Annotated in this window: 48 protein-coding genes and 1 tRNA gene (2 of these 49 running past the window's edge); 11 read left to right on the forward strand and 38 right to left on the reverse strand. The window is 57.3% G+C overall.

Features of this window, described 5'->3' with window-relative positions; translation table 11 throughout:
• A protein-coding gene (locus CKROP_RS10730; protein ID WP_012731889.1) for a TetR/AcrR family transcriptional regulator crosses the window boundary here: on the forward strand, positions 1 to 378 show its end. The gene continues 408 nt to the left of window position 1, outside the view; the window shows 378 of its 786 coding nt (coding positions 409–786); its start codon lies beyond the left edge, outside the window; its stop codon occupies positions 376 to 378.
• Between the two features lie 52 nt (positions 379 to 430).
• Here CKROP_RS10730 and CKROP_RS06225 read toward each other — a convergent pair whose 3' ends face one another.
• From CKROP_RS06225 to CKROP_RS06265, 8 genes are all read right to left on the reverse strand, one after another.
• On the reverse strand, positions 431 to 1,624 hold the full coding sequence (locus CKROP_RS06225) for a hypothetical protein (protein WP_148209653.1): 1,194 nt from the start codon (positions 1,622 to 1,624) through the stop codon (positions 431 to 433).
• 10 nt (positions 1,625 to 1,634) lie between these two features.
• Positions 1,635 to 2,753, reverse strand: a complete 1,119-nt coding sequence (gene mnmA / locus CKROP_RS06230) for a tRNA 2-thiouridine(34) synthase MnmA (RefSeq protein WP_012731891.1) — start codon at positions 2,751 to 2,753, stop codon at positions 1,635 to 1,637.
• A gap of 135 nt (positions 2,754 to 2,888) precedes the next feature.
• Entirely contained in the window at positions 2,889 to 4,046 is a 1,158-nt protein-coding gene (locus CKROP_RS06235; RefSeq protein WP_012731892.1) for a cysteine desulfurase family protein, read from the reverse strand.
• Positions 4,047 to 4,136: 90 nt separating this feature from the next.
• The gene (locus tag CKROP_RS06240) at positions 4,137 to 5,087 is read right to left on the reverse strand and encodes an electron transfer flavoprotein subunit alpha/FixB family protein (RefSeq protein WP_012731893.1); all 951 of its coding nucleotides are present in this window, start codon (positions 5,085 to 5,087) and stop codon (positions 4,137 to 4,139) included.
• A gap of 90 nt (positions 5,088 to 5,177) precedes the next feature.
• A complete protein-coding gene (locus CKROP_RS06245) occupies positions 5,178 to 5,966 on the reverse strand; it encodes an electron transfer flavoprotein subunit beta/FixA family protein (protein WP_012731894.1) in 789 nt (262 codons plus the stop codon).
• A 261-nt stretch (positions 5,967 to 6,227) separates the two neighbouring features.
• Positions 6,228 to 7,775 carry a TRM11 family methyltransferase gene (locus CKROP_RS06255; RefSeq protein WP_052292373.1) on the reverse strand — a complete coding sequence of 516 codons (1,548 nt, stop codon included), beginning with the start codon at positions 7,773 to 7,775 and terminating at the stop codon, positions 6,228 to 6,230.
• The gene (locus CKROP_RS06260; RefSeq protein ID WP_012731896.1) at positions 7,766 to 8,590 is read right to left on the reverse strand and encodes an NUDIX hydrolase; all 825 of its coding nucleotides are present in this window, start codon (positions 8,588 to 8,590) and stop codon (positions 7,766 to 7,768) included. The genes CKROP_RS06255 and CKROP_RS06260 overlap by 10 nt, the downstream gene beginning before the upstream one ends.
• Positions 8,591 to 8,716: 126 nt before the next feature.
• On the reverse strand, positions 8,717 to 9,529 hold the full coding sequence (locus CKROP_RS06265; protein WP_041629416.1) for an ABC transporter ATP-binding protein: 813 nt from the start codon (positions 9,527 to 9,529) through the stop codon (positions 8,717 to 8,719).
• Between the two features lie 277 nt (positions 9,530 to 9,806).
• Between CKROP_RS06265 and CKROP_RS06270 the strand changes: the two genes are divergently transcribed.
• Together CKROP_RS06270 and glgB are read left to right on the forward strand one after the other, a co-directional pair.
• The gene (locus CKROP_RS06270) at positions 9,807 to 11,855 is read left to right on the forward strand and encodes an alpha-1,4-glucan--maltose-1-phosphate maltosyltransferase (protein ID WP_012731898.1); all 2,049 of its coding nucleotides are present in this window, start codon (positions 9,807 to 9,809) and stop codon (positions 11,853 to 11,855) included.
• A gap of 53 nt (positions 11,856 to 11,908) precedes the next feature.
• Positions 11,909 to 14,083 (forward strand): 1,4-alpha-glucan branching protein GlgB, encoded by a 2,175-nt coding sequence (glgB, locus tag CKROP_RS06275; RefSeq protein WP_012731899.1) that lies wholly within the window; start codon positions 11,909 to 11,911, stop codon positions 14,081 to 14,083.
• 78 nt (positions 14,084 to 14,161) lie between these two features.
• Here glgB and CKROP_RS06280 read toward each other — a convergent pair whose 3' ends face one another.
• Together CKROP_RS06280 and CKROP_RS06285 are read right to left on the reverse strand one after the other, a co-directional pair.
• Entirely contained in the window at positions 14,162 to 15,166 is a 1,005-nt protein-coding gene (locus CKROP_RS06280) for a tetratricopeptide repeat protein (protein WP_012731900.1), read from the reverse strand.
• A 163-nt stretch (positions 15,167 to 15,329) separates the two neighbouring features.
• Positions 15,330 to 15,644, reverse strand: coding sequence for a thiamine-binding protein (locus CKROP_RS06285; protein WP_012731901.1), 315 nt, complete (start codon positions 15,642 to 15,644; stop codon positions 15,330 to 15,332).
• Between the two features lie 105 nt (positions 15,645 to 15,749).
• Here CKROP_RS06285 and mce point away from each other — a divergent pair, with 105 nt between their 5' ends.
• Positions 15,750 to 16,208 (forward strand): methylmalonyl-CoA epimerase, encoded by a 459-nt coding sequence (gene mce, locus CKROP_RS06290; RefSeq protein ID WP_012731902.1) that lies wholly within the window; start codon positions 15,750 to 15,752, stop codon positions 16,206 to 16,208.
• Positions 16,209 to 16,355: 147 nt separating this feature from the next.
• Here the strand turns inward: mce and nucS are convergent, their stop codons facing one another.
• The 16 genes from nucS to rho form a co-directional block, all read right to left on the reverse strand.
• Entirely contained in the window at positions 16,356 to 17,117 is a 762-nt protein-coding gene (nucS, locus tag CKROP_RS06295; protein WP_012731903.1) for an endonuclease NucS, read from the reverse strand.
• A gap of 111 nt (positions 17,118 to 17,228) precedes the next feature.
• A complete protein-coding gene (locus tag CKROP_RS11875) occupies positions 17,229 to 17,702 on the reverse strand; it encodes a DUF2550 family protein (protein ID WP_052292374.1) in 474 nt (157 codons plus the stop codon).
• Positions 17,703 to 17,842: 140 nt separating this feature from the next.
• Positions 17,843 to 18,220 carry a F0F1 ATP synthase subunit epsilon gene (locus CKROP_RS06305; RefSeq protein WP_012731905.1) on the reverse strand — a complete coding sequence of 126 codons (378 nt, stop codon included), beginning with the start codon at positions 18,218 to 18,220 and terminating at the stop codon, positions 17,843 to 17,845.
• Positions 18,221 to 18,232: 12 nt separating this feature from the next.
• Positions 18,233 to 19,669: a F0F1 ATP synthase subunit beta gene (gene atpD, locus CKROP_RS06310; protein WP_012731906.1), complete on the reverse strand. Its 1,437-nt coding sequence runs from the start codon at positions 19,667 to 19,669 to the stop codon at positions 18,233 to 18,235.
• Between the two features lie 3 nt (positions 19,670 to 19,672).
• Positions 19,673 to 20,656, reverse strand: coding sequence for a F0F1 ATP synthase subunit gamma (locus CKROP_RS06315; protein ID WP_012731907.1), 984 nt, complete (start codon positions 20,654 to 20,656; stop codon positions 19,673 to 19,675).
• A 47-nt stretch (positions 20,657 to 20,703) separates the two neighbouring features.
• The gene (gene atpA, locus CKROP_RS06320) at positions 20,704 to 22,347 is read right to left on the reverse strand and encodes a F0F1 ATP synthase subunit alpha (RefSeq protein WP_041628852.1); all 1,644 of its coding nucleotides are present in this window, start codon (positions 22,345 to 22,347) and stop codon (positions 20,704 to 20,706) included.
• 96 nt (positions 22,348 to 22,443) lie between these two features.
• Entirely contained in the window at positions 22,444 to 23,259 is an 816-nt protein-coding gene (locus CKROP_RS06325; protein WP_012731909.1) for a F0F1 ATP synthase subunit delta, read from the reverse strand.
• Between the two features lie 5 nt (positions 23,260 to 23,264).
• The gene (locus CKROP_RS06330) at positions 23,265 to 23,822 is read right to left on the reverse strand and encodes a F0F1 ATP synthase subunit B (protein WP_012731910.1); all 558 of its coding nucleotides are present in this window, start codon (positions 23,820 to 23,822) and stop codon (positions 23,265 to 23,267) included.
• Positions 23,823 to 23,874: 52 nt separating this feature from the next.
• Positions 23,875 to 24,111, reverse strand: a complete 237-nt coding sequence (locus CKROP_RS06335; protein WP_012731911.1) for an ATP synthase F0 subunit C — start codon at positions 24,109 to 24,111, stop codon at positions 23,875 to 23,877.
• Between the two features lie 78 nt (positions 24,112 to 24,189).
• Entirely contained in the window at positions 24,190 to 25,044 is an 855-nt protein-coding gene (gene atpB / locus CKROP_RS06340) for a F0F1 ATP synthase subunit A (protein WP_012731912.1), read from the reverse strand.
• Positions 25,045 to 25,312: 268 nt separating this feature from the next.
• Complete coding sequence (locus tag CKROP_RS06345) at positions 25,313 to 25,957, reverse strand: Cg1360 family ATP-synthase-associated protein (RefSeq protein WP_237698405.1); 645 nt, start codon at positions 25,955 to 25,957, stop codon at positions 25,313 to 25,315.
• Complete coding sequence (locus CKROP_RS06350) at positions 25,954 to 27,132, reverse strand: MraY family glycosyltransferase (RefSeq protein ID WP_012731914.1); 1,179 nt, start codon at positions 27,130 to 27,132, stop codon at positions 25,954 to 25,956. Before CKROP_RS06350 ends, CKROP_RS06345 begins: the two co-directional genes overlap by 4 nt.
• Before the next feature lie 64 nt (positions 27,133 to 27,196).
• The gene (locus tag CKROP_RS06355; RefSeq protein WP_012731915.1) at positions 27,197 to 27,853 is read right to left on the reverse strand and encodes an L-threonylcarbamoyladenylate synthase; all 657 of its coding nucleotides are present in this window, start codon (positions 27,851 to 27,853) and stop codon (positions 27,197 to 27,199) included.
• Between the two features lie 8 nt (positions 27,854 to 27,861).
• Positions 27,862 to 29,028 (reverse strand): N5-glutamine methyltransferase family protein, encoded by a 1,167-nt coding sequence (locus tag CKROP_RS06360; protein WP_012731916.1) that lies wholly within the window; start codon positions 29,026 to 29,028, stop codon positions 27,862 to 27,864.
• Positions 29,025 to 30,098: a peptide chain release factor 1 gene (prfA, locus tag CKROP_RS06365; protein WP_012731917.1), complete on the reverse strand. Its 1,074-nt coding sequence runs from the start codon at positions 30,096 to 30,098 to the stop codon at positions 29,025 to 29,027. The genes CKROP_RS06360 and prfA overlap by 4 nt, the downstream gene beginning before the upstream one ends.
• 181 nt (positions 30,099 to 30,279) lie before the next feature.
• Entirely contained in the window at positions 30,280 to 32,301 is a 2,022-nt protein-coding gene (gene rho, locus CKROP_RS06370; protein WP_012731918.1) for a transcription termination factor Rho, read from the reverse strand.
• Positions 32,302 to 32,886: 585 nt separating this feature from the next.
• Here rho and CKROP_RS06375 point away from each other — a divergent pair.
• Positions 32,887 to 34,671: a long-chain fatty-acid--CoA ligase gene (locus CKROP_RS06375; protein WP_012731920.1), complete on the forward strand. Its 1,785-nt coding sequence runs from the start codon at positions 32,887 to 32,889 to the stop codon at positions 34,669 to 34,671.
• Positions 34,672 to 34,715: 44 nt separating this feature from the next.
• On the opposite strand, the gene thrB is transcribed toward CKROP_RS06375, so the two are convergent.
• The 4 genes from thrB to argS form a co-directional block, all read right to left on the reverse strand.
• The gene (gene thrB / locus CKROP_RS06380) at positions 34,716 to 35,648 is read right to left on the reverse strand and encodes a homoserine kinase (protein WP_012731921.1); all 933 of its coding nucleotides are present in this window, start codon (positions 35,646 to 35,648) and stop codon (positions 34,716 to 34,718) included.
• A complete protein-coding gene (locus CKROP_RS06385) occupies positions 35,649 to 36,983 on the reverse strand; it encodes a homoserine dehydrogenase (RefSeq protein ID WP_012731922.1) in 1,335 nt (444 codons plus the stop codon).
• A gap of 202 nt (positions 36,984 to 37,185) precedes the next feature.
• Positions 37,186 to 38,523 carry a diaminopimelate decarboxylase gene (gene lysA, locus CKROP_RS06390; RefSeq protein ID WP_052292487.1) on the reverse strand — a complete coding sequence of 446 codons (1,338 nt, stop codon included), beginning with the start codon at positions 38,521 to 38,523 and terminating at the stop codon, positions 37,186 to 37,188.
• Positions 38,524 to 38,639: 116 nt separating this feature from the next.
• On the reverse strand, positions 38,640 to 40,304 hold the full coding sequence (gene argS, locus CKROP_RS06395; RefSeq protein ID WP_041628853.1) for an arginine--tRNA ligase: 1,665 nt from the start codon (positions 40,302 to 40,304) through the stop codon (positions 38,640 to 38,642).
• A gap of 363 nt (positions 40,305 to 40,667) precedes the next feature.
• On the opposite strand from argS, the gene CKROP_RS06400 reads away from it, so the two are divergent.
• The 4 genes from CKROP_RS06400 (at position 40,668) to CKROP_RS06415 (ending at position 44,014) form a co-directional block, all read left to right on the forward strand.
• Positions 40,668 to 41,453, forward strand: coding sequence for a (Fe-S)-binding protein (locus CKROP_RS06400; RefSeq protein ID WP_012731925.1), 786 nt, complete (start codon positions 40,668 to 40,670; stop codon positions 41,451 to 41,453).
• On the forward strand, positions 41,450 to 43,138 hold the full coding sequence (locus CKROP_RS06405) for a LutB/LldF family L-lactate oxidation iron-sulfur protein (RefSeq protein WP_012731926.1): 1,689 nt from the start codon (positions 41,450 to 41,452) through the stop codon (positions 43,136 to 43,138). The genes CKROP_RS06400 and CKROP_RS06405 overlap by 4 nt, the downstream gene beginning before the upstream one ends.
• Before the next feature lie 2 nt (positions 43,139 to 43,140).
• A complete protein-coding gene (locus tag CKROP_RS06410) occupies positions 43,141 to 43,788 on the forward strand; it encodes a LutC/YkgG family protein (protein ID WP_012731927.1) in 648 nt (215 codons plus the stop codon).
• Between the two features lie 153 nt (positions 43,789 to 43,941).
• Positions 43,942 to 44,014 (forward strand) — tRNA-Arg (locus CKROP_RS06415).
• 75 nt (positions 44,015 to 44,089) lie between these two features.
• Here CKROP_RS06415 and CKROP_RS06420 read toward each other — a convergent pair.
• The 3 genes from CKROP_RS06420 to CKROP_RS11575 all read right to left on the reverse strand — a co-directional run bounded on the left by CKROP_RS06420 (position 44,090) and on the right by CKROP_RS11575 (position 47,810).
• Positions 44,090 to 44,290, reverse strand: a complete 201-nt coding sequence (locus CKROP_RS06420) for a hypothetical protein (RefSeq protein ID WP_052292376.1) — start codon at positions 44,288 to 44,290, stop codon at positions 44,090 to 44,092.
• 124 nt (positions 44,291 to 44,414) lie between these two features.
• On the reverse strand, positions 44,415 to 45,722 hold the full coding sequence (locus CKROP_RS06425) for an anaerobic C4-dicarboxylate transporter (RefSeq protein ID WP_041628854.1): 1,308 nt from the start codon (positions 45,720 to 45,722) through the stop codon (positions 44,415 to 44,417).
• Positions 45,723 to 46,013: 291 nt separating this feature from the next.
• Positions 46,014 to 47,810, reverse strand: a complete 1,797-nt coding sequence (locus CKROP_RS11575) for a cytochrome b/b6 domain-containing protein (protein ID WP_012731930.1) — start codon at positions 47,808 to 47,810, stop codon at positions 46,014 to 46,016.
• Positions 47,811 to 48,338: 528 nt separating this feature from the next.
• Between CKROP_RS11575 and CKROP_RS06440 the strand changes: the two genes are divergently transcribed.
• Both CKROP_RS06440 and CKROP_RS06445 read left to right on the forward strand, forming a co-directional pair.
• The gene (locus CKROP_RS06440; protein WP_012731931.1) at positions 48,339 to 48,542 is read left to right on the forward strand and encodes a DUF2188 domain-containing protein; all 204 of its coding nucleotides are present in this window, start codon (positions 48,339 to 48,341) and stop codon (positions 48,540 to 48,542) included.
• 173 nt (positions 48,543 to 48,715) lie between these two features.
• Positions 48,716 to 49,492, forward strand: a complete 777-nt coding sequence (locus CKROP_RS06445) for an NAD-dependent deacylase (RefSeq protein ID WP_041628855.1) — start codon at positions 48,716 to 48,718, stop codon at positions 49,490 to 49,492.
• A gap of 7 nt (positions 49,493 to 49,499) precedes the next feature.
• Here CKROP_RS06445 and CKROP_RS06450 read toward each other — a convergent pair whose 3' ends face one another.
• The 5 genes from CKROP_RS06450 to CKROP_RS06470 all read right to left on the reverse strand — a co-directional run.
• Positions 49,500 to 50,267, reverse strand: a complete 768-nt coding sequence (locus CKROP_RS06450; RefSeq protein ID WP_041629424.1) for an HAD-IIA family hydrolase — start codon at positions 50,265 to 50,267, stop codon at positions 49,500 to 49,502.
• Between the two features lie 235 nt (positions 50,268 to 50,502).
• Complete coding sequence (locus CKROP_RS06455) at positions 50,503 to 53,223, reverse strand: ATP-binding protein (RefSeq protein ID WP_169302956.1); 2,721 nt, start codon at positions 53,221 to 53,223, stop codon at positions 50,503 to 50,505.
• Positions 53,224 to 53,228: 5 nt separating this feature from the next.
• Entirely contained in the window at positions 53,229 to 54,476 is a 1,248-nt protein-coding gene (locus tag CKROP_RS06460; protein WP_012731935.1) for a metallophosphoesterase family protein, read from the reverse strand.
• A 16-nt stretch (positions 54,477 to 54,492) separates the two neighbouring features.
• Positions 54,493 to 55,629, reverse strand: coding sequence for an SWIM zinc finger family protein (locus tag CKROP_RS06465; RefSeq protein WP_012731936.1), 1,137 nt, complete (start codon positions 55,627 to 55,629; stop codon positions 54,493 to 54,495).
• Positions 55,622 to 57,671 carry the 3' portion of a DEAD/DEAH box helicase gene (locus tag CKROP_RS06470; RefSeq protein ID WP_052292377.1) on the reverse strand. The gene runs 1,193 nt beyond the window's last position, so only the last 2,050 of its 3,243 coding nucleotides appear in the window; its start codon lies off the right edge, out of view; its stop codon occupies positions 55,622 to 55,624. Before CKROP_RS06470 ends, CKROP_RS06465 begins: the two co-directional genes overlap by 8 nt.

The following is a 57,671-nucleotide window of genomic DNA, read 5'->3' on the forward strand; positions in this document are numbered from 1 at the left end:
AAATTGACCCAGGCTCTGGCGCGTGAGGTCGATAAGCTGCCCGATATCCCGGCGGAATTGAAGCCGGAGCTGATCTCGAGTATCCAGTCGCTTATTAATGCTGGTGTCACCGCGATGGGTGGTCCCATGAATGGCCATGGTGGGGCCAAAGGGCCGCATGGTCGCGAAGTCACCTCAGGTTCCTCTGGTGAGGATAATGGCGATTCCGGACACGATTCTGTCCCCGTGATGCAGCACCACACCGCGGTGGAAACCGAGAACACTCGTGCTGTTGAGCCGTTAGATAACACCGAAGTGGAAGATTGGTACGTGACAGCGATCCAGGCTGTGATCACTGCCGCACAGAGTTCTGTGCAGCGGCCAACTCAATCCAAGTAAACGCGGGGATTACGGGCTGCCAGGGCGGTCACGGCTACAGCCGCCGCCAAGGCTATAGGTCTCCGCTATCGCGGCGGAGCATATCCCGAACATCGTCAGCTAAACGCAGCGATTCCGCAGTGGATTGCTCCCGCCCACGTCGGCCATGTCCTTCAACAATGCTTACCCGCTCCCCCATGAGAGTCGGGTTAATCCCCATCGCCTTCCACACGCGGGCAATGCGCACCGCACGATCACGGGCGGGATCCTCACTAGCGTACGCGGTTGTCACGATGGCCTGGTCGCGATCGTGGTCACCAGTGTCAACACCGGCACTGGCACCAACACCGTCGGCAGTAGCCCCGCGAACGATCCCAGCAGCATCATCGGCAGCACCGTTGTCGCCCGCCACGCCGATCCCCAACGACCGACCATCAGCGTCGATAAGCTCACCCACTCGGTCAAGCATGTGGTGCGTCGACGACCCATCCGCGACGGCGCGTTCCAGTTCATCCAACCCGATCAGCGGCATTGCCCACGCTGGCATCTCGAGATCATCCGGTAGCGATGCCCCGCAAGACATCACAACACCAGCAACAACACCATGAGAGGCGTCGTCGGTAGTAACCCCTCCCAGCTCGTCGAACACGCTCCCGATGGTCCTGTCCCACTCAGTACTCAGAACATCGTTGTGGACGGGAGGAATAATGTCCCAATCAGTGGTCCCAGCGATACGTCCCCGGACGAGCGTGCCCACGTAAGGTTCCTCCATGTGCAGGACAATACGCTTGCCAAAGCGACGGTGGATCTCCGAAAGGTACTCGGCAACACCGCCGCTCCACTCGTCGTGAAAACCGCGAACTGCCGACCTATCCGACACAATACGGTGGCCATCCGATAACTCCGTCGCGACCGCCAGCGACCATGGGCCCATGACCTGGACCTTCATCTCCTGGCTAGAGAGCGCAGAACCTCCTTCCCACGCTTCCTCATGCACATCGATATCGCGATGGATCTCATCATTGCGCCGGCGTGAAGCCACCGTCGGGCCCGACATTTGCCACGATCGTGGCCCCTGAATATAGGAGGACGACAACAGCGACAACGTCGATCCCGACAATGACGACCCGACACCGCGGTTAATCAACTGCGGGATAAACGGCAGCGCAGCCTCCCCCGCGATAATGCGAGCCGCCTCGCGAGGATCGCGAGTTACCAGGGCTCCCCACCCCGACGCCCACGTCGCGCCACCCGAATTCTGGTTCATGGCCAGCATATTAGCTGTTCGAAGACGCGCCCGCGGTGGTTGGTTGCAGCTTAGAGACCGACACCGTGTCACAAATCGTTCCCGAGCCCAACACAATGTCGCCATCAGGGTCAGGACGGTAAATCACCGCGGCTTGACCGCGCGCAACACCGGTCAGCGGGGAATGGAGATCAATCGTTGCCACACCGTCGTCAATAGTTACCGTGGCATCGACAACACCGCCATGGGCACGAACCTGGACCTGGCACTCCTGCGTCGATCCTTCATGCTCGTCGAGGCGAATGAGACGATCGGCATACAACCGCCCAACGCGAAGATCATCGCGTGTGCCGACGGTGACAGTTCCGGTGTCAGCATCAATATCGGTGACATACCTGGGTTTTCCGTCGGGCGCTGGACCAGGTAGGCCGAGGCCCTTGCGCTGCCCGATGGTGAAACCGTAGATGCCGTCGTGATGGCCGATCACGTTGCCATCCTGGTCTTTCAGATCACCCGACCGGACACCGATGTGGTTGCCCAAGAACGCCTTCGTATTCCCATCCGGGATGAAGCAAATGTCATGGCTATCGGGCTTCGACGCCGTCACGAGTCCAGCCGCCTCCGCCTCTTTGCGGATATCAGGCTTGCGGGTGTCTCCCAGCGGGAATAAACAATGGGCCAACTGCTCATCGTTCAAAACCCCCAGGACATACGACTGGTCTTTGTTATCGTCGATGGCCCGGCGGAGTTCGCCATCCTTCAACCGCGCATAATGGCCCGTCGCCACGGCATCAAACCCCAGCGCGATACCGCGATCGAGCAGCGCCTGAAATTTGATCTTCTCATTACACCGCAGGCAAGGGTTGGGCGTCTCCCCCATCTCATACGAATTAATAAAAGGATCGACGACGTCCTCGCGGAATCGATCGGAAAAGTCCCAAACGTAGAAAGGGATTCCCAGCGCATCGGCAACACGACGAGCATCGCCGGAGTCTTCCAGCGAACAGCACCCGCGCGAACCGACGCGCAACGTCGTCGGCGTCGAAGCTAGAGCTAAATGAACGCCGATGACCTCATGCCCCTCGGCGACCAATCGCGCAGCGGCAACGGAGGAATCAACACCGCCGCTCATTGCTGCCATTACACGCATGACAATCCCATCTGTTGAATACGAAACTAAGCCACACACTTTAGGTAGTTGTGCTCACCAGGACAACCCTGCTTACGAAGGTACTGGCCCGGCTAGTTACTTACGCCATCCCGCGGCTTACGGCGTCCCGCCGATTTACGCCATCCCGGCAGCACGCGCCTGTTCGACAATCTTCGGGAGGACCGCTTCCAGAGCGGCAACATCCTTTTCCGACGTCGTCCGCCCCAAGGTAAACCGTAGCGTTCCGCGGGCGGCGACGGGCTCCACGCCAATCGCCATGACCACATGGCTCACCCGATTCACGCCAGCCGCACATGCCGACCCGGTCGACGCGTCGAAACCCGCTTGATCCAACAACATAATGAGGCTATCGCCTTCCGCGCCCGGGAAACTCACATGAACATGCCCCGGCAGCGCTGGCTCCGCCGTATGAATTAACGAATCCGGAATCTCTCGCTTTATGAAGGACAGTAAGCGGTCCCGAAGGCCGGAAAGCCGAGCGCGTTCGGCCTCCATCTCGCGACAAGCCTCGGTCAAGGCAGCAGCGGTCCCCGCCGCACCGGCAACATTCAGCGTTCCTGGGCGAATGGACCTTTCCTGCCCGCCGCCACGCAGAATCTTGTGAAGATTCGTCGCACGTCCGCACAACAACAGGCCGGTTGATCGCGGGCCACCAAATTTGTGTGCCGACGCCGCAATCGTCGTTGCACCCGACGAATGGAAGTCCACGGGAACGTGGCCAACGGCCTGCACGCCATCAGCGTGCCACGGGACGTTGTGCTCTGCGGCCAGCGATGCGATCGCATCAACCGGTTGTAACGCGCCGGTTTCATTGTTCGCCCACTGGAGAGCCATGAGTGTGGCTGGTCCGTCGGTAAGAACGTCGGCAAGAAAATCGGTGCGGTAATGACCGCTGGAATCAACGGGCACCTCGATAACATCAGCTTCTGGCCCCGGGGATGACGGATCTGTACCCAGCGCTTTGGCCGGTTCAAGCACCGCGGGATGCTCCACCGATCCGACGATGACACGGTGTGGCGACGACTTTTCTTGGGCACGTTCGGCATAAATCCCCTGCACAGCGAGGTTATCGGCCTCTGTTCCGGATGCCGTGAAAATGACCTCGATCGGCTCGGCACCGAGCAAACGCGCGATGGTCTCGCGGGCTTCTTCCACAGCTTTGCGTGCATCACGCCCTGACGCGTACTGGCCCCCGGGGTTCAGAAGATCCCACGAGTCCATGATAGCGTCTTTGGCAACCTGTCGGAGAGGACTTGTTGCGGCATGATCCATAAAAAAACGAGCTGTAGTCACCCTTCGAAGGGTAATACAGCTCGTTCAAGCCTTCATCTAGTACTCACGCACCGAGCGGTGCTGAGTCATCTAGCGGCTTTTAATGGCCTCCGTAGCCTGAGGAGCCACGTCGAACAGGTCACCGACGATACCGAAGTCGGCGATCTCGAAGATGGCTGCTTCCTCATCCTTGTTGACCGCAACGATGGTCTTGGATGTCTGCATACCTGCCTTGTGCTGGATAGCACCTGAAATACCGAGCGCAACATAGAGGTCCGGCGACACCGTCTTACCCGTTTGTCCCACCTGGAACTTGCCCGGGTAGTAGTCAGAGTCGACGGCGGCACGGGAAGCACCCACTGCAGCGCCGAGAGCATCGGCCAAAGGCTCGATAACGTCGGCGAACCCGTCGGCGGATCCGACGCCGCGGCCACCAGAGACCACGATCTTCGCTTCGGTGAGCTCGGGGCGATCGCCAGCCTCTGCCGGGGAGAAGGACGTGATCTTCACGGCAACTGGGCCGGGCTCAGGCATCTCGACGGGCTCAATATTTCCTGCGGCCGCCTGAGGCTCGGGATCCACCGAACCGGGACGGAGGAGGAAAATCGGGGAAGATCCTCCGACGGAGAGCTCGACGGTGTAATCGCCACCGAAGATAGAGCTGGCTGCAGTGTGATCGGCATTAATCTCTGTCACATCGCAGAGAACACCGGATGCTACGCGGGCACCGACGCGCCCACCGATCTCTTTGCCCGTCGCGGAGGACGAAATGATGACGGGTACTTCGAGGCCAGCTGCCAGGGCAGACAAGGCGTCGACAGAAGGCGTCACCAAGTAGTTAGCAGCATAATCATTTTCTGCTGCGTAAATGGTTTCCGCACCCGCAGCGGCTAAGTCGTCCTTCAAGGCTTCTGCTGTGCCCTCAGCACCAACAACAACCGCGCCCACGGAACCAAACACGCGACCAGCGGTAATCAGTTCATTGGTGTTGTTGGACAAGGCTCCATCAGCATGTTCGACGAGAACTAGTACATCAGTCATGGGAAAGTCCTTTCGTTACCGGCCATTACTGACCGAATATTCCTGTTAGTAAACAAACAACGATGGTGAGTTATGGTCTCGATGCCACGTTTAGATGAGCTTTTCGTTGGCCAAGAATTCCACGAACTTCGTTCCACCATCGCCTTCGTCGGTAATGATTTCACCAGCGGACTTTTCCGGCTTGGGTGCGTATCCGGTCACGGACGTCGCAGCATTCTCCAATCCGACGTTGGCAGCGTCGACTCCAATATCTTCGAGATCGACCTGCTGAATCTTCTTCTTCTTTGCGGCCATGATTCCCTTGAAAGCAGCGAAGCGGGGCTCATTGGCCTTCTCAGTTACGGAGATAATGGCCGGTGTCGGAGCCTCCAGGTTGTACACGCCCTCTTCGCGGGCGCTTTCGCCGGTGACCGTACCATTTTCGACGGAGAATGAACGCAGACCGGTCACCGCAGGGATCTGGCGGTATTCCGAGATCAATCCGGGCACGGTTCCCATATTGCCGTCGGTGGACTCGTTGCCGCAGATAATGAGTTCGATGTCATCAACCAAGTTGAGGGCCTGCGACAGTGTCCATGCAGTTCCCAGGACATCGGAGCCAGCGAGGGCATCATCGCAGACGTGGATAGCTTCGTCACAGCCGAGCGACAGTGCCTTCCGCAGTGCTTCCTTGGCACTTTCAGGGCCGACGGTCAGGGCGGTGACTGTGTAATCCCCTCCTGCTTCCTTGAGCTGAAGGGCTGCTTCCACGGCGTTTTCATTGATCTCGTCGAGAACCTGATCGGTGCTCTCGCGGTCAACGGTGTAATCGTCCTCGGTGAGCTGCCGCTCGGAGTAGGTGTCCGGTACTTGCTTAACTAACACGACAATGTTCGACATTCATTCACCTTTCTCATGGTGTCGGGGCGAAAAACCGGAGGCTGCAGTCGTCGCCGGCGTACCTCACATCAATATCTCGCTCGTTTTGAAGACCACTTTAACGCACTTTTGTGGCCTAGCACACAAAAGTGTGTTCAAACTCTCTAGACCCGTGACCAATGCCCCCGTTTGTGTGGACCACAGCGCCGACATCATTCCCGTGATCCGGTCGGCTTCCCGCGGTCTCACCGGGATTACTGGCGTTGTTGTCAATGGACCTTATTAATGGACTCGACGTGGCCCACAAATGAACGCAACCGAGGAATTCTTCCCCTGCCTATCCCCCACCTGCGTGATCACGATCGTGTAACTACCACCTGACGCCCCAGACGACGGTGAGTCCGCAGTCACCTCCGCTTGAGACAGTCGGTGAGCAGAGGCTTCTTTCTTGCGCTGGTTGCGTACCTTCTTCCCCGAATGTTTCCGCGCGGCAGACATGATTTTTGCCCGAACATGATCGGGGTTCGCTGCCACACCACGCACGAGAATTTCGATCTGCTCAGGAGCACGCTTCGCCATCGTCGACGTCAGTTTGGACAGTGGCACAGCATCCAGCACCTCACACGCTAAAACACCTGCTGGCGGTGTATCGCCAGTTAAGAAGGCAATATGGGGATCGATCTGACGCATCCCCCACCGGTACGCGGCTTGGCGCACCAATCCCGCCCGAACAATCGCTCCATCCGGATCGACGATGTAGCGATCGGCCAGGCTTTTCTTTCCGCTTTCCGTGGCCTCGTCTACATCCGACGACGGCGCCGAAGGATCTGCCGTTTGCGGGACTTCTGGATCCGTATCAGTAAACATGTCGACGGATCCATCCGCATGGATCAGAGTTGCCCGGCGCGTAATCCGTCGCTGGTGAACCGCGCTGTCATCATCATCCGTATGACCGTCGCCCGTGAGTAGCGCACGAATACCCGACGTTGACGCCGCAATTTCGGGCGTCCACAAACATGCCTCTTTAACAGCACCGACGACGGAAATAATCTCTACTTCCCCATCCCAACTGGAGTAATCGATTCCAGGGGCGCACTTCACGACGAGTTCCGGCGAACTATCAGGCCGCAGACCACGCCATATATCGATCAAGCCGGGTAGCGGCGGAATTAAATCCTGAGGCTGAGAGATTCGTCGGCCTTGAGCACGCCGTGCAGGATCAGCGATAACAACAGCCGGAAACGACACTGGACACAAGGCATCAGCGCGGATAATCAGCGGGCGAATGAACCGCGCCGGGTCTACGCCATCTATTCCCGAGCCTGCATCCTCCCGCGCGGCTTTCTCACACACCGCCTTCTCAAGCACTGCCATATTGTGCCGGGCCATCGCCACACGGCCGGGATCGATATCAGACCCGACCGCAGTCAACCCCTCACCAGCAAGAGCAGCAAGCTCACTACCAATGGAGCATGTCACATCGTGCACCAGCCCGCCTGCCTGCAGCGACGGCGCCAACGCCAACCGCCTCGCCCTGTACTGAGCAATCACCAGGGCGGTTGCCTGCTGAACGGACTCCGCGTCAACGAGCCACTCGTCAACAACATCCTCAGATACTTTGGCGTCCACCGGTCGAGGACCCCGCACCGACCGTCGAGCAATCATTAACTCAGCCAAAGCACGACCATATTGGCCATATTTCGAGCGCAACCGAGCCCCGTCGGCAAATTCAGTGGCCTTCGAAAACTCCAGCGGTTCTGCCTCGGCGCACGCGTCCGGATGGCTCGTTATCCACGCAACGTCGTCTCGCGATAACACCGTTAGGCCCACCCACGGGCATAGTAGGTGTCGAAGGAGCGTTCCACAGTGAAATATTCATCCATAAAGGGACGATCCCGAACCGCGCCGGTCACAGGTTCAACAGTCAGATCCGAGGCGTACCCCAGCACTTCATCAACAGTTCGGAATGTATCCAACATACGCAACTGCACCCACGTCGGCGGAAGGAGACGGATTTTGCGGTAACGCCAGCCATCGAGCAATGTTGACGGCCTAAACCACCCGCTCGACGCGGCCTCTATCGCATCATCATGGGTATTCTGGCCTTCCGGCTGCGCGGCCACAAAGAAGTGGGTGTCATAGCGCGCCGTGTCCCCGGGTGGGCTCACCCAGTTTGCCCAGGGTCGCAGCAGGTCAGCACGCAGATACAGACCGGTGTCGTCCAGGAAATTAGAGAACGCCAACTCGTGGCTTTCTAGGCGCGAGCGGAAAGGAATGTAGGGGTCGGTATCGCCCACAACATTGCCATCGTGCAGGCCGGCCAGCAGAGTTCCCGATTCTTCAAATGTTTCTCGCACAGCGGCACAAACCAGTGCACGGGCATCGTCTCGCGGAACTTTCAAATGACGCGCCCACCACGATGTATCGTGACCAACCCACCGAAGCTCCGGCGAATCCACGCCATCACCGTCAACATCCCCAGGAAGATCACGCTGGTCAACTCCGCCACCAGGGAAAACGGTCATTTCCGGGTAGTGGACCATGGTGGAAGCGCGTTCTTGAACGTAAACCTCCATCCCCCACACCGTGTCCCGCAGCAACAGAACGGTAGAGGCACGTCTCTCACCTGTCGGTGTCAGAAACATGACCCTCCCTTTCTGCCAAGCAGACAACTTGTACACCACACTGCTATCTCACAGTTTCGTCCGTGAGCATCTTCTGCGAGCATCGTTCTCAGTGAGCATCGTAGATTAGCTCAAACACTACCGGAATTATCGACGATGACGCCGCGACGATTTCACTCGGTGAGCGAAGAAACGACCGTCGACGGTATCCAACGTAATCGGCTGATGGAACGTCTTCGTTAAATTCTCTCCGGTGAGGACCTCGTCGATAGGTCCGGCGACAACCTGTTTGCCCTCGTCAAGGAGCATTGCGTGGGTGAATCCCTGAGGGATTTCTTCCACGTGGTGAGTAACCATAACGATCACGGGAGCATCAGGGTTATCTGCCAGTGTGGATAGTCGCTCGACGAGATCCTCACGCCCGCCCAGATCAAGACCAGCGCCTGGCTCGTCGAGAAGAAGTAATTCCGGATCGGTCATTAACGAGCGCGCGATTAATACCCGTTTGCGCTCCCCTTCTGACAGGGTCGACCAGGTGCGGTCGGCTAAATGCATCGCGCCGAGATCCTCGAGGATGAGCGTGGCTTGTTCCTTATCGACGGCGTCGTACTGCTCACGCCACCGACCGAGAATGTTGTATCCGGCGGAGATCACTAAGTCGAGAACACGCTCGCGGCCCGGAATACGCTGGGCCAATGCGGACGACGACATACCGATCATCGTGCGCACATCCCGCACATCGGTCTTGCCTAAGACCTCGCCCATGATCACGCTGCGGCCCGTCGTCGGATACGTTTCCGCACCCGCAACCTTCATCAGCGTCGTCTTACCAGCACCATTCGGGCCGATAATGACCCAACGCTGCCCGGGCTTCACCACCCAGTTCATGGGCTGCAACAGCGTCGAACCATTCCGAACGACGCTCACGTCGTCAAGGGAAATAAGAGCGTCGGGGTCAATCGGAAGTGCATCAAGCTCCTCACGAGAGCGAACCGTCGCGTGAGGCTGAGAATCATCGGAACCGTGCGTGTGGGAAGAAGTGTCGTGTCGAGTCACATCACCATCTTAGGGCTAACCCACGACACGTTCCGTCACTTTGCACAAAGCGTCGTCACTTTCGACGAACTGCCGCCGGAAATGATCAGCCCAAAAAGGGGTTCTGTGCTGCGCGATATCTGGGTTGTCCTCTACTCTGTTGGAGAGAACGAGTGCGGAGCACGACAAAAAGGAGATACCTGTGACCGGACGGCTCGGAACCGTTGGACGACTCGGCATTGACGACGTCCGCCCCCGCGTATCCAGTGGCGAAGTACCCGCCAAGGCAGTGGTCGGAGAGGTCATCCCCCTCAGCGCTGTCGTGTGGCGCGAGGGGCACGACGCGGTCTCTGCCACAGCCATCGTGAAGGGGCCTACCTCCGCGTCGGGGCCCTCCGCCGTTCAGCGCATCCCCATGGTGCCGGCACATGGTGATCCCGACCTGGTCAACGCCATATTCGTGCCCGATTGCCCGGGGACATGGACGTTCCGTATCGACGCGTGGTCGGACCCCTACCGCACGTGGCGGCACGCCATCGAGGCCAAGGTTGAAGCTGGTCAAAGCGCTGAGGAGGTCGCGAATGACCTCGAAATCGGTGCGCGGATTATGGAGGACACCGCCAACAACGTTGCCTCCGTCACCGACCGCCCCCACCTGTTGTCTGTGGCCGCGTCATTGCGGTCCGATCGCGATATTCGCGCGCGCATTGCCCCGGCACTGTCGGCAGAAACGACGAGCATTTTCCGACGGACACCTCTCCGCGAACTGTTGACGCGCGGCCGCACCTACGAGGTGTACGTGGAGCGTCGGCGCGCGCTCGTCGGATCCTGGTACGAGTTCTTCCCGCGCTCCACTGGGGGCGTGGAAAATGGCGAACCGGTGCACGGAACGTTTGCGACCGCCGCCGAGTCTCTCGACCGGATTGCGCGAATGAACTTTGACGTTGTGTATCTCCCGCCGATCCACCCCATCGGCCATATCAACCGCAAGGGGAAGAACAACACGCTCGACCCCACGCCGGATGACGTCGGTTCCCCCTGGGCCATCGGATCATCCGAGGGTGGCCATGACGCGGTCCACCCCGACCTCGGCACTCTCGACGATTTTGACGCGTTCGTTGCCCGTGCTCGTGAACTGAACCTCGAGGTAGCGCTCGATTTCGCGTTGCAGTGCGCCCCTGACCACCCGTGGGCTGCGCCTCACCCCGAATGGTTTACCGTTCTTCCCGACGGCACTATTGCCTATGCGGAAAACCCGCCGAAGAAGTATCAAGACATCTACCCCTTGAATTTCGATAACGATCCCGAAGGATTATTCGCCGAAATTCACCGAGTCCTGGTGTTCTGGATCAAACGCGGGGTCCACATCTTCCGTGTGGATAACCCCCACACCAAGCCCACCGCGTTTTGGGCACGTCTGATTTCCACGATCCACCAGACCTACCCCGACATCGTTTTCCTCGCGGAAGCGTTTACCCGTCGGCCAATCCTCTATGGCCTGGCAAAAGCTGGTTTCTCACAGTCGTACACCTATTTCACGTGGCAGACGTCGAAAAAAGAACTGGAAGCATTTGCTGAGGAAATTCGGGATGCGGCCGATGCCTGCCGGCCCAATCTCTTCGTGAATACACCCGACATTCTCCATGCAAGCCTTCAGCACGGCGGAAAGGCAATGTTCGCGATCCGTGCGGCTCTCGCCACCACCCTGAGCCCATCGTGGGGCATGTACTCCGGTTTCGAGATCTACGAACACGTCGCAGTCAAAGAGGGCAGCGAAGAATACCTCGATAGCGAAAAGTACCAGCTCAGGCCACGTGATTTTGAGGGAGCTCGCCTCCGCGGTGAATCACTGGAACCGTTCGTGACGGTGCTCAACACCATCCGCAGGGAGCAGCCCGCTCTTCAACAGCTCCGGACACTCAGGCTCGTGCCGTCGGATAACGACAAGATCATGGCGTACACCAAGGTTGATCCGCTCACTGGAAATGCGCTGGCCATCGTCGTCAATCTAGATTCTGAGAACGTTCAAGAGACGACAATTCACCTTGACCTGGAGTCGCTGGGGCTGCCCTCGACTGTTGAGGTTCACGACCTTATTACTGACCAACAATGGACGTGGGGTGAGGACAATTACGTGCGCCTCGATCCGACCTTCAACGTGTGTCACATCGTTAAATTGCCGGAAATCCCCACTAACTATCGCGACCGCAGCGGCTTTGCTCCTCACCACGAGTATCGCTACACCTGCTAAGACCTGCTAGAGCGACGGTACCTGTACACCCGCCCACCCCCTGAGGAGAGACCATGCCAACTATCGACCCGAATGACCGCGCACGAATACTTGCAGGTACCCATTACAACCCGCACTCCGTTCTTGGGGCACACCCCCACGACGACGGAACGACGACCATCACGGCGTTTCGGCCCGGCGCGGAATCAGTCACCGTGGAGACCCCGTCCGAGACTGTCGACGCGGTTAACGACGGTGATGGTTTCTTTACCGCATCCATTCACGGTGGAGCGACCGACCACCGGCTGCACATCACGTATCCCGATGGTGAGACCATAACGATTGCTAACGGGTACACGTGGCTACCCACACTCGGGGAAATGGATATCCACCTCATCGGCGAGGGACGCCACGAGCGCCTGTGGGAAGTGCTGGGTGCTCATGTCCGCCATTACGAGACCGAGATGGGGAGCGTCGACGGTACGTCGTTCGCTGTGTGGGCGCCGAATGCTCAGGGCGTGACAGTGACGGGTTCGTTTTGCGCGTGGAATAAAAACCAGTTCCCCATGCGCTCGCTGGGGTCGTCGGGAATTTGGGAAGTTTTCATCCCCAATGTCGCTGCCGGGGCGTACTACAAATTCTGCGTGACCACGCCTGATGGGAATCGGATCGATAAAGCCGATCCCATGGCGCGGCGGGCTGAGGTGCCGCCGGCTACGGCGTCGATCGTGGCTGATAGTGATTATTCATGGTCCGATGATGAGTGGATGGCTGAGAAAACGCGGAAGAATCTCCAGGACTCGCCCATTTCTATTTACGAAGTTCACCTGGAGTCCTGGCATAAGGGCCTTTCCTACACAGAGCTCGCGGATGAATTGGTGTCCTATGTTTCGGATATAGGATACACGCATGTGGAATTCATGCCGGTCACCGAATATCCGTTCTCGGGGTCGTGGGGGTACCAAGTCACCTCGTATTACGCCCCCACTTCGCGTTTCGGTACTCCCGACGAGTTCCGCGCCCTTGTCGATGCCTTCCACGAAGCGGGTATCGGCGTCATCATGGACTGGGTCCCCGGGCACTTCCCCAAGGACGAGTGGGCACTAGCCCGCTTCGACGGCCGCGCCTGCTACGAGCACCCCGATTGGCGACGAGGGGAACAAAAGGACTGGGGTACCTACGTCTTCGACTTCGGACGAGCGGAGGTACGCAACTTCCTCGTGGCGAACGCATTGTACTGGGTCGACCAGTTCCACATCGACGGACTGCGTGTCGACGCCGTCGCCTCGATTTTGTACCTGGATTACAGCCGTAAAGAGGGCGAATGGCTCCCCAACCAGTACGGTGGGCGCGAGAACCTTGATGCCGTTCAATTCCTGCAGGAGATGAACGCTACCGTCGAGAGGGCCTATCCCGGGACAATGACCGTGGCGGAGGAATCCACCTCGTGGCCAGGGGTGACGGCCCCCACGTACGAGGGCGGCCTGGGCTTTACGTTCAAGTGGAACATGGGATGGATGCACGACACCCTCGAATACATCTCCAACGACCCCATTTACCGCCCCTGGCACCATGGGGATATCACGTTTTCGCTGGTCTACGCCTGGTCCGAAAAGTTCATTCTTCCCATTAGCCATGATGAAGTGGTCTACGGGAAGGGGACGCTATGGTCACGGATGCCGGGCGATACATGGAATAAGGCAGCAGGGCTGCGCACCTATCTAGCGTTCATGTGGGCGCACCCCGGCAAGCAACTCTTGTTCCAGGGGCAAGACTTTGGGCAAACCACCGAGTGGAATCACGACGAGTCTCTGCCGTGGGGGCAGCAAGAGGGCTGGGAAGGCGAATACCACGCAGCCGTATCACGCCTGGTCAAGGACCTTAACGGTCTCTACTCGGCTACCCCTGCGCTCTACACACAAGACAACGAACCCAGCGGTTTTTCGTGGATTAATGCTAGCGACGCCCAACGCGGCGTGCTGAGCTTCATGCGGTACGGGTCGAACGGGCAGCGCGTCGCGTGCGTATTCAACTTCTCGGGAACCACATATCCCCAGTACCAATTGGGCCTCACCAATGCTGGACGGTGGACAGAAGTTCTCAACACCGACTCATCCGATTATGAAGGCGCCGGTGGCGGAAACCTGGGGCAGATCACGGCGAATAGTGGTGAATACGACGGCTACCCTGCCTCAGCGACTATCTTCGTGCCCGCCATGAGTGCCCTGTTCTTCCGCTTCGACGGGTAGCGGCGGGGATGACGTAGCACGGCTGGCGGGCTGGCGGGAACGATCGCTACCTGTCTGCTGGCCAACCAGGCTGGGGTTTTAGAACAGGGCGCTCGCCATTTCCCGTCTGGCTGTGGCTACGCGCGGGTCGGCGGGATCACACAGCGTGAACAGTTCGATCAACCGATCTTTAACCTGGGTCTTTTGATCTCCTGCCGATACCCGCAGGAGGTCTAGAAGCACACGAAAAGCGTCTTCCTCCTTCGACGAGATCATGTACTGGTCGGCCTGGGCGAAGGTCTTCTCTGGTTCAGACGTCGGGTGGTCGGATGCCTGCGCCTCCGACACTCGTTTGAGGAGGGACACGTTCGCGCGCGCAGCCTTGGCCTCAGCGTTGTGCGGCTCGGCGTCGATAATCTTGTCGTAGGCGGCGAGCGCAGCATCGAAGTCGCCGTTATTGAGAGCCTCTTCAGCGGCGTCCAACCGAGGGTCTGACGGCGGTTGTTCGTCCTGGGTCGTCGACCCCTTCTCGGCGTCGGGAATACCGGGCAATTTGTCGCCGACTATCTGCAGGATTTGGTCGATCCACCCCTGTAATTGTTCCTTCGGCTGTTGCCCTTCGCGAGCATCAAGCGGGCGGCCATTCGCCAATGCTATGACTGTCGGAATAGCGCGAACTCCGAAGGCCTGGGCAATCTGAGGAACTGTGTCTGCACTGACATTGGCAAAGATCCACTTGTAATTCGCCTGCCGTGCCAGGGCCTCAAGGTTCTGGACGATGTCTTGAGAATCTGGCGACCGCGTCGAACTGATCGCGACAATGACCGGGACCTGCAGAGACCGCTTCAGGACGTCATTTTCGAAATTGGCCTCGGTAACATCGACGGTCATTTGTGCTGTGCCACTAGTCGGGCTGTCACCAGGAACGCCGGCACCGCCGGGTCCATGACCGCCAGCGGATCCACCCGGCGTACTGCCGGTCCCGCGCGCTTGGCGCTGGCGTTGCTTTTCCGCCTCCGCTCGAGCTTCGGCCCGTGCTTTAACTTCGCCTAGATCAACTGCACCAGCTATGAACCGCTCAGGGCCTTTTCCCGGAGATGTCATTACTGTCTTGTACCCCTCTCAGTAAGAATGTCTAATTTATCTGTGCATCGTCACTATATTCTTGGCGATACTATCGGGCGGTGCTACGTCTCGACCAGGCACTGCTGCATATCCGTGCCGACGCGTTGTACCTACGTGGCACGATGCTCCGCCCATCCAGTATTCACTTTTCGGACGGAGACGCGAGGCGACGGTTCACCGCGTCCACCTTCTCGGTGAGCTGGTGGTCATAGCCCGGGCGAATATCCGCTTTCACCACAAGGGACGTTCTCGAGCTCACTGAGCTGACGGCTTCCGTTGCTCGCTTGACGACGTCGAAAACCTCGTCCCACTCGCCTTCGATCAGCGTGAACATGGCGTTTGTCTCGTTCGGAAGACCCGACTCCCGCACCACTCGGATTGCCTCAGCAGCCGCATCCGCGACACCGCCGTCGTCGTCAGTAGAAGTAGTTGGAGCAACAGAAAACGCAACAATCATGGCCCCGATGCTAGTCCAGCTCGGCGGACAATGTCGTACAAAATCACACCCCTGAATACGCCTGCGAAGAAGCAATATTGGCCGCGGGGGGCATAGCATAGAAGCATGAGTAACAACGAGTACAGCACCGAAGTACCGCACGAACTAGTCAACTGCCTGGATCACGTAGGTATCGCCACAGCTGACTTGGATGCCACGCTGGAGTGGTACCGCACGAACATGGGGTGGATCTGCCACCACGTCGAAACAAATGAAGAGCAGGGTGTTCAGGAGGCCATGGTTGGCCCGAAGACCCTCACGGAGCTGCAGGGAATGATTCAGGTTCTGGCTCCGCTGAACGAGAAGTCGACGATCGCTAAGTTCCTTGACAAGAAGGGCCCGGGTTTGCAGCAGATGTGTCTGCGCACGACCGATATCGACTCTCTCTGTGACCACCTGCGTAAGCAAGGCACCCGGCTTCTTTATGACGAGCCGAAGAACGGAACCGCTGGTGCTCGCATCAACTTCGTTCACCCGAAGGATGCAGGCGGAGTTCTTCTCGAACTGACTCAGCCAGGGAAGTAAGTTTTCCTGTCGCTGTGGGGTCCACCTTGGTGGGCCCCATTTTTGTTGGGTTCGACGGTGATGGCGGGACCTTTGTTGGGACCCCGTTTTCACTGGACGAGCGAGCGGCCCCGCCTTGGCACGCTAAACCGGCCGGACCCTGGCGCGCTAAAAAAGACGAAGCTCCTGCGACGGGGTACCACGCAGCTCGTCGTAGTCGACGGTCACGCACGTGAACCCACGATCCTCCGCGAGCGTCCGTGCCTGCGGTTTGATCTCTTGCGCCGCGAAAAGTCCCTGCACTGGGGCTAAAATTTCATCCCTGTTCAGCAACTCGACGTACCGTGTGAGCTGCTCGACGCCATCGATACCGCCACGCCGTTTCACCTCAACGGCCACAGTCTTCCCGCTAGCATCCCTGGTCAAGATATCCACGGGGCCAATAGGCGTCGGATATTCGCGGCGAACGAGCGTAAAGCCCTCCCCCAATGCTTCCGGATGCTGCGCTAACAGCTCCTGAAGATGCGCTTCCACACCATCCTTCGTGAGGCCTGGATCCTCCCCCAGGTCATACGTCGTGTCAGAAATCTTGTCATGCACCGTAATGCGGAGCTGTTCCCCTTTTTTATTCTCGACGACCCAAAGCTCCTCTTCATGCGCGGTGTGAGCTGAGCCGTCGGTCCCCTGTTCTTCAGAATTGCCGACGGAACTACCGTCGGTAAAGTCGGTGTCGGGATCATCTATAGCAATCGGGTGGACCGTGAGCGTACACGGCGGGGTCATCCAATTGAGCGGTTTATAGGCCCGGTCATCGGCGTGGACTGACACTGATCCGTCAGCTTTGACCATGAGTAGACGAGTCGCTTTGGGCAAGTGGGCGGTTAAACGACCAACATAATCGACGGAACACGTAGCGATGACAAGGCGCATGAGCGAGAGAGTACCAAATCGCGTTATCTCAGAACCTATTACGTCACGGCGTCGAGCAAGGCGCTGCGTCTAGCGATGTAGGCGATCAAGCCACGCTTGATACGACCGTCGTTAACTGTGCCTGTGGAACCTGTGGCCCCGTTCTTTAACCCGTCGGGGGTGTTTACTGAGCCGCTGAATCCTGGTGCTCGGGGCGGATTCCAACCACGCCACCAATGCCATATCCATAGCGTGTCCCCCGGCTACATCCACTCGTACATCCCCCGCTTGAAGTTCGACTATCCGAGGATCAGCTAATAGCCGTAATACCCCCGTTTTGACGTCTCGTCGGCCAACAATTTCTATATTGTGCCTTTCACACGATAAGTCTGCCCCCGGTTTAAGAGACCGCAGCAAGTAAAGCGTTGCGGCGTCTTCCCCCAAAATGATGACCCCGTGGTGCCAGCGATGTCGTCGGCCGTCACGATAAACGGCGGTACAGACTGGTATGCCACGGGGCCGGATCCACGAAAATCGCCATATGGCGACTCCCATTCCCCATACGAGGATGGCCATACACGCCATTGTCACGGTGAAGAGAACCATGGGCCACCTCTCCCATTACGTCCGGCGACGGCTCGTCATGCACGTCGTTCCTTGAGGTGAGTATAAACGACGAAGCCCCCGTGTTCCTAAGAATTGGCCTTAGAAACTACGGGGGCGTAGGTGAGAGCTATACAGTCGACCTACTTTTCTTTCGCACGCTGGACTGCTCGGAGCTCGGATTGAGCTTGAGCACGGTCATGCGAATCCGTGTCGGAGCCTTTGTAGCTCTGCTCTGCGCTGGAAACATCCACTTCTGATGACCACGTGGCGTGGTCCGCCAGAATAGATACCTTGTGCTTGCCGACGGACAGGAACCCGCCCTGTACTGCAGCGACTTTCTTTTCGCCGTCGGTGGTACGGATGATGACCACACCGTTTTCAACAAGCTGCCCAAGGATGGGTTCGTGTCCGGGAAGTATGCCGATTTCACCTTCTGTGGTCTGTGCGGTGACAGACGTCGCAGCACCGGACCATAGCGCTCGCTCAACGGAGACTAACTCAGTGGCAATTTCAGCCATGGTGTCCCTACCTTACTTCTCTTGCAGCTTCTTGTATTCGGCTTCGACGTCGTCCAAGCCACCGAGGCCGTTGAAGCAGCGCTCGGGGTATGCGTCGTATTCGCCATCGCAAATACGGCGGAAGGCGTCGATGGTGTCCTTCAGCGGAACGTAGGAGCCTGGCAGGCCGGTGAACTTTTCAGCAACGAAGAAGTTCTGGCCGAGGAAGCGCTCGATACGACGTGCACGCTGGACGGTGATCTTGTCTTCTTCAGACAGCTCGTCCATACCAAGAATGGCGATAATATCCTGCAGTTCCTTGTTCTTCTGAAGGATATTGATGACTCGCTGCGCAACTTGGTAGTGCTCCTCGCCGACGATTCCAGGCTCGAGGATACGAGACGTAGAGGTCAGCGGGTTCACAGCGGGGTAAATACCCTTCGATGCGATGGAGCGGTCGAGCTCTGTGGTCGCATCCAAGTGGGCGAACACGGTCGCAGGAGCCGGGTCGGTGTAGTCGTCGGCAGGGACGTAGACAGCCTGCAGAGAGGTAATTGAGCGGCCCTTGGTCGACGTAATGCGCTCCTGGAGCTCACCCATCTCGTCAGCCAATGTTGGCTGGTAACCCACAGCAGAAGGCATGCGGCCCAACAGCGTGGAAACCTCAGAACCTGCCTGGCTGAAACGGAAGATGTTATCGATGAAGAGCAGCACGTCCTGGTGCTGAACGTCACGGAAGTACTCCGCCATCGTCAGCCCGGAGAGAGCCACACGCATACGAACTCCCGGGGGCTCGTCCATCTGGCCGAACACGAGGGCCGTATCTTGGAGCACGCCCATCTCTTCCATTTCGAGGAAGAGGTCCGTGCCCTCACGAGTACGCTCACCGACGCCGGCGAATACTGACGTACCGGAGAACTCGCGGGCAATACGGGTGATCATTTCCTGGATGAGCACGGTCTTGCCGACACCAGCACCACCGAACAGACCAATCTTTCCACCCTTCACATACGGGGTGAGAAGGTCGATGACCTTAATACCGGTCTCGAGGATCTCGGTCTTACCTTCGAGTTGGTCGAAAGCCGGTGGCTTACGGTGGATGGACCATTGCTCGCCGTCACGGCCGAGCCCTGGCTCGTCAAGGCAGTCACCGAGGGCGTTGAACACGTGTCCCTTGACGGTGTCCCCGACGGGAACGGAAATCGGTTTGCCGGTGTCTTTCACTTCGGCACCGCGGATCAAACCATCGGTCGGTGCCATCGAGACAGCACGGACGATGTTGTCACCGAGGTGCTGGGCAACCTCGAGGGTAATTGTCTTGGCGACGGCCTCTAGATCAACGTCGACGGTCAGCGCGTTGAATAGCGCCGGTAGTTCTCCGCGAGGGAATTCCACGTCGACAACCGGGCCGATGACGCGTGCGACACGGCCGCTGAGGCCCGTCTGCTGCTCACTAAGAGCTGTAGTCATTGGTTAGTCACTTTCTCCGCTGTCGTCGAGCGCTCCCGCGCCACCGACGATCTCTGTAATTTCCTGGGTAATTTGTGCCTGACGAGCTTGGTTAGCTGTACGAGACAACGTGGTGGCAAGCTCAGTTGCGTTATCCGTCGCCGAACTCATAGCTGTACGACGAGCTGCGGACTCTGACGCAGCTGACTCCAGCAGCAAGGCATACAAAGCACGAGACACGTAGTGCGGGAGGAGCTCCGACAGCAACGTGGTCGCGTCGGGCTCAAATTCGTAGTTGGCACTAATTTCGGAATCGTCTGGGTCAGACAGCATGTCTTCGCCAGTCTCTACTTCCTCATAGTCGATGACGGCTTCCATCGGAAGCATCTGCCGTGCGACGGCCTTCTGAGACAGCATCGACTCGAACTTCGTGTACACGACGTGGAGCTGGTCGAAGCCTTGCACGCTCTCCCCCTCAGGCGCGGTGAGCCCGGGGCGCCACTCTGCTTTGCCCGATGAGCTAGCAACGAATGCGTCGATGAGGTGCCGACGCATCTGGTGCGTGCCTTCGTACTCGGGGTCCTGGGAGTATCCGGTCCATGCGCCTTCGAGGGCCTCACCACGGAAGCGGTAGTAGGTCAGGCCCTTGTTGCCGAAGACATAGAGGACAACCTCATAGCCCTGCTTTTCCAACAAAGCGCGTAGTTCAGCAACTTTCTTGAAAACGTTGTGGTTGTACCCGCCACACATTCCTCGGTCGCTGGACACCACCAAAATAGCGGCACGGTTTCCGCCTTCGCGTTCGCGGAGCATCGGGTGGTCCAGGGAACTTGCCGATGACAAGCGATGGACGACCTTGGTGATTTCCTCCGCGTACGGTTGCGAGGCAGCTACCCTGGCCTGCGCTTTCGTGATCTTCGAAGTGGCGATCAGCTCTTGGGCCTTCGTGATCTTCTTAGTCGAGTTAACGGACTTAATCCGGTCTCGCAGTTCACGTAACGTAGCCATTTACACTCATCGCCTCCCTTCGTTCTTATCCATTGCGCGCACCGCCCTTACTTGCCCGAGGACTTACGCGACACACTGATTTGTTCTTTACCCAACTCGGATTGCTCCATTGGGTCTACATCGGGCTCGTTGATAACAGGTTTGCCGTCGGAGGCCTGGAAGTTCTGCTTGAACTCATCCACAGCGGAGGAGAGCTCTGCCTTGGATTCGTCATTGAGTGGGGATCCACCCTCGACCTGCTCGAAGACACCAGCATGCTTCGAATGGAGGTGCTCAAGGAGTTCAGATTCGAACCGACGAATATCTTCGACGGGAACGGAGTCAAAGTCGCCGTTACCAGCAAGGTAGATCGACACCATCTGGTCTTCCACAGCTTGCGGATGGTTCTCCGGCTGCTTCAGCAGCTCAACAAGGCGAGATCCGCGCTCCAGCTGTGCCTTGGAGGAATCGTCGAGGTCCGAGGCGAAAGCAGCGAATGCTTCCAAGTCGCGGTATGCGGCGAGGTCAATACGCAGCGAACCCGAAACCTTCTTCATACCCTTCGTCTGGGCGGCACCACCGACACGGGAGACCGACACACCGACGTTAATAGCGGGGCGAACACCCTGGTTGAAGAGGTCTGACTCCAAGAAGACCTGACCGTCGGTAATAGAAATGACGTTGGTCGGAATGAAGGCGGACACGTCGTTCGCTTTTGTCTCGATGATCGGCAGGGCCGTCATAGAGCCGCCACCCAAGTCGTCGGAGAGCTTAGCTGCACGCTCCAACAAGCGGGAGTGGAGGTAGAAAACGTCACCTGGGTACGCTTCACGTCCCGGCGGACGGCGCAGCAGCAAGGAGATGGCACGGTAGGCCTCAGCCTGCTTGGTGAGGTCATCGTAGATGACCAGCACGTGCTTGCCTTTGTACATCCAGTGCTGTCCCAGTGCGGCACCGGCGAAGGGTGCGAGCCACTTAAAACCAGCTGAATCTGATGCGGGAGCAGCGACAATGGTGGTGTAATCCAGGGCGCCGTTGTCCTCTAGGGTCTTACGGACACCAGCGATTGTGGAGCCCTTCTGACCGATTGCGACATAAATGCAGCGAACCTGCTTTTCCGGGTCCCCGGATTCCCAGTTGGCTTTCTGGTTAATGATGGTGTCGAGGCAAACAGCCGTCTTACCGGTTTTACGGTCACCAATGATGAGCTGTCGCTGGCCTCGCCCGATCGGGGTCATCGCGTCGATCGCTTTAATACCGGTCTGGAGTGGTTCCTCGACTGGTTGACGCATCAACACTGAGGGCGCCTGCAGTTCCAGGACGCGATCTTCTTCTGCCTCGATGGATCCCAGGCCGTCGATTGGCTGGCCCAGGGGGTTAATAACGCGGCCGAGGAATTTGTCCCCAACCGGAATGGATAGGACCTCTCCGGTCCTTTTTACTTCGTCGCCTTCCCGCAAGGTCTCGTAGCTTCCCAAGACCACGACACCAACTTTATCGGTGTCAAGGTTTTGGGCGACGCCGATGACGCCACCTGGGAACTCGAGCAACTCATTAGCCATGACTGATGGCATACCCGAAACCTGGGCGATACCGTCAGCCGCACTAATGACCACGCCGACCTCCTCACGGGAGGCCTCCGCGGAGTAGCTCGAGGTGTAGTTCGCAATCGCGCTACGGATCTCGTCGGAGGAGATCGTCAGCTCCGCCATGTTCTTCCTGCTCTCGGTAGTCTCTTCCAGCATTACTTGTTTATTACGTCGTATTTCTGGTCGCGGTCACGACCGGCATTCCGTCCGCCGTGGGCGTCAGGCAAAAGCTCGCCGCAATTTCTCGAGTTTGCCCGATGTGCTGCCATCGATACGCTCATCTCCGACCCGGATGACCATTCCACCGAGGATGCTGGGATCGACCTCTCCGTGGATGGACATCTTGTGACCATAAATTCGACCGAGCTTGTCAGCCAGGGTGGATCGTTGGGTATCGCTCAATTCGCCGGCAGTCACAACATGAGCAACTTCGTACCCACGCAGCTGCGCTGCCTCCCGCGATAGCGTTTCACATGCTTCGACAGGACGTTGTTTAGCACGAGAAATCGCCTGCAAGGCAAGAGTTTCTGTAATTGAAGTAACTTTGCCGTACAAGACTGAGGCCAACAATTGGCGACGTCGGTCCGCACTAGCTTGTCGGTCTGCCAAAAGCATCTCCAGCTGTGGGGCGTCTTCAAGAACCCTCGCCAACTGGAACAACTCAGATTCGACGGTCGTGAGCTTGTCGTCTGCCTCGGCGGCGCGGAACAGAGCCCGGCGGCCAAGTTGAACAAGCCCATTGCGGAAATCGCGCGTATTCGACCAGTCTTTATCTACTGCAGAACGCAACACGCTGCGCGAAGCCTGATTGAGCTTCTCACCGAAAACGCGATCGGCAAGGTCTGCACGTTTCTCGGAGGACGCTGCGGGATCAATAAGCGCCACACGCAAGTCACGGTTGGAGTCCAAAACCTCAACGACGTCGAAGAGCTCGGGTCCGATTTGTGCGCCGTCGACGGCGGCGTTGGACTGAGCAACGGTGTTGTCGAGGGTAGTCGCCAACTCGGTCATCGATTCTCGGCTCGCTGCGTGCATACTGATCACTTCCCTGCCGGAATGTCATCCAAGGAAGACAGGAAAGAATCCACTGTCTCCGCGCGCTTGGCATCGTCGGATAGATGAGAGCCGAGGAGCTTCTCCGCCAGATCGACCGAATTCTGACCCATATCCTTACGCAGGTCAGCGACGACGGCATCACGCTGAGCAGCAAGTTGCTTTTCGCCTTGAGCGATAATGCGGTTGCTTTCCTCCGTTGCTTCGGTCTTCATATCCGCAACGATCTTTTGCCCGTCAGCACGAGCTTCGTCGCGAATACGAGCGGCCGCTGCACGAGCCTCAGCGAGCTGGTCATTGTATTTTTGCAACGCAGCCTTCGCCTCGGATTGCGCGGCCTCCGCACGTTGAATACCGCCTTCAATGCGATCTTCACGCTCAGAAAGAACCTCTTGGAACTTCGGAAGAACAAACTTCCAGAAAAGCCATAGGATCAGTACGAAGCAGACGATGGACCAGACGAGGTCGTATGGCAAAGGGAGAAGCGGCAAGTTGCCCTTTTCGAGAGGCAGCGTGTCCTCAGCCAAAATAAGTGAGTTCGTCATAGTCTCCAGCTTTCGCTATTTCGAATATCAGGATGTAGTGAAAACAACCTGATTAGAACAGGAAGCCGGCGACCAAGCCGATAAGGGCAAGAGCCTCAGTGAAGGCGATGCCCAGGAACATTGTGGTACGCAACTGGCCAGCCATTTCCGGCTGACGTGCCATGCCTTCCACCGTCTTTCCGGCGACAATACCGATACCGATACCAGGGCCGATAGCAGCAAGGCCGTAGCCGATAGCACCGAAGCCGTCATAGCTGGTGGAGTCTGCAGCGAGAAGGATCTCGTTCATGGGGTGTTCCGTTCCCTTTCAAAATGCCGTTGGTTTTCCAACGACGTATTCGTGAAAAACTTCGAGTGGGGTGTTCAGTTAGTGTTCGTCCGCATGCAGGGAAAGCTCAATGTACACCGCAGTCAGCAGGGCGAAAATGTACGCCTGCAGGAAAATCACCAAAATCTCAAACAGCGAGAAGGCAAAGGCTGCCGCGATGGTAAAGCCGGACGCAACAAGCCAGCCGTTCATCTGCCAGAAGAAGAAGTTGGTTGCCGAGTACAAGAGCACCAGCACGATGTGACCTGACAGCATATTGGCCATAAGACGAATGGTCAGCGTGACAGGCCTCAAAATGAAGGTCGAGAAGAACTCAATCGGTACGACCAAGAAATAGAGAAGGAAAGGCAACCCCGGAATTACCAGAGAGCTCTTCATGTACTTCCCGAACCCGTACCGCTTGGCACCTGCGTAGATCATGCAGATGTAGGCAACCACAGCCAAGAGCAGCGGCATACCGATACGAGCATTGGGGGAAACGTTCAAGAACGGGATCACCGATGGTGCGTTCATGAACAGCACAAGGAAGAAGATCGTGGAAATTATCGGAAGGAAGCGACGTCCTTCTTTTCGACCAAGAATCTCCTCACTGATGTGGATACGGACGAAATCCAACAAGTACTCAGCGACGTTCTGCACGCCACGCGGAACCAACTTCGGCTTCCGCATAGCGAAGAAGAAGAACAGCCCCATGAGCACCATCACGAGGAGTCGGACGAACATGATGCGGTCGATGGCGAACCAACCGTCGGCAAAATTACCGAACCAAAGGTTGATGTGATCACCATTCGACGCACCGTCGGGACAGCGTGGCTCACCGTCACTGCCGGTCCCGCAAACGAACCCCGGGAAAAAGTCGTGGTCCAGATCTGGGGCGTGGAAATGCCCCTTCATGGACAAGGTTGTAACGCTCAGCGTTCTCTCCCGTGTTCGGGCCGCTTTCTGCCAAACAGAAAGCGGTGCGATGGAGGTCTATGTGCATAGCCCACCGCGGATTCCGTCGCACATCATCGCGGGGGCCCGGGGGTTATTCGGGGGTGGCTACGCATAGCGACTTTTCCTTATAACCCGCAGTTGACGATAGCAGCTTAATTCAGGTTTTTCCCAAGCGATCTCTCAATCCGACCCCCCTAAAACTACACCTGATTCACCCCCATGCAGGCTATTGCTGGTGGTCCCGTTCTTCTGCCCATTCTCGGTCAGCGATATAGGTCACACGAGCGGTCAAAACACCCCATGTTTCTGAGACCAATCCGACGATTAACGCGGCGATCACCGTGACCGCCAACGCTAGGTGGTCATAGAAATACATGTTCTTCAGAACAACCAAGACGAGTAAGACAACGACAACTTTGAGCAGCCACGTCCCCATCACCACAGCCATCGTCGTTTGTGGATTAGTCCGGGAGGTGATGAGCACACTCACGATAGTGAGCAAAACGAAAGCACCACCGATGACAGAACCGATGAGCGCTCCCCAGACGCCTCGCATCCCTGATTGTCCACCCCAGGCCAACAACGAAACCACAGCTAGACAGGCAATTGCGATACCCCCCAGGCGCGCAGCCTTCAGCAGCGGCCACCGTGGATCCGACACGTGCCGGTTCCTCTTCGCAATCACGTCGTCGATAGGAGAAGCACCGTCGGTAAACGAGCTAGCCGACGAGTCCGACGTTTCAGAAGAGTTCTGTCCATCGGATTGTTCCGGTGTACTCGCGCCGGAACAATCCGATGCGAAAGTGGAATATGGAGACGTCGGCTTCGACGAGGCGCTGTTCGGTTTGCCAGAGGAGTGGGAATCAGTCACGCTGGCTGATTGTAGCGGTCCGGGTGCCGACGATCACGCGAGCGCGGTACAGACGTAATCCCGACGGCGATGATGATCGCTAACCCCACCGCAATGAGGGTAATGTCCGTCGGCAAAATTGTTGCTGCCACTGCGCTGAATGCGACGACGCTCACCCACGTGTAGAGCACAAGGACCACCCGTCGGTGTGTGTGCCCGAGCTGGAGCAGCCTGTGGTGCAGGTGCTTTTTATCAGGGGCGAACGGGCTTTTGCCATGACCGACACGACGGACAACAGCCATGATGAGGTCAAGCATCGGGATGAACACACTCGCTGCCACCACGATGATCGGGCTCAGCAGCGCGAAAATATCGGCGGCACCATAAAGCGACATCGTGATGCGGCCAGATGCTGAGGTCGATGCCGCCGCGAGGAGAAGGCCGATCAGCATGGATCCCGTGTCGCCCATGAAAATCCGGCTCGGCTCAAAGTTGTGGGGCAAAAAGCCTGCGCAGGCTCCGATCAAGACGGCGGAAATAATGGCCGGCGGATAAGCGCTCACCGCTCCCCCTTGGTCGTGAAGAATGGTGAGCGAAAACGCGAAGAGCGAGATTCCAGCGATCCCCCCGACGCCGGCCGCCAACCCGTCGAGACCGTCGACAAAGTTAATCGCGTTGATCAGGGTGACGGTGAAGACAACAGTCGGGACTGTGGACTGGACTTGATCCAGAATCACCGTGGTGCCCCCATGCCAGGGAACGTAGAGGAGGTACCAACTCAGCCCCAGCAAACTCATGACGGTCGCGCCCGCGATCTGCCCGACCAGTTTCACGAGAGCCGGAATGTCATACAAATCATCGATAATGCCAACAACAACGATGATGAGGGCAGCCCATAACACGGCTCTCAAGTCCGGAGTCATGGGAGGAAATCCGCGGTTCAACGCCGGTAATTGGTTGGCCACCAGTAAGGCTGCAATGACGCCGGTGAACATCGCGACTCCCCCCAACCGCGGTCGGGGCTGTTTATGAACGTCACGCGCACGCGGGATAGCTACTCTGCCGGTCCGCACCATGACGGATCGTATGCATCCTGTTGTCAGGAACGTCACGATGCAGCCCGTGCAGAGAACAAGGATGAGTTCCCGAATGGGCACACCGGTTCCCCCCACCGCTGATTGTGCACAAACGATCATGATGTTTCTCTACCCCGCATTCCCTGGACTATCCGCGCACGTGAGGCCGTTCTTTCCCCTCGAACTATCTCTGACGCAGCGTAGCAGGGCTCGTTCCGATGACCTCGGAAATGCGTTCTGCAGAAATCGCCCCTTCACGCAAAAGATGAGGGGTGGGCGAGGTCAGATCAATGATGGTTGACGGCTCCCCAATCGTCGCCTCCCCATCATCCAAATAGACGGATACTTCGCTTCCCAGCATCTGCTTCGCGGCAATTGCCGACGTCGCAGGCGGCTGCCCCGAAATATTCGCGGAGCTCACCGCCATGGGGCCTGTGGCTCTCAAAAGCTCAATCGCCACCGGCTGCAGCGGCATCCGAAGCATCACTGATCCGTTGGTATCCCCAAGGTCCCAGGGCAACGACGGAGCTTGCGTCACCACGAAAGACAGTCCCCCAGGCCAGAATGCTTGGACTAATTCGCGCATCCGCGGAGTGACTGTTTGCACCAGGCCGTCGACGGTGTCCCATGATCCAACCAGCACGGGAACGGGCATGTCAGGGCCACGATGCTTCGCCCGCAACAGCGCGGCAACAGCGTCGTTATCGAATGCATCGCACCCGATCCCGTAGACGGTGTCGGTGGGGATAACGACCAGCCGCCCGCCCTTTACTGCGCTCTGGGCAGCCTCGAGGCCACGACGTCGTTCGTCTTGGTCAGTGCAATCGTAAATTGTGCTCATGAGTGTTATTACGCTTTCCTCGTGTGTACGGCCCAAATGCCCGTCACAAACCTATCGCGTCCGGCTAAGTCCTTATGTATTTCTACATCGGTAAAGCCGTGATCGTTCAAGCATTGTGAGGTCACAGGCCCGTTCAGCTCGTCGTGTTCCACAGCCACGACGGTGCCGGGGCCGGACAAATCCTCAACCACGGCCATCATCGGCACGATCACGCTCATTCCGTCCGCACCTGCGAAAACGGCGTCATGAGGATCGGCCGCGACTTCGGGCGAAATCGCGGTGTTCTCGGGAACATAGGGTGGATTCGAAACAACGATATCCACCTCCAGCTCAGGCGTCGTTTCACGCGTCGGTTCAGGATTGTCACTGTCACACCTCTCCCGATCACACATGTCCCGGCCACACAAGTCCCGAATGCTTTTCACGATAGTGGGATCTGTGACATCCCCTGCGCACAGGCTCACCGAGAGCTGATCGACGTCATCCTCTGACAGGCCAGCATCTAACGCTTCGGCCCGCCAATTCTGCATGAAGGCCTCGACGTTGCGACGGGCGTAATCTAGTGCGACGTCACTCGTGTCAACGCCAACGATGCAGATTCGTGGGAGTCTGCCGACGCTTCCCACGTGCGGATTGACGGCCTTCTGCTCCCGAAAGTCGCGATGAAGGGACAACAACGCGTTACCCGCCGCGTGTGCAACACCCAACGCCAAGGTTCCGGGCCCGGTACACAAGTCAACGATGGTGTAATCCGTCGGCACAGGCTTCGAAGATCCGTCTTTATCGGACCGATTATCCAATGCCCTGCGGAGTTGTTTTCCCGCCCATTCCACGATCAATTCGGTTTCCGGACGGGGAACAAAAGCCCCCGGGCCAACCAGTAAGTCGATCCCAGCGAACCGCACCGTCCCCATAATGTGCTGCAGGGGTTCCCGCTGCTCACGTCGGCTAATGCACGATTCGAAAAACTCGGCCGTGTCGGGATCGACGTGGTCTTGGCGTCGGAAGAATAACGAGGACCGTGTGACCGGTTCCGCACCCGGCGCGCCCTTAACAGTGAGCGCATGTGCCATCAGTAGCTCAGCATCGACTCGTGGAGAATCCACCCCCGCAGCGCGCAGTCGTCCGCCGGCATTGTTGATCATCTGGCGAACAGATGTACGGGGATACGTCATTCTGCCTCGAGTCGCTCGGCGCGCTCTGCGGACTGCAGCGCAGAGAAGAGGTCATCCAGGTCGCCGTCGAGAACCTGGTCGAGGTTGTGCGCCTTGTAATTAATTCTGTGGTCAGAAATGCGGTTTTCGGGGAAATTGTATGTACGAATTCGCTCCGAACGATCCATGGTCCGCACCTGAGCAGCACGATCAGCCGACGCCGCAGCCTCTGCTTCTTCTTCCTTCATCTGTTGCAACCGAGCGGCCAGAACCTGCATCGCGCGTGCCTTGTTCTGGATTTGGCTACGTTCTTTCTGACACGTCACAATCAGGCCCGTCGGCAAGTGTGTGATGCGGACAGCGGAGTCCGTCGTGTTCACACCCTGGCCACCTTTACCGGATGAGCGATACACATCGACGCGAATGTCCTTGTCATCAATCTCGACATCCTCAATCTCATCCGGTTCCGGATAAACGAGGACACCGGCAGCGGAAGTCTGGATACGTCCCTGGGATTCGGTGACGGGAACTCGCTGAACACGGTGGACACCGCCCTCAAACTTGAACACGCTCCACGCACCGTCCCGGGACGGTTTCTTGGAGCGAATAGACATGGTGATGTCTTTAATTCCCCCGAGGTCCGTGGGAGCGTCGTCCAGGACGTCGATCGCGAAGCCGTGTTTGTCCGCGTAGCGCTGGTACATCCGCACTAATTCGCCGGCGAAGAGGGCCGCTTCTTCTCCGCCCGCACCGGACTTCACTTCCATCACAATGTCATCGCCATCATGGGGATCCCGCGGAGCCAAAAGGTCAGCTAGCTTATCCGATAGCTCCTCTTTTTCCTCCCGAAGACGCTCGGCCTCCGCAGCGAATTCCTGGTCTTCGTGGGCCATTTCCTCAGCGGCTTCGAGATCGTCGGTGACGGCATTTAACCGGTCATTCGTCTGAATGATGGGCTGAAGCTCAGAGAACCGCTTCCCCACCTTCCGCGCGCGAGCAGCGTCGTTGTGCAAATCAGGATCAGCTAATTGAGCTTCGAGCCCTTGATATTCCGAAACAATGTCGTCGACCGCCGAAACATGCGTCGCCATGACCCAGAGTGCTCCTTTAACTGCTCACTACAAATACCGGTAACTACACGAATATAGCGCGACGGCGGCGGCTCAACCGAACCACCGCCCGCACCGTGACCAGGAGAGCTTTACCTCCTGGCGCCACTACTTCACATCACTGCCTGGCTTCACCGCTTAGCGTCGCGCATAAGGGGACGAATTAGTCGTCATCATCGTCGGGAACACTCATGGGTGCCGACGATGCGATCTGCATGAGGAATTCGCCATTGTTCTTGGTCTTGCGCAGCTGCTTGATAAGCAAGTCAATGGCCTGCTGCGGGTCCAGTGCCGACAAGATCCGACGCAGCTTGTGCATGACGCGTGCCTCGTCGGGAGCCAAGAGCAGCTCATCCTTACGAGTACCCGACGGATTCACGTCGACAGCTGGGAAGACGCGGCGCTCCGAAATCTTCCGGTCAAGCTTCAGCTCTGCGTTACCCGTGCCCTTGAATTCCTCGAAGATGACGGTGTCGCCGGCGGAACCAGTCTCGACCATCGCCGTCGCGATAATGGTCAGCGAACCACCGTTTTCGATGTTGCGGGCTGCGCCCAGGAATCGCTTCGGCGGGTAGAGGGCGTTGGAATCCACACCACCAGACAGGATCCGTCCCGACGCCGGGGACGAGTTGTTGTACGCACGGCCCAGTCGCGTGATGGAATCCAGCAGCACAACGACGTCCTGACCAGCCTCAACAAGGCGCTTAGCCCGCTCAATGGCTAGCTCAGCGACGGTGGTGTGCTCGCTCGGCGGACGGTCAAACGTCGAGGCGATCACTTCGCCATTGACCGAGCGCTGCATATCGGTGACTTCCTCAGGGCGCTCGTCGACAAGAACAACCATGAGATAGCACTCTTGATTGTTGGTCGTGATGGCGTTAGCGACGTCCTGCAGAATCGTCGTTTTACCGGCCTTCGGCGGGGACACGATCAGCGCACGCTGTCCCTTACCGATCGGCATGATGAGGTCAATCACACGCGTCGTGAGCTTCTTCTGGTCCGTCTCCAGCCGCAGCCGCTGGTTCGGGTAGAGCGGTGTGAGCTTGGCGAACTCGGGGCGGGCCTTGGCCTCCTCCGGCGTCATGCCGTTGACCGTGTCAACGCGCGCCAAGGGGGCGAACTTCTGCCGGTTGCGGCCGCGACCATGCTGTGGGCGGCTGGAACCGTCCTCACGGACCTTGATCTGCCCGGTCACAGCGTCGCCACGACGCATGCCCTGGGACCGAACCATGTTCATGGACACATACACATCATTCGGGCCGGACTGGTACCCCGACGTGCGAATGAACGCGGTGTTGTTGTCGACAACATCGAGGATGCCCGCGATCGGCTGGAAGGTTTCACCTTCGCGCAGCTGGTTCGGGTTCTGGTTGTCGCGATTATCCCGGTTGCGGCGGTTGCGCCGATTACCGCGGTTATTACGGTCGTTGCGGTTATTGCGACCTCCGCGATCGTTCCGGTTGTCGCGGTCATTGCGGTTGTTGCGGCCGCCTCGATGGTCCTGGTTATTACGGCCACCGCGACCATTGTGGTCGTTGTTGTCACCGGAGTTGTCGTCATTGTGGCTATAACGGTCATCACGGTCGTCATTGGACCGTCGATGATCATTATTGTTGTTCCGATCATCATCCCGGCGGGAGTTGTTGTCATCCGAATCGTCGGAAGAATCGCGGGACGAATTGTTCCGGTCATCACCGTCATTGGAATGACCGTTGTGCCGGGCACGGTGACGACGTGCGCGACGTGCCTGGGAGCGCGATTTGTAGCCGTGGTGGCGGGAATCGTCAGAATCGTCGTCGCGGCCGTTGTCATTATCCGAGCCGGAGTCGGAGTGGGAGCCGGAGCCACCAGAGTGCTCATCCTCACGACGGTCGTCGTTGCCGTTGTGCCGGTTATCGGAGCCAGAACCGTGTCCGTCGTTGTTTGCCGACGATCCAGCGTTAAATGAATCGGCGTTCGGCGATTCAGAGTTATCCGAATGGTGGGACTCGGCCTTCGGTTCCCCCGCTTTCCGCGTGGATCGACGAGGCCGAGAATACGGCTGACCAGCGTCGGCGGCCTGAATGGCTGCGATGATATCCCCCTTGCGCAGCCCTGAGAGTCCTCGAATCCCCTTTTCGGCAGCTAGCGCCTTTAATTCCGGGATGCGCATAGCGGCCAGGTTGTTCGTGTCCGTATCAGTCACGGATGTCCTTTCGTTGCCAGCCCCTCCGGGACAATTGTCAGTATTTGTCAGTGGATACGTGTTTCATCACGCGCTGGAGGGTTAGCCCTGTGGTGTTGTCCTATCGCGACGCTGCTTCATCGCTCTACCGTCGGTGGCCTCACGATGGTGTTTCTCCGATGGTGCAGCATGTCAACGGAATGTGCGTCATTTCGTGTCCGCTTGTGCCAATGTGCCTAAAGGAAGACACGTGACCTGCCCGAACTGCTATCGCGGTTTTTACCATTAGCCATCGCGGGCGATGCAGATTCGCGACACTACGCGCGATTACGAAATGAAGGATTCTTTGTAGTGTCCGGTCATCGGTGTTGCATTCAGGGTGGATGAGTAATCCCCTGGATCCACCACACTTGCTAGGCCGGAAGCCGATGTTACACATCGTTCGGCTCGATGCCCTAGCGGAGAATACACAACCTGATGAGCAGTCCGAAAACTACAACCAAAGGAATCGCCCATAACCGTACCACTTTCCAGCACAAGTCGCTGCAATGGCACACGGATGGGCTTCACCTGTATTTACGGTCTGTCTGACTTAAAGTAAACGGCATGAAGTCGACGATGATGGACGTGCCTCTTTCTGTCACCCAAATTTTCACCTACGGTGCCACTGTTTTCGGGGACACAGAGGTAACGAGTTGGGGCGAATCCGGGCCAGAGACCATCACGTTTTCCGCACTCGCTGGCCGAGCTGCCGCGTGTGCTCATGCTCTACGGTCACTCTGCAGTATCGACGCCGACCAACGCATCGGAACCATGATGGACAATTGCGCGGAGCACCTCGAAGTGTTTTTCGCCTCGTCCTGTATGGGAGCCGTCTTTAGTCCCCTGAACTCGCACCTTTCCGACGATCAGATCGTCCACATCATTAACTATGCAGACCAGAAGGTCATCGTTGTTTCGCCTCGCAATGCACCCCGCCTGGCCAGGCTGATCACCGAGTGTCCGGGCGTCAACCACATCATCATCGCGTCCGGGTCGTCGGCACAGCGTGCTGAGGCCGTCGCGGCCTTCGATGCCATCCCTGACCCCCATTTTTCGGTCACCGATTATGAGGCTTTTATCGACGGTCAAGCCACCGAGTTTCCATGGCCGGATCTCCCCGAAGACACCGCTGCTGCCCTCTGCTTTTCGACGGGCACCGAGGGGGCGCCCAAGGGCGTGGCTTATTCCCACCGGTCTATGTTCTTGCACTCGCAATCATTGCTGGGTGTGGATTCCTTCGCCATCACTAATGGCGTGTCCTTCCTCTGTTGTGTGCCCATTTATCACGTCCTGAGCTGGGGCGTTCCCCTAGCCGCGTGGATGGCTGGCGCACCGCTCATTTTCCCCGGCGAAGATCTTTCGGCGCCTCGTCTGGCGCAGGTGATTGCAACCTCGATGCCTCGTACGGCACACGGGGTCCCAACACTGTGGGTATCGCTCTTTTCTTACTATTTCCAGAACCCGCCGAAGCGTATGAGCCTTCGGGAGATTTTCGCTGGTGGGGCCCCTGTCCCGCCGGTGCTCATCAAAGTGTGGGAAGAAAAGTTTGGTGTCGACGTCATTCATTGTTGGGGAATGACAGAAACATCACCTGTGGGAACAGTATCGCGCCCACCGGCAGGCTTGAGTGGGGAAACGCGAGATCTCTACCGCGAGTCCCAGGGTCGCTTCCCCGTCGCCATGAATTTCCGCATTGCCGACGACGCCGGCCGCGTGCTGGAAGGACACGACCGCAACCAGGGCGAAATCCAGGTGCGCGGCAACTGGGTAACCGGCTCCTACTTCCATTCACCGACGGGCGAGGGCGACGGCCCCGCTTCCCGCTTCCGCGGCGAACCCGTTGACTACGCCGATGATCGCTTCACCGACGACGGGTGGTTCCGCACAGGAGACGTCGGCTCTATTAACCGCGATGGGTTCTTAACGGTCAATGATCGCATTCGCGATGTCATCCGCTCAGGTGGAGAATGGATTTATTCGGCCGAGCTCGAGAACTATGTTGTCGACGCTCCCCCGGTTCTGGAGTGTGCCGTTATTGGATATCCCGATGAGACCTGGGGTGAGCGCCCGTTGGCGGTGACTGTCCTTGCCGACGGGGTTGAGCGGTCGGCGGCGACGGCGGAGCGTCTTCGCACACGACTGCGTGGGGTCATTCCCGGGTGGATGATCCCCGAGTACTGGGCGTTTGTTGACACTATCGATAAGACGAGCGTCGATAAATACGACAAGAAGGACCTGCGGCAGCACCTTGCCGACGGGAAGCTGGATGTCATTTCCCTGCAAGGGCCCCGTCGTAGTGGCGATAGCTACGGGGACAATGGTTCCTCTAGCTCAGCATCGCAGGCCTAGCGTGTGGGCGGGAAAGCCCGCCACGCGCTCATCATCCCGCGCATCTATCCCAGTTCTTTGCGATTGACCTGGATAGGGCCGGCGATGGGGAGCGTGATAACGCGAAGCCCCTCGGAGGACGCGGTGTCAACGATTTCAGCAGGCAGATCCTCAGTGGAGAGAACCATGATGGTGGGGCCGGCACCCGACAGATACGCCGCATAGCCCCGGTTACGCAGGCGATTCACCCATTCCGCAGAGACCGACAAGGCGTCGGCACGGTAAGGCTGGTGAAGGCGATCCCTCGTGCCCTCCCACAACAGCTCGGGGTTGGTACGCAGCGCAACCGTCATGACTGCCGTTCGTGACACATTGAATCGTGCGTCAACATGGCTCACATCACTGGGCAGCACTCGGCGCACTGCATTCGTCGACGCCGTGAAATCCGGGATAAAGGCCGTCGCGCGAATGTCGGGGTGAACATCCACGCCGATCGCGTGGTACTGAGGGGCCGTTTCACCATCGACAGGCGTATCCGTCCATGACACCACTGCCCCACCCAGCACGGATGCGGCCGCATTATCGGGGTGGCCCTCAAAAGAACTCACAACCTGAATAACCTGATCGGTGGTGAGGGCATTATCCGCTAAGGCATTAGCAGCACATACTCCAGCCGCTGCCGCCGCCGCAGACGACCCGAGACCACGCGATTGGGGAATCGCGTTTTCGCAGGATACCGCCAAGCCAGGCACGTCGGCATGGGCAACGCGGAGCCCTTCACGGATTGCCCGAACCACCAAATGCGTTCCGTCGAGAGGGACCTCGCCCGCACCTTCGCCCTGAACGTCAACGGTTAAACCCGACGCAGTGACCTCGACGGTCACGATGTCATACAACCCCACGGCCAAGCCGAGGGTGTCGAATCCGGGCCCTAAATTGGCCGACGACGCTGGCACGCGGACCGTGACTGAGCGCCCCACCGGGATATCGTGTGGCACTTAGTCGTCCCCCTCCATACGCAGCACGCGCTCGACGGACAACACCGTGTCGATGGATGAGACGTCGGCCACGGTTTTCTCGAGGTCGTCTTCCCGAGCCATGTGGGTGACAACGACAAGCCGAGCGCCGTTTTCGCTGCCCTCCTGGCGGACAGTCTTCAGCGATATGCCGCGGTTAGCGAAGCATTTGGCGACGTCGGCAAGGACACCAACCTGGTCCTTCACGTGCATCACAACGTGGTACCTGGTGTCGATAGAGCCGAATGATGCAATAGGCAATGACGCGTACACAGATTCTCCCGGAGCACGACCACCCAAGACGATGTTTCGCGACGCACCGATGACGTCACCCAAGACAGCCGACGCAGTCGGATTTCCGCCGGCACCATTTCCGTAGAACATCAGACGCCCAGCAGCTTCTGCCTCAACGAACACCGCGTTGAAGGACTGGGACACGCTGGCCAACGGGTGGTTACGCGGCACCAAGGCCGGATACACCCTGGCAGAGACTGATTCTTTGCCATCGCTATCGACAAGTCGCTCACACAGGGCCAGCAATTTGATGGTGCATCCCACCGCCTTTGCCGACGCAATATCCGCCGCGGTGATCTCGCGAACGCCCTCGCGGTAGACGTCGTCGGCGGACACGCGCGTGTGGAAAGCAATGGATGCAAGGATGGCAGCCTTGGATGCTGCGTCATATCCGTCGACGTCGGCGGTGGGGTCTGCCTCGGCATATCCCAAGCGGGTCGCTTCAGCCAGCATCTCGTCATAGGACGCGCCCGACTCATCCATCGCGTCCAAGATGAAGTTCGTAGTCCCGTTGACGATGCCCATCACCCGGTTAACGCGGTCACCGGCAAGGGAGCGGCGCAGAGGCCCCACCACCGGGATCGCCGCCGCCACTGCTGCTTCGAAGAACAAATCTGCGCCCGACGCGTCCGCTGCTTCGGCTAATTCGTCGGCATGGGCTGCCACCAGGGCTTTGTTCGCGGTGACGACTGATTTCCCGGCCCGCAACGCCGCCAACACAAGCTTTCGTGGCAGGTCAATGCCGCCGATCACTTCCACGACGAGGTCGATATCGTCGCGAAGAACCAAGCTCATGGCATCGTCGGTGAGGAGGTCGGGATCAACGCCTTCACGTGGGCGGGATAGATCGGACACCGCCACACCGCGGATTTCTATTGGCCCACCAGCTCGTTCGGTAAATTCGTCGGCATATTCGTTCATGAGCCGATAGGCAGCCTGCCCGACGGTGCCAAAGCCGAGGAGGGCAACTCCGACGGTTTCCCCGGCCCCTTTTCCGGTGTTGTAGCTAGTTTGCTGGGTCATATTCCTATCCCTTGTGTTGGTTCCCTTGTGTGGTGTTCGGTTTACAACGTTGCTGGCTGAACGTCGTTGTCCCGTATGCGTCGGCAGACAAAGCTGTATGAAGGATACTATATCTAGTATTTATGCTGGTCTACTCAGGTTTTAGGTGACCGACAGGTTCGATAGACGGATTCGACCTATCGTCAGCAGTGGTCAGCATCCGTCAGCAATCTTCGTCGAGCGCAAGAAGATCATCAATTGTTTCCCGACGGACCATCACGCGTTCGTGCCCGTCGCGCACCGCGACAACAGCCGGACGGCAGAACATGTTGTACCGCGACGACATAGAGAAGCAGTACGCGCCAGTCCCCGCGAGGGCGATACGGTCCCCGACCTCGATATCGTCTGGATAAATCCCGTCTTCGACGAGGATATCTCCGGATTCACAGTGCGATCCCACTAGGCGCGTGGGAATCGGGTTTCCGTGCATCAGGCGATTAATCACTCGGCCGTCGTAATGGGCGTTGTACAGCGCGGGGCGGATGTTATCCGACATCCCGCCGTCGACGGCGAGATAACGCCGCGTGGATCGCTCATCCGTGGGCACATCTTTAATCGTCCCCACCGTGTAGACCGTCACGGTCGACGGGCCGGCAATAGCGCGGCCAGGCTCAACCATCAACGTCGGTGGGTCAAAGTGCAGGTCATGGGCCGCTTTGTGGACGCGTGCTTTAAGATCGTCGGCCACCGAGCGGACATCGAGGGGCGAATCCGACGCACTGTAGGCAATACCGTAACCGCCACCCAGATCCAGGATGTCCAGGGAATCCTTGACATCTTTTTTCTCGACGCCACCGTCGCTGCCGTACCGACCGAGTTGGTGGTGCAGATCAGCCATCAAGCCAAGCAAACGTTCAGCCGCCAGCGAGAAACCGTCGGCGTCAAAAACCTGTGACCCGACATGACAGTGCAGGCCAGCCACGGCCAGCGAGTCGTAGTCCATCGCCGCAAGGACAGCATCCTTAGCTGCACCGCAAGCCAACGACAGGCCGAATTTCTGGTCTTCGTGTGACGTCGCAATGAATTCGTGAGTATCCGCGTGAACACCTGGTGTCACGCGGATCAACACTTCTTGGCGGACACCAGCGTCCCGCGCAATCTTTCCTAGCCGATCCACTTCCTGGCGGGAGTCGATCACAATGTGGCCCACACCTGCCTGAACGGCCTTGGTCAACGTGCTGTCCAACTTGTTATTGCCATGCACGGTGATGCGCTCGGGTGGAAAACCTGCGCGCAATGCCACGTCCAACTCACCATCGGAGGCAACGTCGAGGCACAATCCCTCGCTCGCCACCCATCGAGCAATGCCAACGGTAAGGAACGCTTTGGACGCATAGTGGACGTGTCCGGGACCGTCGAAAGCATCGGCCATGGCCCGGCATCGAGCACGGAAATCGTCCTCATCCACGACCATGAGTGGAGTTCCATACTTATTGGCCAAGTCGACCAGGCGAACACCGGCAATCGCCACCTGACCGTCGTCGTCGCGGTGTGCGTTCATAGGCCACACATGCGGTGGCAAAGCATTGAATTGGTCGGTTGAAAACTCGGGCAGACTCGCGTCGGCGTACAGATGCGCGAAGCCTGGTCCTTTACTAAGTAGATCCACGGGGGCTCCTACATGCGTTCGGGTGCGCTGACACCGAGAAGGCTCAATGCGTTAGCGATCGTTTGGCGCGTTGCCTGCGCTAATGCCAGCCGTGCGTGAACAATCGGCGCTGCTTCGTCGCCCGTCGGCTCTGATTTCTTGGGAAGAATTTGGCAGGAGTCATAGAACCGGTGGAATGTCCCCGCCAGCTCCTCCATGTAGCGCGCAATGCGGTGCGGTTCACGGAGCTCCGCTGCGGTTCCCACCACAGAGGGGAACTCGCCCAAAGTGCGGATGAGCGCACCCTCGTAGTCATTGACCAGAAGAGAGTAATCGGGGTCCTTGACCAAGATCCCCGCTGCCTGCGCCTTCCTCCCCAACGAGCACAGCCGCGCGTGCGCATACTGCACATAAAACACGGGATTATCGTTGGTTTGGCGGGCCCACAGATCCATATCAATATCCAGCGTTTGGTCCACTGAACTGCGGATAAGCGCATAGCGGGCGGCGTCGACACCAATAAGTTCGACAAGGTCATCGAGGGTAATGACCGTCCCGGCGCGTTTCGACATCTTGACCGCTTTGCCGTCGCGCACCAAGTTCACCATCTGCCCGATCAGGACCTCAACCTGGGTGGGGTCATAGCCCAGCGCCTGCGCGGCCGCCTTGAGGCGAGCGATATAACCGTGGTGGTCGGCTCCCAACATATAAATGCACAGGTTGTGACCACGTTCGATCTTGTCCCTGATGTAGGCGATATCGCCCGCAATATATGCGGCGTCGCCGTCGGATTTGATCACGACGCGGTCTTTGTCGTCGCCAAACGAGGTGCTGCGCAGCCACCATGCCCCGTCGGCCTCGTACAGGTTGCCGTTGTCTTTCAGCTTTTGTATCGCTTGATCCACCGCGCCGGACTCAAAGAGCGAGTTCTCATGGAAGAACACGTCGAAATCGGTGCCGAATTCGTGGAGCGTGCGCTTGATGTGCGCAAACATGAGGTCCACGCCTTCTTTGCGGAAGAGTTCCTGGCGTTCCTCGAGCGGCAGCTGCGTTGCTTCCGGGTGTTTGTCGACGACGGACGACGCGATGTCCTGGATGTATTCCCCTCCGTAGCCGTCCTCCGGAGTGGGCTGGCCGAGGGCCGCCGCGACGAGTGAGCGTGCGAAGCGGTCGATCTGCCGACCGTGGTCGTTGAAGTAATACTCCCTGGTAATCGACGCGCCGCGGAATGCAAAAATGCGTCCGAGAGCGTCACCAACTGCGGCCCAGCGTGTACCTCCCAGGTGGATCGGCCCGGTAGGGTTCGCGGATACGAATTCGAGGTTGATAACCTCGTCGCTGAGTTCTGAGCTGCTACCGAACCGTTCACCTTCGGCGAGGATGCGCCCGACGATTTCTCCCTGAGCGGCGGCGGCCAGGCGAATGTTAAGGAACCCTGGGCCGGCAACATCAACAGTCTCAATGGCGGAGTTGGTGGCTAAGTCTTCTGCCAGCCAACCGGCTAGCTCCCGCGGTGATGTTCCCACTTTCTTGGCAATCTGCAAGGCCAAGTTCGTTGCGTAGTCGCCATGTTCCGGGTTACGGGGTCGTTCTACGGTCACCGTCAGCGGTAGTACCGAGGCATCTTTCCCGTGGTGTGACAAAACGGATTCAGCACGCGTGGCAATGAGAGTCGACAATTCTTCGGGAGTCATAGGCCCACAGTGTACGGCACCGCGCCGGGGTTCCCTATCACTGCCGAGTGCTGTTCCGGCTCGCTGTCGGTTTCGGTTAATTGAACCGTTTGTCAGAGCTGAGCGCTGGTGCCAGCTCATCGATATTCACCCCGAAAGTGGGTACCTCTGAGTTTTTTATTTCCGAAACGTTGGTATTGCGTTAATACACGTACCTTTCTAGGGAATTTCCATGCACTGCGAGAATACTTAATAAAGTTTCTCGACAATCATTTTCATTTCATTATCGGCTCATTTACCTGCGTCGATACGCGCTGACCCCCTCTGAGGAATGAAGTTTTAGTCCTAAACTGATGATGACGACTTTAACCCTGAGGAGGGCTTGTGCGTATCGCACTATTTTCCACGTGTATCGGGGATGCCCTATTTCCTGACGCTTCCAAGGCGACGGCAGTGATCTTGTCCCGGCTTGGCCACGAAGTAGTATTCCCCGAAGGCCAGACGTGCTGCGGACAGATGCACGTCAACACTGGCTATCAAAGAGAAATCATCCCCCAGATCCGCGACTATGTTGACGCGTTCTCGGATCCTTCCATTGACTACGTCATCGCACCATCGGGCTCATGCACGGGCGCAGTCCGCCACCAGCACCAAATGGTTGCGGAACGCTATGGCGATAAAGCGCTCGTCGACGGTGTGAAGAAGACGGCACCGAAGACCTTGGATCTCTCGGAGTTCCTCGTTGATATCGAGGGGAAAACAAATATTGGTGCTTATTTCCCCCACCGCGTGACGTACCACTCAACCTGCCACTCGCTGCGCATGGTGAAGGTGGGCGACCGCCCCTATCAGCTGCTCAAACAGGTCAAGAGCCTGGATCTTGTCCGCCTGCCCGGCGCAGAGGAATGCTGCGGATTCGGCGGAACATTCTCAGTCAAGAACGCGGATACGTCGGCCGCCATGGTGGGCGACAAAGCTCGCAATGTTGTCTCGACCGGTGCGGAATTCGTCACCGCCGGCGACCCGAGCTGCCTCATGAATATCGGCGGTAGCTTATCCCGCCAGCGCTCCGGGGTCCGCGCCCTGCACATTGCGGAAATCCTCGCATCGACTGAAGAACACCCCTGGACGCCGGAAGGCGCGTTCTATTCCAAGGAGGCAATGCTGTGACCATCAGTCTTGGTATGCCGACGATGCCACCCACCGCCCCTGACGGCGTCGGCAATCTTCGTGGTACGGAGAGATTCCAGCAAGCTGCCCGCCATGATTTAAAGAATTCGGTCCAGCGCCACAACTTGCGGATGGCGACGCACACGATTCGCGATAAGCGCGCCCGTGTCGTCGGTGAAATCGACGATTGGCAGCAGCTTCGCGACGCCGGTTCGGCCATTAAGCGCGACGTGATGGCTCGGATGCCTGAGCTTCTGGAGCAGTTTGAGGAAGCCGTTACCGCCCGTGGTGGTCATGTGCACTGGGCCCGCGACGCTAAAGAGGCCAATGAGATCATCACCGGTCTTGTGAAGGAGACGGGTGAGAAGAAGGTCGTCAAGATTAAGTCGATGGCAACGATGGAGATCGGCCTCAACGATGCTCTCAAAGAAGCTGGAATTGAGGCGCGTGAAACGGACCTGGCGGAGCTGATTGTCCAGCTTGGTCATGACCGTCCGTCGCACATCGTGGTTCCTGCGATTCACCGCAACCGCGCTGAGATCCGGGACATCTTCATCAAGGAGATGCCCAACACGGATGAGAGTTTGACGGATAATCCTGCAGACTTGGCCGAGGCATCGCGACTCTTCCTGCGCAAGCAGTTTATGGATGCGAAGGTCGCCATTTCTGGCGCTAACTTCGGTATCGCAGAGACGGGCACGCTGTCCATCGTCGAGTCTGAAGGCAATGGCCGCATGTGCCTGACCTTGCCTGAGACGTTGATCTCCGTGATGGGGATTGAAAAGCTCTTGCCGACATTCAAGGACCTCGAGGTGTTCTTGCAGCTGCTTCCTCGGTCCTCCACTGGCGAGCGCATGAACCCCTACACCAGCCTGTGGTCGGGAACGACTGAAGGCGACGGGCCGAAGAACTTCCACATTGTGCTCATTGACAATGGACGCACACATGCGCTGGCGAATGCCATCGGCCGTGAAGCGTTGAAGTGCATTCGCTGCTCCGCGTGCTTGAACGTGTGTCCGGTGTACGAACGGGCTGGTGGCCACGCCTACGGGTCAACCTACCCAGGTCCCATTGGCGCCATTTTGACACCACAGCTGGCCGGTATGGAATCAGCCGAGGATCCCAATGCCTCACTCCCCTATGCCTCGTCATTGTGTGGCGCCTGCTTCGAGGTCTGCCCGGTCGAGATCGACATCCCGTCCGCGTTGCTGGAGCTTCGCCACCAGAAGATTGAGCACCACCGGCCGAAGTTCGAGGGCATGATCATGAGCAGCATGGGGCTTGTCTTCGGGAACAAACAGATTTGGAACTTCTCCGCCCGAGCCGCTGTGTTGGGACGCGCTCTCGGGTGGCCGAAGGGGAAGATCACAAGCCTGCCCGGCTTCCTCTCTGGGTGGTCGAATGTGCGGGATACGGCAATCCCGCCAAAGAAATCATTCCGTGCGTGGTTCGCCTCCGAGGAAGGCAAGAGGACTCTGGCCGCTGCTCGGAAGGAAGGCATCCCGGATAACAGTTTCCGCCATGCTGATCACAACACTGGCGACGCCGCCGAAGTGAAGGTGAGCGAACCTGGCGAGCGGAAGACGTCATCGAAGCCTCTCGAGCATGTGCTGGACGATGCTACTTCTAACTCACAGGAACACGACGACAGCAGCGCTAAGAATTCGTCGAAGGAGGGGAAGTAGTCATGGGATTCCGGTCTACGTCCGCTAAAGAAGAAATCCTCGGGCGAATCCGCAACGCAAACAAACTGGCCGGTGTGCCGTCGGAACCCTATCCCATTCCCCGGGACTACAGGACCAACCGCACGCGGTCCACCGACGAACTGGTCGATCTCCTCGAAGATCGATTGGTGGATTATAAGGCCGACGTTCACATCGTGAAAGAGGCTGACCTGCCGTCCACGGTGGCTGACCTTTGCGGCAAACATGGCTTCTCCAAGCTCGGAGTAGCCGAGGGCATCGACGAATCGATTTATTCCTCAGTCTCAGCTGACGTTGAGAAGGACGATCGCTCCACGGATCCTCATAAGTTGGGGCGCTTTGATGCGATTATCACGGAGTCTCACGTCAGTTCCGCGCAGACGGGCACGATCTACCTGGATGGGTCAGCGACGAATGGGCGACGTGCACTGACGCTGGTCCCCGACTGCCACTTGTGCATCGTGCGTGAGGAGTCGATTGTCTACGGTGTTCCTGAGGCAATTGATCGCCTCAACCCGGAGATGCCGATTACTCTTGTCTCTGGCCCGTCGGCGACCTCTGATATTGAGTTGAGTCGTGTAGAAGGGGTTCACGGACCACGAACTCTGATCGTGTTGATTGTTCGGAAGTGACTGGTAGATGGGGCATTCTCGCGTGATTGCCGACGCGAGTTACCCCGCGTGTTCGTACTTTCACGGCGGAGTGCTAAGGTAGTTTCGTCGTGCGGTGAACACCCCGTTATCCGTTGAATTAGTGTCAAAGGATCGTGGTGTTTTGCCGGTGATGCCTCCGTAGCTCAGGGGATAGAGCGTTGGTTTCCGGTACCAAAGGTCGCAGGTTCGAATCCTGTCGGGGGCACAGTAAAACCCCGCTTTGATCAGTACAGATACTTGGTCAAAGCGGGGTTTAGCCTTTATCTAACTAGCTTGTTGTCTAACTAGCTTGCTTAATCGTCTCTACCTCAATATCCACGTCATCTTCTTTTATTCCTGCAAGATAAGCGATCGCTTCCCGCATTTCATCCGCGGCATCATCGAGGTTTTCCACCTGAGACACGGCACCCACTTCGGGGCACACGAGGACCCAGACATCACTACTCGTTCCTGGTTCGGTTGTGACAGTAAAAGTAGACATTATTAACCCACCATCCTTCTTTTCTTCGGTCAAAGCCGGTATATCGCTTTCTATTGTATTGCTTTAAACCCGATGAGAATGAAGGTTTTTGGGGTACATGCCACGGAGGACGCCGTCGGGCGGGTTAAATCAATAGTTCCCCTAAAACAAAGCCTGAAGCAACAGCCGTCGCAATAGCCACCGTGCCGGGAATGAGGAACGGGTGGTTAAACACGTATTTTCCTATCCGCGTTGTTCCTGTATCGTCCATTTCCACGGCCGCGAGAAGCGTCGGATATGTCGGCAGAATAAACAAGGAACTTACTGCTGCAAACGATGCCACGGCTATAACGGGGCTTACCCCCACCGCCAACGCCGCTGGCATGAGAGCCTTTGTCGTAGCCGCCTGGGAGTACAACAAGGCCGCAGCAAGGAACAACACCACAGCGAGCATCCACGGATAGTCCTTCAACACGTTCCCGGCTAGATCTTTAATCTGACCCAGGTGCGCATCGATAATGGTTGTTCCCAGCCAAGCAACGCCCATGACGCATATGCACGCGGACATGCCCGACTTAAACACCTGGGTCGTCAAGATTTCAGCAGCCGGTAGCTTGCACACGAGCGTGATGATCGTGGCTGTAGCCAACATCAATGAAATGATGGCTTCATTCCTGGGCAATCTCGGATGCGAAATTAACCCCACTTGGTCGGAAATCAAGGTCGCATAGACCATCACCGCAATAATTGCGACAAGGAAAATCCACACCGAAAGTTTGGAATTCTTTGTGGGGACATAAGCTTTCTGACCCTGGGTCCGCTTCACCAGACCTTTAGCTAGCCGATCTTGATAAATCGGGTCATCGCTTAACTCTTTACCCAGGTGATTAGTAATGAACGCTGCAGGAAAAATAGCCAAGAAAGTGGACGGAATAACCACAGCGAGAAGCGTCAGATAGCTCACCCCATGCGGCTCCATTAACGACGCCATCAAAACGACCGCAGCCGAAATCGGCGACGCGGTAATCGCAATCTGAGATGCGACAACGGAAATGGATAACGGCCTGGACGGGCGGACACCGCCCTCTTTCGCTACTTCGGCAATCACCGGAAGCGTCGAAAACGCGGTATGCCCTGTACCAGCCAATAACGTCATTAAATACGTGACAATCGGGGCAAGGAATGTGACTCGTTTGGGATTCTTCCGCAAGAAACGTTCAGCAACGTGAACCAGGTAGTCCATTCCTCCGGCCAATTGCATTGCGGCAATGGCCGAGATGACGGACATAATAATGCTGATGACGTCGAACGGGATCTGTTCATGGGACACCGGAACTCCGGTCAGTCCGAGGACAAGTACCCCCAGACCACCGGCGAAGCCGATTGCTATTGAACCTAACCGGGCCCCCAGGACAATAGCTGCCAAGACGATCAATATCTGCAGTGCAAGCAAAAAACGAGACTTTCTACTCACGCGTAAACAGGTGAATCAACGGGCGCGACCGCGTCATCATCGCCAACGTTTACAACGGGCCGTAGCCCGGAACGCTTGTGATCCATCCACACACTAGTACCCCCGGATTAACATCCCCAACACCCCAGGAAGAAGCCACAATTACACTGACATTCGCTCTCGTCAGAGGTTCAGACGCGTGCCGACGCGTACCAGAAACGCGCTATTCGTCGTCGATAATCTCTTTATCGACGACGAATAGGCGCTCAATCTAATAACTGAATATGAGTTCTAACGGGCGCTCACCTGGCCAAATCGACTTGCGATCGGAGCCAAAACGAGCGGTCGTGCCGCCATCACGGCCGCGACTGCGACGGCAAGGCCACCGATGAACCAGAGGAACCCACCCCAGTTCGCTGAGTCATTACCAGCGAACATGTGATTCAGGTTCTCGCGGAAGCCCGTCGTGAAGACGAGGAAGACATGAACGAAAACGAAGAACACGAAGAAGATCATCGTCGGGTAGTGAATATGACGAGCGACCGGGGCCGGATACAGCTTGTTCAGGGTTTTCGCCTTCTTCGGCCACCATTCACTCATGCGCACGCCCGAGATCGCAGCTAGCGGGGCGGCGACGAAGATCACCAGGAAGTACATGATCTGCTGCAAACTATTGAAGTTCTCCCAACCATGTTCCGCCGGCCAATCGAACGCCGCATACTGTAGGGCTGCGGACAGGGCGTTCGGGAAAACTTTCCAGCTGGTCGGCACGAGGCGCGTCCAGTGACCTGTGGAGAACAGGAGCACAACGAAGACCACACCGTTGACCAGCCACAACACATCAAGTGAGGTGTGCAGCCACAAGAAAATGCTGATTTTCTTACCGCCACGTTTCGATTGCCACACGGCGGGAGGCTTTTGCTGATGACGCACTTGCAAACCAGTCCGGATAATCAGCAGCATGAAGAAGAAGTTGAGGTAATGCTGCCATCGAGCCCACAACGGGAAACCGGGATCCGGCTTCGGTGACGGGTCATATTCGCCGGGATACTTGTCCACCCATCGAGAGACGGCATCTAGGCTCATCAGCCATCGGGCGCCAACAACCACGATGACGCCGAGGACAATAAGTCCAGCGGCAATGAGGCCTGCGATCTTGCCCCACTGCATCAGACTCTTTTCACCGATCATGATCGGTTCGCGCTGCTTCTTCGAGTCCTTCTTCCCGGACTTCTTGGCAGCGTCTTTGCCGGTCTTGCCTTTTCCGGCTTTGCCAGCGCCCGATTTCTTATTGCCCGGTGCTTTCGGACCACCGGGTTTATTCGCAGCTGGGGCTTTTGCGCCCGGCTTGCCCGGCACGCCTGCACCTGGTTTTCCGGGTTTCCCTGGTGCGCCTGCACTCGGTTTACCTGGCTTCCCTGGCGCTCCCGGCTTTTTAGCACCAGGTTTACTGGGGGCACCGGGAGCGGCTGCTCCAGCCGCCGAGGGTGCCTTCGGAGCGCCTGGAGCGGACGGGGCTGATGGCGCTTTAGGCGCGCCTGGGGCCTTGGGAGCTCCCGCTGCTTTGGCGGATGCCGGAGCCTTCGGAGCACCCGGTGCAGATGGAGCAGACGGGGCTTTCGGTGCGCCCGGAGCTTTAGGCGCTCCACCCGCTTTAGCGGACGTCGGCGCTTTTGGCGCACCGGGGGCAGACGGCGCTTTTGGCGCACCGGGTGCCTTGGGGGCACCGCCTGCCTTAGCAGCCGACGGGGCCTTCGCCGCCTTAGGAGCCGACGGGGCCTTCGCCGCCTTAGGAGCCGAGGGTGCTCCCCCTTCCTTCACATCGCCAGATGCCGACGGAGCCTTCGGAGCGCCGGGAGCTTTCGGCGCGCCTGGTGCTGCCGGGGCGCCAGGAGCTTGCGACTTAGCGCTGAGCTTAGGTTTGTCGCCCGACCCGGCGTCGTCACCCTGAGTCGTTGCGCTATCAACCTCGCGCGGCTCCACCACGTCCTGCGTCGTGTCGTCGCTGTCAGACGCGGCTGGGGCACGTTTTTTCGAGGCCTCCGATGGGGATGGGCTCCCCGGTGGGGGTGGAGGAACTGGCGACATCGTAGATCTCTCCTCATCAATTCAAGCTCGTCATTAAGTCGCGGCAATCCTGGTCCCGGTGTCCGAGTGCGACGGCTGTACCCCACCGCCGGGTTGTCCACGCTGAGATAACCACCGATCAACGGTCAGCATCTTTCGTAGATAGCCCCGGCGAGCGGACTCACAGAACCGTCACGACTGATCGTCGCGATGAAAGAATATCAACAGCTTACTGTGAACAGTGTCACTAAAGGGTGAAAAGCCACAGATCTGAAAGTCGCAGCTCCCCCCCGGGGTGATGCTAAACAGCCATTACCCGTTGCTCTCCCCGACTATTACCCGTTTCTGAAAAAATACCCCGCCCAAGAAACGAGTAATCCCAGAGGACCTCTATTACTGTGGCTATAATCTCGATGAACGCACAGCGCAACAAATTAGCTGTCTCTATACTTGATACATAGCACTGCTTGATGTTCGGATACGACTGAATTCATTCGGTCAGCTACCGGAGTAAGCGTCGTCAATTGATTGAGATGAAAGGAGACAGCAATGGCAGATACCGTTATCGAGACCTACAACGAAGATGGTGAGTGGAAGAACCGCCCTCAGGGTAACGAGCGCGCGACCAGCACCCACAAGACCAAAGAGGAAGCTGTTGAATACGGCCGTAACCTCGCTAAAGAGCGCAAGGGTGACCACATCATCAAGAATCTGGACGGCACTATTTCTGAGCGTCATTCTTACTCGGAATAGTTCGGAGCAATAAAGAACGAGCCCACGAAGAGCACACAGCTTAATATCCCTCGCCACTTACTGTGGGGGAGCAGGGAAAGCGTAATAGCCGGTGCTCTTCTCATGGCTCCGTTAATCACACCACAATTCCCAGCAGTACCGCTCTCCCACTGCGCGAGCATCGAGTGACTCTGATGTATCCCAATACAACTGTTATCTCTCCTACTGACCCACTTCCATCCAGTCTTCGCACCGCCCGAGACCGAGCGCGCAGCGTAGAAGTATTCACGGGAGCGGGGATGAGTGCTGATAGCGGTTTAGACACTTTCCGTGATGCAGAGACTGGTTTATGGAGCCACGTGGACCCCCAAGCGATGGCCAGTATTGATTCGTGGCGGGAGGATCCCGATCCCATGTGGGCCTGGTATCAATGGCGGGAACACTGTGCGCGTGAAGCACAGCCGCATGCCGGACATAAAGCGTTGGCCCGGTGGGGTGCGCGCGATGGGGTGTCGATGCACACCACGACTCAAAATATCGATGACCTGCACGAACGCGCGGGAGCGCAGAATGTGGCGCACCTCCACGGCCGCTTGAACGAATATCGGTGCAGTGTGTGCAGAAAGCCCGCGCCTGGTGAAGAACCCCCTGCTCATCCCGTTGAACGCCTCGCTCCCCCTCGCTGCGCGGAGTGCGGAGGAACAGTCCGCCCTAGCGTCGTGTGGTTTGGCGAGGCCCTGCCGGCCAAGGATTGGTCAGAGGCAGAAGCAGCCATGAACGACGCCGACCTGGTGGTCATCATCGGAACGTCCGGCGTCGTTTATCCGGCAGCATCATTGCCGACGCTTGCCGCGCGCCGTGGCACCCCCATCGTGGAGGTCAGCCCGGCCGAGACTGACCTCACCCGGTTAGCTACGTGGTCGATCCGGGCGAACGCCGCCGAGGGTTTGCCCTGGCTCGTCGACCAATAGTCTTCTTCTACTCCTCAAATTCCCCGCAGGGATCGTGGACATTCCCCACAAGATCTTTGACTGAGTCAATCACGCGACTCGGCCGGTAGGGGAAGTCCTCAATCATGTCGTCGTCGGTAATACCGGACCGGACGAGGATTGTTTTCATACCGGCTTCCATTCCGGCCTTGATGTCAGTATCCATGCGATCGCCCACCATAATGGTGTTCTCGGAGTGGACACCGATACGGCGAAGGGCCGACCTCATCATCATCGGATTCGGCTTACCGACATAATAGGGCTCTTTCAACGATGCCGTCTGAATCAGAGACGCAACAGCACCGGTAGCGGGCAGCACCCCTTCCGGCGATGGCCCCGTGATATCAGGGTTAGTACAAATAAACTTTGCACCTCGGCGGATGAGCCGAATCGCTGTCGTAATGGCCTCGAAGGAATACGTGCGGGTTTCCCCAAGCACAACGTATTCGGGATCCGAGTCAGTCAGAATCCACCCTATTTCGTGAAGCGCAGTGGTTAATCCGGATTCACCGACGACGTACGCTGTCGACACTTCTTTCTGGCTAGCGAGAAAAGCGGCCGTGGCTTTGGCCGATGTCCAGATACGCTCGGCGGGAATGTCAATCCCCGTTCGCTCTAAACGAGCCGACAGATCGCGCGGGGTATAGATCGAATTGTTGGTGAGCACCATATATTCGACGTCATTTTCGCGGAGCTCATTGAGGAACTCATCCGCGCCGGGAATGATCTCGCCTTCTTTAACCAACACACCATCCATATCTGTGAGGAAAGAGATGGGGTCGTCGCGTTGGGGCGGAGTATTAAGGACATCGGTGACGGGCACGCGTGGCTTTTCGCCTTGATCGACGCTACTGGAGGTAACGCTTTCTGCTTCTCGCGCATTTTCCGTTTTTTTCTTGTCGTCTGACATGTTGTCTATTCTCGTCCTTTCAGCTATTGATCCACAATGTAGAACGTGGTGGGGTCGCGCCAGCAGTGGTCAGTTCCGGTGATTACTTAGTTCCGGTCATTTCAATCGTTTTCGCTGCTTGGACAGATTTATACCTTTCAGGAACACATGTCATGACGATGATCTGGTGTTTCTTTCCTGATTCCGTCAGGAGTTCATTCATTTTCGTGGCCCGCTCGGTATCCGCATAGCCGAGGGCATCGTCGAGGAAGACAGGCACACTTTGGTCTCCGACAAGCTCCGCGACTGCTAGGCGCTGGATAATCTGGAGTTGCTCGGCTGCACCACCGGAGAGCTCGGCAAGATTAACTGCTCGACCGTTGAGAACACGCTTCGAGATTGTCGACGCGCTAGCGGCTTGTTTGCTCCTGTTTTTCCTGCCTGTTGATCCGCCGTGAGCGGCATCGTCCTCTGAGGTAAATGACACGTCCGGACCGAAAACGTGGCCAGCCTTCTCGGTAAGAAGGTTGATATATGGCTCGAGGTACTCTTTCTTCGCATCCTCGTAGTGCTTTTCCACCAGCTCGTACAAGCGGCGAATAGCGTTGGCTCGCATCGTGACAGCCTTGAGAGTGTTTTCTTTTTGCTTGAGGATCGTCTTTTTCTCCTGAAGATCTGCATCAGGCGACCCAGATCCTTCAATCTGTCCTCGAAGATGATTCTGCTGTGCCTTCGAGTTTTCGATTGCGTGCAGAAGATCTCTTTCTCGGCGTTTGGCGTCCTCGAGTTTCTTAGTGTTCTGCTCAGGGTCAAGCGCCTTGAGATCGTGGACGGCTTTGTCATATGCGCCGCGTCGGTAGTCCCACTGTTCTTCCGCTTCATGGAAGCTATTCGCCAGAGCCTCGTCGGACAGAGCCTCCTGCGCTTCGGTTAACTTTTCTAAAGCTCTGTCGCGTTCCTTGTTCGCTGAATCGCGATTGGCTTTCTCACGCGATAGCTGGGCGGACACATCTTCTTGACGAAGTTTCTCCAGGTCGACGCGTGCCACATCACAAACGTGCTCAGCACGGTCCCTTTCCGCCCTAGCTAAATGAATGTCCTCACTCGACGGCGCACTGTCAACTTTTAACACCTCATGAGCTCGCCCTGTGGACGTAAGGTCACCATCTGAATCATGGTCAGAAGCACTCTGTTCCTCCCGATCGAGGAGTTCTTGATACTGCTCTTTACAGTCGTCGGCAGAACGACTCAGCTCTTGTAGCTTCGCCTCGATGGCTTCACGTGGTTGGTTTCCCCAGGCTATTTCTTGATCACGCTGTGCGACATCACGTTCATTGCGAGCCTGGGTATAGGCATTATGACGTTGTTCGGCGTCATCAAAGGATTCCAACCCATGCTTTTTTAACAAGCCTTTGAAGACCTCGTGAGCGGAATCGACATCTTTCCTTCGATCACTCATTTCAGCAGAGGGTCGGATTTCCAGTGTGTATTCCCCTAGTTCAATGCGCTGGGGTCTATCCATAGGGTATTCCCCTACAGCGTCGTCCCCGTCGGGCCCCTCGATATGGATAGTTCCTACCGCAAGACCTAGAGCCTCTTCTCGGCTACGCCACACTTCTTGACTCTTTTTCAAATCATCAAATGCGTCATCGTCGATAATGGATGAGCCGTTATTGAGTTTGCTCTCAGCTTCGTGACGACGCTTGTTAGCAGCATCTCCTGACAGTAGCTTGGTCCGAACCTGTTCGGCCTCCTGCGTGGACGCGGCCCAATCTCTGTGAATTTTGAGCTTGTCCAACTCTAAATCCGCACACGTTTTAACCCGCTGCGCATCGTCATACGTATCTTGAGCAGCTTTGAGTCGCCCCTCATAGGATTCAGCTTGTTTTGCTACCTGGTTATATCTTTCTTCTGCCTTCGCTGCCTGCTGTTTCCGTTCGGCATAGTCGTCGCGAAGCTGCGTCCGGCTTTGTTTTAACTCTTGCTGATGTTGAAGGGCAGATTCAGCGTCTTTCCGATCTTGTTCCGCTTGCTTCAGTTTCGCTTGAGCCTCATCGATTTTCTTTTTTTCATTTTGCGCACTATCCAGTAACGCACCCACGTCGATTAGTGTTTTTTTATTGTCGTCGAGTTTGTGGGTGATTCTCTCCAACTCTGCTCGCAAATTCGCTAATTTTTCTGCAGCATCTTTAGCATCTTTCTCATCATCCTTTGCTTCTTCATACCCACTGATAGCGTCTTTATGCACACCTGCTCGCGGTTTGCCCACTGCTGTGAAGTATTTGTCAAACTCACTCTTAATGCCTCCTCGCAAACCAATCGCGTCGCTATCGTCAGTACCATCAGATTCGGAGAGACTATTTTCGAGTGCAGCATATTTTCCGACGTCGAGGAAATCCCATGTCCCACTGGCCTGACTGACCGTCAAGGCGTCAAAAGGCAATGATTGGTCGCTCGAGGAAAACACCTTCTCAACCCATTTCTCTGCGTCTTTTCCGGTCTTGGTTGTTCGCCGCGGACTAAGAATCGTAAGTTCTGCTTGAGAGTTTTTCAGCCACCTCTTGTACATCGAGAAGTGCTGTCCATCAACAGTCATCTCCACGGTAACTTCGGGGGCAACATCCTTGTCCACGGGTTTGGCAGCTTTAACTTCCGCTTTTGAGCTTGAATACGAGGCAGATTTCCACATCGTCAGTGCTTTAACAACACTAGATTTCCCCACCTCATTCGGCCCAGAGATCACTGTTACACCAGCGTCCGGGAATTCTAAGGTAACGTGGTCGATAGTACGGAAGTTACTAATATCAATTTTGTGGATTTGCATGACCATTACTCGCTTTCCTGATACTTCTGATTAAGTTGGTAAAGAATTCTTAGCGCTTCCCTATCGGTATCATCTTCAGGATCAAGATCGTCGAGAACTTTCCGAAAATACCCGTGTAAATTAAAAGCATCCGCATCGAGGGAATCCGGCACAATGCTGAGTTTGGTTTTACCCTCATGGTCGTAAAAAGCCGCGAACTTAGAAGCTAAGCGTTGTCTGTACTCCTCTATCCGGCTATCTTGTTCAAGGCTGATTCTTCCGGAGAGTGTGCTTCGTACGACGGTCGTTGAGGCGTCACGCATGTTATTGAGATCAGAAAACCATTGTTCTATATCCGCGTCAGTGGTCACTTCGCGCACATCGGAATGGAAGGACCACTCGGCCACATGGACAGGATCAACGGTCAACGTCGTTGTTCCATCGGCAACATCAATATCAACAACTAAGCAGTATCCGGAGTCTCGTTCACGATCGTCCAAATCAGTTGGCTCAGGAGATCCGGAGAACCACATACCTCCATGGTCATCGAGTTCTTCTACGGAGTGGGTATCTCCCATGGCGATGTAGTCGACCTTATGAGTACTTAATGCATGATCAACGTTGTCCAGGTCGACCGCGTGATCTGCGTAAGCCGTAGACTCATACCAATCCCGTCGGGGCTGACCGTGTCCTACCAGGACCCGGGCCCCGGAAGACGGTTCAAGGTTGCGTAAGGCAGCCGAGACCGTATCTTCAGTTGGTTTATTGCTGGTCAGCGGTGCTCCTACAACTTCAATACCGCCAAGGTGGTGGATGGAATTGTCGGAAATAATGATTCCACCCGCCTCTTGTATGCGGGTAGCAAATGGCGAGTTCCACACGCTCCCGATCTGGTAGGGGTCATGGTTACCAGGTAAGAACACGATGGGGATCGGAGTGAAGCGTTCAATCGCCTCAATGAAGCGGTTCTGTATCCGCTCCCCTACCTGCGGCGAGTCAAAGACGTCGCCGGCGACAACGACAGCATCACACTGTCGGTCATGAGCTATGTCTGCCATCCGTTTAATGACCGTGAACCGAGCTTGTGTGTAGAGCGCTTGGGAATCAAGGCCACCGTCGTCATTGGCCGTGTTTTTGTCTTTTTTCAGGAACCACCGTTCCATTCCGAGCTGCCAGTCTGAGGTGTGGAGAATGCGAGCATGACCGCGCGCTGAGGAATGCCCATGGTTAATCGTGCGTGTTACTTTCTCGGGGTGAGAGTGTGAGGAAGCCATAATTATCCTTCGTCAGTTATCCTTCGTCATCCGGTGTCGTATCTGCGTGTTCTTGTTGTTCGTCGGGGTGAGCCATTTCTGGCGGTGCGGTCATGAGGTGGTGATAAGCGTCTTCGAGGTCACTGCGTGCACTGAGCTGCCCCACCGCCCCATACGAAACCCATCTGAGGACTTTCATGAGGGCTTGTTGGTCGTGGTCTTCCAGTGCTGATGCTTTCTTCACGTCCGGTGGATCTGGGTAGTTGGTGGGCACGCCCCAAAACGTCTCGGGGTCGGTCTGCTGGCCATCGACGCCATAAGCAGACAAATTGCCCCCACCTGCATCCCATCCACGTCGCGTTGTTGCGTTGTTCTGTCCGAATGCATCAGAACTGGGGAGATCTGGAGTCGATGACGACGTCCCGTGTCCAGTCTCTGGGTATCCCTGGGCCTGATGGACTCGCCGCGAGATGTCCGCTCCGGTGGTGGTGGCTACGCGGAGAATACTGAAAGGGTCAGTGGTGAACTGGTCTTGCAGATATAGGCCAACGGCATAGATATGTTTGCACCACGGATCCAGATCAGGGCAGCTGCATGACCACCGTGCATCATCGAACGGGAACAGCATGCTTTCTAGCCGACGATCTTCCTGCAGCTGCACAAAGCTGTCATAGGCCTGGTCATCGTCGGCCAGGTACTTAATAGCGTGGTCGACGGCATCGGGGTCATGCGGAACATACGCGTGGATGGTGAACGGCTCCGGCTGGGACCCCATCACCTGCGCGACTACCTGCCAATCCTCGATATCTACCCGCAGGATGGAGTCCTGTCGGAAGTAATCGCGGCCTCGTTTTTTTCTGCCGGCCTCGGTGTTGTCATCGAGTTGACGCATGATTACTGAGGCTGGCCACGGGTGCGCGCTGCGATCGTCGCGGCCACGAGGACGACGAGAACTAGAGCGTCGCTTTCCCGCTGACTGTCGGTTCGCTGACGTCGCGGGTACGGCACGCCGAGATTGACGTGACCGTCGGTTCGCTACCGAGTTTTCTTGCCCGCCGGTGTCGGCCTCGGTGTCCCGGTATCGACCGAAGTTCAGGTAGATAACGTTATCGTCGACCGTGAGACGGCGACGCTTATCGCCTGATCGCGAGTGATTATGTGGTGTGTCACTCATGGTGTCTCCAGGCATTGCTGGTCGTTGGCAGGCTATGCCGCGCCCGAGCGTTGGTGTATTCGGACCGAATTGGCTTTGTGGATTCCTTCATGGCGACCAACTGGATCAGCTCATCGTCTGACAGCTCGGAAATCCAGGCCTCACCAGTGCCGACAACAGCGCTGGCCAGCTGGAGTTTCCCTTCGATAATATCGTTGATTTTTTCTTCGATCGTTCCTTTACTAATTAGCTTATACACGCTGACGTCGTGTTCTTGGCCAATGCGATACGCACGGTCCGTGGCTTGATTTTCGACGGCCGGATTCCACCACCGGTCCATGTGAATAACAACACTGGCTCCAGTGAGGTTCAGGCCGGTTCCCCCCGCTCGGAGGGACAAAATCATGATCGGCGGGCCCGCCGGTGAATTAAAAGTATTCACCATGCGGTCCCGTTCTTTTCTTTCTACCGAGCCGTTAAGAAAAGGCACGTCAATTCCATATCGGTTGTTGAAATATGTTTTGAGCATATTCCCGAACACGACGAATTGGGTGAAGATCAGCACCTTTCGCCCCTGCTGGAGCGCTTCATCCACGAGGGGTTCGGCGGTGGCGACTTTGCCGGAACGATGGTGGGTTCCGTCCAAGAATGGTGAGTCGTCCCCCAGATACTGCGCGGGGTGGTTGCATATCTGCTTTAACCCCGTGAGCAGTTTAAATATGAGTCCACGACGATCCATTCCTCCCTGTTTGGACTCGAGTTCCTTAGCCACTGTGGCCGTGACGGCTTTATACAGGCTCGCCTGTTGTGGAAGCATCTCTGCCACCAACACGGCCTCGTTCTTTTCGGGAAGATCGTCGACCACAGCGGGATCGGTTTTCACTCGCCGGAGAATGAATGGTTGCGTGAGCGTTTTTAAGTCCGCTGTGAGGTTGTCGTCGTGGTACCGCTCAATGGGGATCGAGTATCGGTCGCGAAACTCGTTACGCTTCCCAAAGAGGCCTGGATTGCAAAAGTCCATCACTGCCCACAGCTCATCCAACCGGTTTTCGACGGGTGTGCCGGTCAGCGCAAGCCGGTGGGATGCCTGCAAGGTCCGGACAGCTTTCGCGTTCTTCGTACTGGGATTCTTCACTTGCTGGGCTTCATCTATAACAATCCGGTGAAAGTACGTCCGCCCTAAAACCTCTTGGTCACGCGTCGCAATGGCATACGTGGTGACAATGAGGTCGGTTTCGGCGATCTTATCCGTCAGCGCTTCACCTTCGAGCCGCTCCGGACCATGGTGTAAGTAAGTGCTCAAGCCCGGCGCGAATTTTGTTGCCTCCGCAATCCAGTTCCCTATCACCGATGTCGGAGCGATAACAAGAACCGGCCCTGAGGGCACCGCATTTTCTTTTTCATAAGCCAAAAGCGTCAGCGTCTGCAGTGTTTTTCCGAGGCCCATATCATCAGCCAGCACGCAGCCAAGATGTTGCGACGTCATCCACGCGAGCCAATCAAAACCTCGACGCTGATATTCTCGCAGTTCAACAGTGATTCCCGACGGCGTGTCCATGCGCTGAGGCGCTATGGCTTTATTTACTCCGATGAGCGCACTAATCCACGTCGCTGCTTCCACCATCACGCTGGGTTCGTCCGCGTTGGGGTCGTCGGGATCCTCTTCGCCGACGCCAGGTGACGCGGCTATTCCGTCGGCAATAATTGATCCTGTTTCACCATCGTCGCGAAGATCGCGACGAATCTCGTCGGTAGCGCGACGGAGCTGGCCTACTGTCACCTGGCTCTCGTCGGTACTGCTGTTGTCCTTGCCAGAAGTCCTGTTTACCAGGGACGATAAGTGCTTCGATGCCGCTTTGAGCACGCGAGTATCGGCCTGCACCCATTTCCCTCGGATGTTGACGAGGTCCGTGCTGGATTGGATGAGGTCATCTACCTCGGCGGGCGATAGTTGGGTGCCACCCATAGATGCGGACCATGAGAAGTCCAAGAGCTGGTCGAAACCCAGTTTCGCGTCACCTGGCCCGCTCACCACCGCGGGCTGCGCTGATAGTGACACTCGG

The sequence above is a fragment of the Corynebacterium kroppenstedtii DSM 44385 genome (assembly GCF_000023145.1).
Taxonomy (GTDB): domain Bacteria; phylum Actinomycetota; class Actinomycetes; order Mycobacteriales; family Mycobacteriaceae; genus Corynebacterium; species Corynebacterium kroppenstedtii.

Excerpts from the sequence above, each read along its gene's own strand:
- CKROP_RS06225 (WP_148209653.1), bottom strand. The coding sequence starts at position 1,624 with ATGAACCAGAATTCGGGTGGCGCGACGTGGGCGTCGGGGTGGGGAGCC.
- mnmA (WP_012731891.1), bottom strand. The coding sequence starts at position 2,753 with ATGCGTGTAATGGCAGCAATGAGCGGCGGTGTTGATTCCTCCGTTGCC.
- CKROP_RS06235 (WP_012731892.1), bottom strand. The coding sequence starts at position 4,046 with ATGGATCATGCCGCAACAAGTCCTCTCCGACAGGTTGCCAAAGACGCT.
- CKROP_RS06240 (WP_012731893.1), bottom strand. The coding sequence starts at position 5,087 with ATGACTGATGTACTAGTTCTCGTCGAACATGCTGATGGAGCCTTGTCC.
- CKROP_RS06245 (WP_012731894.1), bottom strand. The coding sequence starts at position 5,966 with ATGTCGAACATTGTCGTGTTAGTTAAGCAAGTACCGGACACCTACTCC.
- CKROP_RS06260 (WP_012731896.1), bottom strand. The coding sequence starts at position 8,590 with ATGTTTCTGACACCGACAGGTGAGAGACGTGCCTCTACCGTTCTGTTG.
- glgB (WP_012731899.1), top strand. The coding sequence starts at position 11,909 with ATGCCAACTATCGACCCGAATGACCGCGCACGAATACTTGCAGGTACC.
- CKROP_RS06280 (WP_012731900.1), bottom strand. The coding sequence starts at position 15,166 with ATGACATCTCCGGGAAAAGGCCCTGAGCGGTTCATAGCTGGTGCAGTT.
- CKROP_RS06285 (WP_012731901.1), bottom strand. The coding sequence starts at position 15,644 with ATGATTGTTGCGTTTTCTGTTGCTCCAACTACTTCTACTGACGACGAC.
- mce (WP_012731902.1), top strand. The coding sequence starts at position 15,750 with ATGAGTAACAACGAGTACAGCACCGAAGTACCGCACGAACTAGTCAAC.
- nucS (WP_012731903.1), bottom strand. The coding sequence starts at position 17,117 with ATGCGCCTTGTCATCGCTACGTGTTCCGTCGATTATGTTGGTCGTTTA.
- CKROP_RS11875 (WP_052292374.1), bottom strand. The coding sequence starts at position 17,702 with ATGGTTCTCTTCACCGTGACAATGGCGTGTATGGCCATCCTCGTATGG.
- CKROP_RS06305 (WP_012731905.1), bottom strand. The coding sequence starts at position 18,220 with ATGGCTGAAATTGCCACTGAGTTAGTCTCCGTTGAGCGAGCGCTATGG.
- atpD (WP_012731906.1), bottom strand. The coding sequence starts at position 19,669 with ATGACTACAGCTCTTAGTGAGCAGCAGACGGGCCTCAGCGGCCGTGTC.
- CKROP_RS06315 (WP_012731907.1), bottom strand. The coding sequence starts at position 20,656 with ATGGCTACGTTACGTGAACTGCGAGACCGGATTAAGTCCGTTAACTCG.
- atpA (WP_041628852.1), bottom strand. The coding sequence starts at position 22,347 with ATGGCGGAGCTGACGATCTCCTCCGACGAGATCCGTAGCGCGATTGCG.
- CKROP_RS06325 (WP_012731909.1), bottom strand. The coding sequence starts at position 23,259 with ATGCACGCAGCGAGCCGAGAATCGATGACCGAGTTGGCGACTACCCTC.
- CKROP_RS06330 (WP_012731910.1), bottom strand. The coding sequence starts at position 23,822 with ATGACGAACTCACTTATTTTGGCTGAGGACACGCTGCCTCTCGAAAAG.
- CKROP_RS06335 (WP_012731911.1), bottom strand. The coding sequence starts at position 24,111 with ATGAACGAGATCCTTCTCGCTGCAGACTCCACCAGCTATGACGGCTTC.
- atpB (WP_012731912.1), bottom strand. The coding sequence starts at position 25,044 with ATGAAGGGGCATTTCCACGCCCCAGATCTGGACCACGACTTTTTCCCG.
- CKROP_RS06350 (WP_012731914.1), bottom strand. The coding sequence starts at position 27,132 with ATGATCGTTTGTGCACAATCAGCGGTGGGGGGAACCGGTGTGCCCATT.
- CKROP_RS06355 (WP_012731915.1), bottom strand. The coding sequence starts at position 27,853 with ATGAGCACAATTTACGATTGCACTGACCAAGACGAACGACGTCGTGGC.
- CKROP_RS06360 (WP_012731916.1), bottom strand. The coding sequence starts at position 29,028 with ATGACGTATCCCCGTACATCTGTTCGCCAGATGATCAACAATGCCGGC.
- prfA (WP_012731917.1), bottom strand. The coding sequence starts at position 30,098 with ATGGCGACGCATGTTTCGGCGGTCGACGACATTGTTTCGGAATATCAA.
- CKROP_RS06375 (WP_012731920.1), top strand. The coding sequence starts at position 32,887 with ATGAAGTCGACGATGATGGACGTGCCTCTTTCTGTCACCCAAATTTTC.
- CKROP_RS06385 (WP_012731922.1), bottom strand. The coding sequence starts at position 36,983 with ATGACCCAGCAAACTAGCTACAACACCGGAAAAGGGGCCGGGGAAACC.
- lysA (WP_052292487.1), bottom strand. The coding sequence starts at position 38,523 with ATGAACGCACACCGCGACGACGACGGTCAGGTGGCGATTGCCGGTGTT.
- argS (WP_041628853.1), bottom strand. The coding sequence starts at position 40,304 with ATGACTCCCGAAGAATTGTCGACTCTCATTGCCACGCGTGCTGAATCC.
- CKROP_RS06410 (WP_012731927.1), top strand. The coding sequence starts at position 43,141 with ATGGGATTCCGGTCTACGTCCGCTAAAGAAGAAATCCTCGGGCGAATC.
- CKROP_RS06420 (WP_052292376.1), bottom strand. The coding sequence starts at position 44,290 with ATGTCTACTTTTACTGTCACAACCGAACCAGGAACGAGTAGTGATGTC.
- CKROP_RS11575 (WP_012731930.1), bottom strand. The coding sequence starts at position 47,810 with ATGTCGCCAGTTCCTCCACCCCCACCGGGGAGCCCATCCCCATCGGAG.
- CKROP_RS06440 (WP_012731931.1), top strand. The coding sequence starts at position 48,339 with ATGGCAGATACCGTTATCGAGACCTACAACGAAGATGGTGAGTGGAAG.
- CKROP_RS06445 (WP_041628855.1), top strand. The coding sequence starts at position 48,716 with ATGTATCCCAATACAACTGTTATCTCTCCTACTGACCCACTTCCATCC.
- CKROP_RS06450 (WP_041629424.1), bottom strand. The coding sequence starts at position 50,267 with ATGGATGGTGTGTTGGTTAAAGAAGGCGAGATCATTCCCGGCGCGGAT.
- CKROP_RS06455 (WP_169302956.1), bottom strand. The coding sequence starts at position 53,223 with ATGCAAATCCACAAAATTGATATTAGTAACTTCCGTACTATCGACCAC.
- CKROP_RS06460 (WP_012731935.1), bottom strand. The coding sequence starts at position 54,476 with ATGGCTTCCTCACACTCTCACCCCGAGAAAGTAACACGCACGATTAAC.
- CKROP_RS06465 (WP_012731936.1), bottom strand. The coding sequence starts at position 55,629 with ATGAGTGACACACCACATAATCACTCGCGATCAGGCGATAAGCGTCGC.